Source organism: Eximiradius proteiniborus, from assembly GCF_058546985.1.
Map to the genome: position 1 here is coordinate 2,314,042 of NZ_CM178592.1, position 57,671 is coordinate 2,371,712.

The 57,671-nt window shown below is 36.6% G+C and carries 44 protein-coding genes and 3 tRNA genes (2 of these 47 only partly in view); 34 read left to right on the forward strand and 13 right to left on the reverse strand.

Going from position 1 to position 57,671, the window contains the following annotated elements:
- The 7 genes in view from ACY2LT_RS09460 to ACY2LT_RS09490 are tightly spaced (at most 12 nt apart) and all read left to right on the forward strand, a layout consistent with a single transcriptional unit that may run on beyond the window.
- Nucleotides 1–255 carry the 3' end of a Wzz/FepE/Etk N-terminal domain-containing protein gene (locus tag ACY2LT_RS09460; RefSeq protein WP_491815365.1) on the forward strand. The gene continues 894 nt to the left of window position 1, outside the view, so 255 of the gene's 1,149 nt are visible here — the last part of the coding sequence; its start codon lies beyond the left edge, outside the window; its stop codon occupies nucleotides 253–255.
- Nucleotides 255–1,685, forward strand: a complete 1,431-nt coding sequence (locus tag ACY2LT_RS09465; protein ID WP_491815366.1) for an O-antigen ligase family protein — start codon at nucleotides 255–257, stop codon at nucleotides 1,683–1,685. The genes ACY2LT_RS09460 and ACY2LT_RS09465 overlap by 1 nt, the downstream gene beginning before the upstream one ends.
- A gap of 4 nt (nucleotides 1,686–1,689) precedes the next feature.
- Nucleotides 1,690–3,114: a sugar transferase gene (locus ACY2LT_RS09470; RefSeq protein WP_491815368.1), complete on the forward strand. Its 1,425-nt coding sequence runs from the start codon at nucleotides 1,690–1,692 to the stop codon at nucleotides 3,112–3,114.
- A 12-nt stretch (nucleotides 3,115–3,126) separates the two neighbouring features.
- On the forward strand, nucleotides 3,127–3,897 hold the full coding sequence (locus ACY2LT_RS09475; RefSeq protein WP_491815369.1) for a polyprenol monophosphomannose synthase: 771 nt from the start codon (nucleotides 3,127–3,129) through the stop codon (nucleotides 3,895–3,897).
- Nucleotide 3,898: 1 nt separating this feature from the next.
- The gene (locus ACY2LT_RS09480) at nucleotides 3,899–5,866 is read left to right on the forward strand and encodes a glycosyltransferase (protein ID WP_491816789.1); all 1,968 of its coding nucleotides are present in this window, start codon (nucleotides 3,899–3,901) and stop codon (nucleotides 5,864–5,866) included.
- Nucleotides 5,847–6,797, forward strand: a complete 951-nt coding sequence (locus ACY2LT_RS09485) for an acetyl-CoA carboxylase carboxyltransferase subunit alpha (protein ID WP_491815371.1) — start codon at nucleotides 5,847–5,849, stop codon at nucleotides 6,795–6,797. Before ACY2LT_RS09480 ends, ACY2LT_RS09485 begins: the two co-directional genes overlap by 20 nt.
- The gene (locus ACY2LT_RS09490) at nucleotides 6,794–7,531 is read left to right on the forward strand and encodes an HAD family hydrolase (protein ID WP_491815372.1); all 738 of its coding nucleotides are present in this window, start codon (nucleotides 6,794–6,796) and stop codon (nucleotides 7,529–7,531) included. The genes ACY2LT_RS09485 and ACY2LT_RS09490 overlap by 4 nt, the downstream gene beginning before the upstream one ends.
- A 263-nt stretch (nucleotides 7,532–7,794) precedes the next feature.
- Here the strand turns inward: ACY2LT_RS09490 and ACY2LT_RS09495 are convergent.
- Nucleotides 7,795–7,868, reverse strand: a tRNA-Arg gene (locus ACY2LT_RS09495).
- A 113-nt stretch (nucleotides 7,869–7,981) separates the two neighbouring features.
- The gene (gene speA / locus ACY2LT_RS09500) at nucleotides 7,982–9,880 is read right to left on the reverse strand and encodes a biosynthetic arginine decarboxylase (protein ID WP_491815373.1); all 1,899 of its coding nucleotides are present in this window, start codon (nucleotides 9,878–9,880) and stop codon (nucleotides 7,982–7,984) included.
- A 136-nt stretch (nucleotides 9,881–10,016) separates the two neighbouring features.
- Between speA and ACY2LT_RS09505 the strand changes: the two genes are divergently transcribed.
- The 12 genes from ACY2LT_RS09505 to gcvPB all read left to right on the forward strand — a co-directional run bounded on the left by ACY2LT_RS09505 (nucleotide 10,017) and on the right by gcvPB (nucleotide 22,668).
- A complete protein-coding gene (locus ACY2LT_RS09505; RefSeq protein WP_491815374.1) occupies nucleotides 10,017–13,583 on the forward strand; it encodes a PD-(D/E)XK nuclease family protein in 3,567 nt (1,188 codons plus the stop codon).
- Nucleotides 13,564–14,247 carry a thiamine diphosphokinase gene (locus tag ACY2LT_RS09510; RefSeq protein WP_491815375.1) on the forward strand — a complete coding sequence of 228 codons (684 nt, stop codon included), beginning with the start codon at nucleotides 13,564–13,566 and terminating at the stop codon, nucleotides 14,245–14,247. The genes ACY2LT_RS09505 and ACY2LT_RS09510 overlap by 20 nt, the downstream gene beginning before the upstream one ends.
- A gap of 64 nt (nucleotides 14,248–14,311) precedes the next feature.
- Nucleotides 14,312–14,836 (forward strand): YceD family protein, encoded by a 525-nt coding sequence (locus tag ACY2LT_RS09515; RefSeq protein ID WP_491815376.1) that lies wholly within the window; start codon nucleotides 14,312–14,314, stop codon nucleotides 14,834–14,836.
- 22 nt (nucleotides 14,837–14,858) lie between these two features.
- The gene (gene rpmF, locus ACY2LT_RS09520) at nucleotides 14,859–15,026 is read left to right on the forward strand and encodes a 50S ribosomal protein L32 (RefSeq protein ID WP_491815378.1); all 168 of its coding nucleotides are present in this window, start codon (nucleotides 14,859–14,861) and stop codon (nucleotides 15,024–15,026) included.
- 26 nt (nucleotides 15,027–15,052) lie between these two features.
- Nucleotides 15,053–16,081 carry a phosphate acyltransferase PlsX gene (gene plsX / locus ACY2LT_RS09525; protein WP_491815379.1) on the forward strand — a complete coding sequence of 343 codons (1,029 nt, stop codon included), beginning with the start codon at nucleotides 15,053–15,055 and terminating at the stop codon, nucleotides 16,079–16,081.
- A gap of 26 nt (nucleotides 16,082–16,107) precedes the next feature.
- On the forward strand, nucleotides 16,108–17,097 hold the full coding sequence (locus tag ACY2LT_RS09530) for a beta-ketoacyl-ACP synthase III (protein ID WP_491815380.1): 990 nt from the start codon (nucleotides 16,108–16,110) through the stop codon (nucleotides 17,095–17,097).
- Nucleotides 17,098–17,107: 10 nt separating this feature from the next.
- Nucleotides 17,108–18,025 (forward strand): ACP S-malonyltransferase, encoded by a 918-nt coding sequence (gene fabD / locus ACY2LT_RS09535; protein WP_491815382.1) that lies wholly within the window; start codon nucleotides 17,108–17,110, stop codon nucleotides 18,023–18,025.
- Between the two features lie 39 nt (nucleotides 18,026–18,064).
- Nucleotides 18,065–18,811, forward strand: a complete 747-nt coding sequence (gene fabG / locus ACY2LT_RS09540; RefSeq protein ID WP_491815383.1) for a 3-oxoacyl-[acyl-carrier-protein] reductase — start codon at nucleotides 18,065–18,067, stop codon at nucleotides 18,809–18,811.
- A 52-nt stretch (nucleotides 18,812–18,863) separates the two neighbouring features.
- A complete protein-coding gene (locus ACY2LT_RS09545) occupies nucleotides 18,864–19,097 on the forward strand; it encodes an acyl carrier protein (protein ID WP_491815384.1) in 234 nt (77 codons plus the stop codon).
- A 37-nt stretch (nucleotides 19,098–19,134) separates the two neighbouring features.
- Nucleotides 19,135–20,394 carry a beta-ketoacyl-ACP synthase II gene (gene fabF, locus ACY2LT_RS09550; RefSeq protein ID WP_491815385.1) on the forward strand — a complete coding sequence of 420 codons (1,260 nt, stop codon included), beginning with the start codon at nucleotides 19,135–19,137 and terminating at the stop codon, nucleotides 20,392–20,394.
- A gap of 11 nt (nucleotides 20,395–20,405) precedes the next feature.
- The gene (gene rnc, locus ACY2LT_RS09555; RefSeq protein WP_491815387.1) at nucleotides 20,406–21,248 is read left to right on the forward strand and encodes a ribonuclease III; all 843 of its coding nucleotides are present in this window, start codon (nucleotides 20,406–20,408) and stop codon (nucleotides 21,246–21,248) included.
- Entirely contained in the window at nucleotides 21,229–22,668 is a 1,440-nt protein-coding gene (gcvPB, locus tag ACY2LT_RS09560) for an aminomethyl-transferring glycine dehydrogenase subunit GcvPB (RefSeq protein WP_491815388.1), read from the forward strand. The genes rnc and gcvPB overlap by 20 nt, the downstream gene beginning before the upstream one ends.
- Nucleotides 22,669–22,733: 65 nt before the next feature.
- Here the strand turns inward: gcvPB and ACY2LT_RS09565 are convergent, their stop codons facing one another.
- The 3 genes from ACY2LT_RS09565 to ACY2LT_RS09575 are packed head-to-tail and all read right to left on the reverse strand — an operon-like array spanning nucleotide 22,734 to nucleotide 27,193.
- The gene (locus ACY2LT_RS09565; protein ID WP_491815390.1) at nucleotides 22,734–24,056 is read right to left on the reverse strand and encodes an alpha/beta fold hydrolase; all 1,323 of its coding nucleotides are present in this window, start codon (nucleotides 24,054–24,056) and stop codon (nucleotides 22,734–22,736) included.
- 12 nt (nucleotides 24,057–24,068) lie between these two features.
- Nucleotides 24,069–24,884 (reverse strand): DUF4249 family protein, encoded by an 816-nt coding sequence (locus ACY2LT_RS09570; RefSeq protein WP_491815391.1) that lies wholly within the window; start codon nucleotides 24,882–24,884, stop codon nucleotides 24,069–24,071.
- Between the two features lie 8 nt (nucleotides 24,885–24,892).
- Entirely contained in the window at nucleotides 24,893–27,193 is a 2,301-nt protein-coding gene (locus ACY2LT_RS09575) for a TonB-dependent receptor (RefSeq protein ID WP_491815392.1), read from the reverse strand.
- A 188-nt stretch (nucleotides 27,194–27,381) separates the two neighbouring features.
- On the opposite strand from ACY2LT_RS09575, the gene ACY2LT_RS09580 reads away from it, so the two are divergent.
- Together ACY2LT_RS09580 and ACY2LT_RS09585 are read left to right on the forward strand one after the other, a co-directional pair.
- Complete coding sequence (locus tag ACY2LT_RS09580) at nucleotides 27,382–27,753, forward strand: heavy-metal-associated domain-containing protein (protein WP_491815393.1); 372 nt, start codon at nucleotides 27,382–27,384, stop codon at nucleotides 27,751–27,753.
- Between the two features lie 252 nt (nucleotides 27,754–28,005).
- A complete protein-coding gene (locus tag ACY2LT_RS09585) occupies nucleotides 28,006–28,446 on the forward strand; it encodes a cupin domain-containing protein (RefSeq protein ID WP_491815394.1) in 441 nt (146 codons plus the stop codon).
- Here the strand turns inward: ACY2LT_RS09585 and uvrA are convergent.
- Nucleotides 28,443–31,253: an excinuclease ABC subunit UvrA gene (gene uvrA, locus ACY2LT_RS09590; protein ID WP_491815396.1), complete on the reverse strand. Its 2,811-nt coding sequence runs from the start codon at nucleotides 31,251–31,253 to the stop codon at nucleotides 28,443–28,445. The genes ACY2LT_RS09585 and uvrA overlap by 4 nt on opposite strands.
- 281 nt (nucleotides 31,254–31,534) lie before the next feature.
- Here uvrA and ACY2LT_RS09595 point away from each other — a divergent pair, with 281 nt between their 5' ends.
- Complete coding sequence (locus tag ACY2LT_RS09595; protein ID WP_491815397.1) at nucleotides 31,535–33,874, forward strand: ion transporter; 2,340 nt, start codon at nucleotides 31,535–31,537, stop codon at nucleotides 33,872–33,874.
- Nucleotides 33,875–34,045: 171 nt separating this feature from the next.
- Here ACY2LT_RS09595 and uvrB read toward each other — a convergent pair whose 3' ends face one another.
- The gene (gene uvrB / locus ACY2LT_RS09600) at nucleotides 34,046–36,085 is read right to left on the reverse strand and encodes an excinuclease ABC subunit UvrB (RefSeq protein ID WP_491815398.1); all 2,040 of its coding nucleotides are present in this window, start codon (nucleotides 36,083–36,085) and stop codon (nucleotides 34,046–34,048) included.
- A 377-nt stretch (nucleotides 36,086–36,462) separates the two neighbouring features.
- Between uvrB and ACY2LT_RS09605 the strand changes: the two genes are divergently transcribed.
- On the forward strand, nucleotides 36,463–36,753 hold the full coding sequence (locus ACY2LT_RS09605; RefSeq protein ID WP_491815400.1) for a M15 family metallopeptidase: 291 nt from the start codon (nucleotides 36,463–36,465) through the stop codon (nucleotides 36,751–36,753).
- A 74-nt stretch (nucleotides 36,754–36,827) separates the two neighbouring features.
- Nucleotides 36,828–37,229, forward strand: a complete 402-nt coding sequence (gene mce, locus ACY2LT_RS09610; protein ID WP_491815402.1) for a methylmalonyl-CoA epimerase — start codon at nucleotides 36,828–36,830, stop codon at nucleotides 37,227–37,229.
- 165 nt (nucleotides 37,230–37,394) lie between these two features.
- On the opposite strand, the gene ACY2LT_RS09615 is transcribed toward mce, so the two are convergent.
- From ACY2LT_RS09615 to ACY2LT_RS09625, 3 genes are read right to left on the reverse strand one after another with little or no spacing between them, the layout of a single operon-like run.
- On the reverse strand, nucleotides 37,395–37,634 hold the full coding sequence (locus ACY2LT_RS09615; RefSeq protein WP_491815403.1) for a NifU family protein: 240 nt from the start codon (nucleotides 37,632–37,634) through the stop codon (nucleotides 37,395–37,397).
- Between the two features lie 13 nt (nucleotides 37,635–37,647).
- Complete coding sequence (locus ACY2LT_RS09620) at nucleotides 37,648–37,821, reverse strand: hypothetical protein (RefSeq protein ID WP_491815404.1); 174 nt, start codon at nucleotides 37,819–37,821, stop codon at nucleotides 37,648–37,650.
- Nucleotides 37,822–37,858: 37 nt separating this feature from the next.
- Nucleotides 37,859–40,075 (reverse strand): HD family phosphohydrolase, encoded by a 2,217-nt coding sequence (locus tag ACY2LT_RS09625; RefSeq protein WP_491815405.1) that lies wholly within the window; start codon nucleotides 40,073–40,075, stop codon nucleotides 37,859–37,861.
- A 147-nt stretch (nucleotides 40,076–40,222) separates the two neighbouring features.
- Here ACY2LT_RS09625 and ACY2LT_RS09630 point away from each other — a divergent pair, with 147 nt between their 5' ends.
- From ACY2LT_RS09630 to ACY2LT_RS09660, 7 genes are all read left to right on the forward strand, one after another.
- Nucleotides 40,223–41,263, forward strand: coding sequence for a hypothetical protein (locus ACY2LT_RS09630; protein ID WP_491815406.1), 1,041 nt, complete (start codon nucleotides 40,223–40,225; stop codon nucleotides 41,261–41,263).
- 14 nt (nucleotides 41,264–41,277) lie between these two features.
- Complete coding sequence (locus ACY2LT_RS09635) at nucleotides 41,278–42,696, forward strand: OmpP1/FadL family transporter (RefSeq protein WP_491815407.1); 1,419 nt, start codon at nucleotides 41,278–41,280, stop codon at nucleotides 42,694–42,696.
- 177 nt (nucleotides 42,697–42,873) lie between these two features.
- Nucleotides 42,874–44,148, forward strand: coding sequence for a phosphoribosylamine--glycine ligase (purD, locus tag ACY2LT_RS09640; RefSeq protein ID WP_491815409.1), 1,275 nt, complete (start codon nucleotides 42,874–42,876; stop codon nucleotides 44,146–44,148).
- Between the two features lie 30 nt (nucleotides 44,149–44,178).
- Nucleotides 44,179–44,991 carry a nucleoside triphosphate pyrophosphohydrolase gene (gene mazG, locus ACY2LT_RS09645; protein ID WP_491815410.1) on the forward strand — a complete coding sequence of 271 codons (813 nt, stop codon included), beginning with the start codon at nucleotides 44,179–44,181 and terminating at the stop codon, nucleotides 44,989–44,991.
- Between the two features lie 80 nt (nucleotides 44,992–45,071).
- Nucleotides 45,072–47,552: a sensor domain-containing diguanylate cyclase gene (locus ACY2LT_RS09650; protein WP_491815411.1), complete on the forward strand. Its 2,481-nt coding sequence runs from the start codon at nucleotides 45,072–45,074 to the stop codon at nucleotides 47,550–47,552.
- A gap of 55 nt (nucleotides 47,553–47,607) precedes the next feature.
- A tRNA-Val gene (locus ACY2LT_RS09655) sits at nucleotides 47,608–47,682 on the forward strand.
- Nucleotides 47,683–47,694: 12 nt separating this feature from the next.
- Nucleotides 47,695–47,768: transfer RNA gene (locus ACY2LT_RS09660), tRNA-Pro, on the forward strand.
- 60 nt (nucleotides 47,769–47,828) lie between these two features.
- Here the strand turns inward: ACY2LT_RS09660 and ACY2LT_RS09665 are convergent.
- On the reverse strand, nucleotides 47,829–49,544 hold the full coding sequence (locus tag ACY2LT_RS09665; protein WP_491815412.1) for a 1,4-alpha-glucan branching protein domain-containing protein: 1,716 nt from the start codon (nucleotides 49,542–49,544) through the stop codon (nucleotides 47,829–47,831).
- Between the two features lie 197 nt (nucleotides 49,545–49,741).
- Between ACY2LT_RS09665 and icd the strand changes: the two genes are divergently transcribed.
- Nucleotides 49,742–51,010, forward strand: a complete 1,269-nt coding sequence (icd, locus tag ACY2LT_RS09670) for an NADP-dependent isocitrate dehydrogenase (protein WP_491816790.1) — start codon at nucleotides 49,742–49,744, stop codon at nucleotides 51,008–51,010.
- Between the two features lie 133 nt (nucleotides 51,011–51,143).
- On the opposite strand, the gene ACY2LT_RS09675 is transcribed toward icd, so the two are convergent.
- Both ACY2LT_RS09675 and ACY2LT_RS09680 read right to left on the reverse strand, forming a co-directional pair.
- A complete protein-coding gene (locus tag ACY2LT_RS09675; RefSeq protein ID WP_491815414.1) occupies nucleotides 51,144–51,668 on the reverse strand; it encodes a hypothetical protein in 525 nt (174 codons plus the stop codon).
- 80 nt (nucleotides 51,669–51,748) lie between these two features.
- Nucleotides 51,749–52,348: a protein-tyrosine phosphatase family protein gene (locus ACY2LT_RS09680; protein WP_491815415.1), complete on the reverse strand. Its 600-nt coding sequence runs from the start codon at nucleotides 52,346–52,348 to the stop codon at nucleotides 51,749–51,751.
- Between the two features lie 262 nt (nucleotides 52,349–52,610).
- Here ACY2LT_RS09680 and ACY2LT_RS09685 point away from each other — a divergent pair, with 262 nt between their 5' ends.
- Together ACY2LT_RS09685 and ACY2LT_RS09690 are read left to right on the forward strand one after the other, a co-directional pair.
- The gene (locus tag ACY2LT_RS09685; RefSeq protein ID WP_491815416.1) at nucleotides 52,611–55,850 is read left to right on the forward strand and encodes a T9SS type A sorting domain-containing protein; all 3,240 of its coding nucleotides are present in this window, start codon (nucleotides 52,611–52,613) and stop codon (nucleotides 55,848–55,850) included.
- A gap of 131 nt (nucleotides 55,851–55,981) precedes the next feature.
- A protein-coding gene (locus ACY2LT_RS09690; RefSeq protein WP_491815417.1) for a GNAT family N-acetyltransferase crosses the window boundary here: on the forward strand, nucleotides 55,982–57,671 show its 5' portion. Its footprint extends 2,936 nt past the window's final position; the window shows 1,690 of its 4,626 coding nt (coding positions 1–1,690); the start codon lies at nucleotides 55,982–55,984; its stop codon lies off the right edge, out of view.

Below are 57,671 nucleotides of genomic sequence, written 5' to 3' on the forward strand. Positions count from 1 at the left end.
CTCACCGAAATTGAAGCTCTGTCTAAAGCGAAAGCTTATTTAGTACCGCTTTACGAAAAATTAAGGCTCGATGAAGTCAAGAACATCAAAACTCTTTATGTCTTGGACGAAGCTGTGCCACCCACTAAGAAAAGCAAGCCAAAACGAGTTCTTATAGTTGCTGGTTCGGTGCTTGGTTCGTTCGTGCTTGCTGTTTTGTTCATACTTTTGATTCATAATTATATCGAATTCCGGAATAAATATCAAAATTTATAATGGCAGAAAACAAAAGCGGCAATCTTTTTTTAGAATACTTTTCATATAGAGTAAACATTGGTTTTGCCTTTGTTGTGTCAGTTCTTGCTGTTATTGCAATATACGCATATTTTGCACAGGATACTCTTGCCGCTGTTATCGGTGTTGCTGTTCTTCTCGCTTTGCCTTTCTTTTGGTTTTGCATTCGCTATCCCAAATTATGGATTTATTCAGTTGCACTTTGCACAATACCATTCCTCACTACAAGTGGCGAAGGATTATCTATTGCCGATGTTGTGCTTGGTGTTGTTTACCTTGGTGGTCTGATTTTATGGTTCTATTATATCCTTTTCATAAAAAAAGACAAAATAGTCAAAAATACTGCTGATTGGTTGATTATCTTCTTCTATGTTGCGTCTTTTGGTTGCGTAATAATCGCATATCTTAACGATGTTGATATTATCGATGCTTTCAAGGAATATGCTAATTTTTCTATAACATTGCTCTACTTCCCGATACGTTATTACTTCAATGAAAAAGAAGACTTAAAGCGGCTTCTTGTTGTTTTTGCAATTAGTATTTTTATTGTCGAACTTATTCATTTCTATAAATATTACGTTGCAGCAACTACTAATTTAGTTTATGCTTACCAACTTGCCCGCACTGTAAAAACAAATCAGGCACTGTTTGTTGCAGCCTCGATTTCGGCAATTGTGTTTTTCTTCTACACAAAGGGTTGGAAAAATCGCTTGCTGCTTGGCATTTTTGCTGGTCTCAGTACGGCTGCTTTGATTACAACTTTTTCTCGTGCTTTCTGGATTGTATTACTGGTGCAAGTTGCTATTTTGTTCTTATTGCTTCCATTAAGAAAAAAAATTGAACTTGGTGTGCTTGTCGTTACTTTAACCGCTATTGTGTTGTCTCTTGCGTTTTTATTTATGAAGGACAATACGAAATTGCTGCTTGGAGTAGTCGAAGCTCGGTTCGTTTCCGCAAGCAAAGGAACAAAAGACGTTTCCGTTCAGGCTCGTTTTGCTGAGTATGAAGCTACATTTGTCAAAATCCGGGAAAATCCTCTTGGTGGAAATGGATATTTCAAACCTTTTTCTTATATCGACCCACTTACTGGTTTTACTCTTACTGCACCTATAAATCACAATGGCTATATTTATTTAGTTTATCGACTTGGTTTTCCTCTTGCAATTGTGTATTTGCTCTTTTTTATTTCATACATTTTTAAATCAATTAAATATATGATAATTTCAAAAGATAAGTTTTTCAAAGCAATTTCTATCATTGCTTTTATGTTCTTGCTTCTTTTGGCTATTACAAATTTCGTTACTCCTACATTATCGTTTAGAGACGGAATTTTTGTTACGATTTTGTCAGTTGTTTTTATTAGTTCAGCAGAAAAATTTTATATATTTTCGAAAAAAATATTCATTAAGTAAAAAATTGAAAAACAGTAGTATATACAGCCAAGTTATTACTCGTCTTGTTTCCGACACAATAGCATTTTCCATAAGCTACATTTTCTTATACTATCTTCGTTTTCACTCGGGCATTATTCCAACTACAATTGTTCCGAGCTTATCTGCGGCTCTTTTCACCGGGATTGTTTTGTTGATTTATTGGTTGCTTGTATTCTTCTTTGCAGGTATGTATAGGAATTGGCATCTCAGGTCGCCTTTTGATGAGATTTTTGCTGTATGGAAAGTGTGTTTTATAGCAACGGCTATCATTGTTCTTCTCATTTTTTACGAAGGTGAACGTTTCACCCGTATGATGTTTGTTCTTCACTATCTTTTTCAATCTACTGCTGTAACAATCGGACGAACTATTTGCCGCCGCATTCAAGTAAAACTTCGCGCTAAACGCATTGTTAGCATTCCTACTATTGTCGTCGGATGCCCTCGTCGCGCAATTGATTTCTATGAAAAAGCAGAACGTTTCGTTAATTGGGGTTACCGCGTTGCCGGAATTATTTTGATTAATAAAAATCAGATAGATGAATTCAAAAAAATAGTTGCAGATAAAAATCTAAGCGAAATTAAATTCGATACATTGGAAAATGCTGATTCATTCTTGCGGGAAAGCAATGCCGAAGAAGTTGTTATCACTTCCGACCAAACTGACCACGATACACTTTTCCGAATTGCTTCAACCGCTGTTGATTGTGGTATGCGAGTTACAATCGAACCCGACCTCTACTCCATTTTTACAGGTCAGACACGCACTCAAAGCCTCTACGGAATTCCACTAATTGAAATTAACACTCAGCTCCTAAAACCTTGGCAAGAAATTGCTAAACGCTTGTTTGATATCGTTTTTAGCTCTTTTGTTCTGCTCATTGGTCTTCCGCTCTGGATTATTATCGCTATTATTATCAAACTTGATTCACCCGGTCCAGTCATTTATAAACAACCTCGTGTTGGAAAGAACGGCAAAGTTTTTATGATTTATAAATTTCGTTCAATGCGATCTGAACCAGTCCCAGCCAAACAAACCTGGACTCAAGTCAACGACCCTCGTGTTACAAAGTTCGGCCGCTTTATTCGTAAAACCCATCTTGATGAAATCCCTCAATTCTGGAATGTGCTTATCGGAGATATGAGTGTTGTAGGTCCTCGTCCGGAACAACCAAAAATTGTTGATGAAATTGTTAAAGAAGTGCCTTACTACAAACGCCGCCATTTAGTTCGTCCTGGTATTACTGGATGGTGGCAAGTCAAATACAAATCCTATGAATTTAGCATTGATGAAATTCGTAATCGTTTGAAAGATGATTTTTATTATATTGAAAATTTCTCTTTGAAACTTGATTTTGAAATTATTATTCGAACTATTATGCTTGTTTTTCGAGGGCACGGTCAAACCTAAACGGGAGCATTTATGAAAAAAATTGTTGTTATTCCTACCTATAATGAAATTGATAATATTGAAAATCTAATTTATTCAATTTTCGAGAACTTGCCTGATACACATATCTTGATTGTCGATGATAACTCACCTGATGGCACTGCACAGAAAGTTAAAGAACTTATGAAAAACAACCGCCAAATCCATTTAATGCAACGACAGGGGAAAATGGGATTAGGAACAGCATATTGCGATGGATTCTCTTGGGCTTTGGACAAAGGATTTGATGTCGTTTTCGAAATGGATGCCGATTTTTCTCACGACCCTCGCGACCTTCCGCGTATGCTCGAAGCATTACAAGATGCGGACCTGGTAATTGGCTCCCGTTATTCCAAAGGTGTAAATGTTGTAAATTGGCCCCTCTCTCGGTTAATGCTTAGTTACGGTGCTAATCTATATACTCGTATCATTACAGGTATGCCTATCGCCGATGCTACCGGCGGCTTTAAATGCTTCCGCGCCAATGCCCTCAGAAAAATTGATTTAACCTCAATTCGAACAAATGGTTACGGCTTTCAGATTGAGATGAATTACCGTATCTGGAAATCTGGTGGACGCATTAAAGAAATCCCAATTATTTTTATCGATAGACGTTCCGGCGTCTCGAAAATGAGCAAACATATTATCTTCGAAGCTGTCTGGCTTGTCTGGAAATTGCGTCTTTGCTACAAACGCTTATTGAAGCAAAAAAGCAAATTCGAAGAACGTCAGAAATCAAATGTAATCACTGAATTCGTTGATTAATGTGCTGAATTCTCCCGACATATCAATAATTATTGTAAACTACAATGTAAAGGATTTCCTGCGTGGTTGTCTGCAATCAATTCGTGAGTCTTCTGGCGAATTGTCTGTTGAAACAATAGTTGTCGATAATTATTCCGTTGATGGTTCTGTCGAATATCTGCGACCTCTGTTCCCGGAAGTTGAATTTATCGCTCTGCCCGAAAATATTGGTTTTGCTCGTGCAAACAATATTGGAATAGAAAAAGCCAAAGGTAAATACCTTCTTATCTTAAATCCGGACACTCTGCTTCGCAATGATACTTTGCAGGTAATGTTCGACTTTATGGAAACTCATAAAGACTGTGGTATTGCTGGTTGCAAAGTGCTTAATCCTGATGGCTCTTTTCAGGTTGCCTGCCGTCGAGGCTTCCCGACCCCTTGGGTTGCCTTCAGCAAACTTTTCGGTTTGCAATCGCTTTTCCCTAATTCTCCGGTTTTTGCTCGATACAATCAGCTCTATAGATCAATCGACGATACTTACGAAGTTGATGCGGTTATCGGGGCTTTTATGTTTTGTCGAACCGACTTGATTAAAAAAGTCGGTGGTTTCGCTCCCGAATTCTTTATGTATGGCGAAGACCTTGATTTATGCCGACAAGTCAAGCTCCAAGGCTGGAAAGTTATGTATGTCCACACTACTTCCATTATCCATTACAAAGGAGAAAGCACAAAACGAAGTTCAATCAACGATGTCCGCCATTTTTACGAGGCAATGGAAATTTTCACCCGCAGGCATTTTGGCAAAAATCATCTGTTTCTTTTGCTATTGCGGCTTGGTATTAAAATCAGGTCTTCTATTGCCTATATTGAACGGTACTGGCGCGATTTCTTGTTTATCATTTTAGATTTGTTCTCAATTAATCTTGCTCTTCTTATTAGCACAAAAATCCGTTTCGAAAAATTCTTCGGGTTTCCCGATTATGCCTATCCAATAGTATTCATCGTTATCAGCCTTGTTTTTCTATCTTCTATGTTCATCGTTGGCGAATACTTCGAAGGCAGGCACAGCATCAAGCGAGCTTTTTCAGCCTCGATGATTACATTTTTTGTTCTTTCCTCGCTTACTTACTTTTTCCCCGAATTTCGCTTTAGCCGCGGCGTTGTGCTTATGTCAATTGGTTTTACTATTGTATTTACCTCTGTTTCCCGTGCTATTACAAAAATTTTAGAACAGTTTTCTGAACAAAATAAATCCAAACGTATTATTATTGTCGGCACTGGCGAAATCGCAAAATCTTTAAATTTGAAAATTTCTGAACTCTCAAATTCAAATATTATTATTGATGGATTTGTTGCTTCTTCAGGTGATGAACTCAATAATTCCAATTTGCATATTATTGGCGAAAAATCATATCTTAACAAAATAATAAAAGAAAAAAAGCCAAATGAAGTAATTTTTGCTGACGAACAAATCTCTTCATCCGAAATGATTAATCTTATGCTCGAATTCTCTTCTCAAAATGTGCGTTTTCATCAGGTTAAAGAATTCGATGAATTGCTCGCTGCCTCTGTCATTCAGGATATTGCAGATATTGAACCAACCGTCCCGGCATACAACTTATCTCGTTTTCGGAATAAAGCACTTAAACGAATTGAAGACATTGCAATTTCCCTTTTCCTCCTGACTATTGGACTGCCCTTTATCTTTGCATTCAGAAAAGAACCAACCCGCTTTTTGAAAATGCTATTTAGAGTGCTTAAAGGCGAAATTTCATTCATTGGTTTGCATATTATTTCAAATAATTTCGCTCCATCGATTGGGAAAATTGGCATTATCGGTCCAAATGCAAGCGAACAAACTCTTAATTTATCTCTGGAAGCAATAAAAAAACTTAACGAGTATTATTTACGTCATTATACTTTATCAATGGACTTTGATATTATTATCAAATATTTATTCGGGAAAAAAAGTGACAAAACCAATCCTTGATTTCGAACAGCCAATAGTGCAGCTTGAAGAAAAAATCGAAGAAATGCGTGAACTCGGCAAAGCAATCGATTTATCTAAAGAAATTGCTGAACTCGAGCGTCGCACTGATAATCTTCGCAAGGAAATATACTCTAATCTTACTCGTTGGCAACGTATCCAGATTGCCCGTCACCCTTTGCGTCCTACCTCAGTTGATTATATTAAAAATATTTTTACTGATTTTATTGAATTATTTGGCGATAAAGTGTCCGGCGACGACCCTTCAATAATTGGTGGTATCGCAAAAATTGGCGGAATTTCTGTTGTTGTTCTTGGCAATAGAAAAACAAAAGACAAAAAAACTAATTTATACAAACCTGCTGCAATCTCCTCAGCTGAAGGGTTTAGAAAAGCAACACGGCTTATGAAACTTGCCGAAAGACTTGCTAAACCTGTCATTACTCTTGTTGATGTTCCTTATAACGTTCCTTATGCAGAAACCGATAGCCCGGGACTTGCCAATGCTATCGCCAGCCAACTTTCTGAAATGTCTGCTCTGCAAACACCGACAATAAGCGTTGTGATAGGGGAGGGGGCTTCTGTTGCAGCTTTGTCCTTAGCTATTGCTGATAGATTGCTTATGCTCGAAAATTCTTGGGCGTCAATAGTCTCTCCCGAAAAATGTGCCGAAGCTCTATGGGGTAGCCTCGATTTCAAAGAACAAGCTGCCGAAGCTATGAAGCCAATTGCTCGGGACCTTTTGGACTTGTCTTTAATCGACGATATTATCCCGGAACCTGTTGGCGGTGCCCATAGAAATCACAAAATGATGTTTGAAATTCTTAAGAAAAAGTTAATTGTAGAATTAAAAGATATACGCCGCGAAAAAACTGAAAAACTTCTTAAAAAAAGATCTGAAAAATACCACGCAAAAGGAGTTTGGCGGGAATGATTCAAGTCATTACAATTGATTTTTGGAATACTTTATTTGATTCTTCTGGTGGCAACGAAAGAAATGCTTTGCGCCAAAAAGCTATAATGAGCGAAATAAATAATTATAACCGGGAAATCTCTCCTGAATTATTCGAAAAAGCTCTGAAAGCTTCGTGGGAATACTTCAACAAAATCTGGCGGCAAGAAATGCGAACTCCTTCAGTGCAGGATAGCATTGCTTTCTTTTGGAAATATCTCGAATTACCAACAGACCCACAGGCAATTAATCGCATCGCGGATTATTTTGCCAACTCGGTGCTCATCCACCCTCCGAAACTTATCGATGGCGTTGCAGATATTTTGCCAGTCCTTGCCAGCAGATACAAACTTGGAATTATCTCGGATACAGGATTTAGCCCGGGAATAGTTCTCCGCAAACTGCTCGAACAAAATAATATTCTTCATTTCTTTGATAGTTTCAGCTTCAGCGATGAAACCGGATATTCAAAACCTCACCCTGAATCTTTTCGAAAAGTGCTTGCAGAACTCGGTTCAAATACTTCCGGGGCTTTGCATATTGGCGACATCGAAGCTACTGATATTGTTGGTGCTAAACAACTTGGTATGTATGCTATTCGTTTTGCCGGCGATAGCACCGGCTACTTTGCAAATGAAAGTTCTAATCCGACAATTGCTGATGCTATAGTTTATAATTGGAACGAAATTCCTGAAACCATTGAAAATATCTGCTAAGCAGTTCATTATTTTTTTTGCTTCACCTGTTTTGAAAAAATGAACTCCACCTTAGAGGTGGAGTTCATTTAAATAATTCAAAACCCTTCCGAAGGTTCAAAACCTTCGGAAGGGTAGGGCAAGTCAGCCGTTGCATCTAAAGAATTCATCCGATGACTTTGAGTCATCGGATGAATAAAACAAGAAACCATCGGAAGGCTCTAAGCTTTCCGATGGTTCACAGATACAATTCATCCAATGAATAATCACTTCTTCACTTCCTGCGATCCCGGCTGGATTCGAACCAGCGACACCAAGTTTAGGAAACTTGTGCTCTATCCTACTGAGCTACGGGACCAAACCTCAATCCAAAATTACAAAAAAATTACTCTCAAAACAAACACCTATAAATTCCACGCCTACGCTTTTTACAAATATTGTATTATCAATAATTTCCACAATTTAACTGCCTTATTCTAAGTAAGTATATCCATATAGTCCCGAACGATAGTTCGAAAGAAACTCTTTGCCTTCTTCCGTTGTGATTTTCCCGGATTTTACAGCTCCTGTTACCCACGTTTCAACCGTCCGAACCAGCTTTTTCGCATTGTAGCCAACGTAGTCAAGAACTTCTGCCACAGTTTCACCATCGATTACTTGCTTGATTTGATAGCCATCATCGTCAAGTATTATGTGCACGGCATTTGTATCGCCAAACAAATTATGCAAATCGCCCAATATTTCTTGATATGCACCAACGAGAAAAACACCTATGTAATATGGTTCATTCGGATTAAAATCATGTAAAGGCATGTAATATGAATAGTTAGTAGTTGAAATAAACCTGTCAATTTTTCCATCCGAGTCGCATGTAATATCTTGTAATGTAGCAATTCTGTCAGGTTTTTCATTCAGTCTGTGAATTGGCATAATAGGGAATACCTGGTCAATTGCCCATGAATCCGGCAAAGATTGAAATAATGAAAAATTACAGAAATATTTATCTGCAAGCATCTTCGCAAGCATCCTTATTTCCTCTGGTGGATGCTTAATCTCGGTGCTGATTCTGTGGCATTCTTTTGCAATCGACCAGAATAATCGCTCAATTAATGCGCGGGTTCGCAAGTCAATCAATCCTAAACTAAATAAATCAAGCGATTCTTCACGAATTTGCTGCGCATCGTGCCATCCTTCAAGCATCTTAGTTTGATTAATATTCTCGTATATATTATGCAACTCTTGCACCAACTCGTGGTCTTCTTCAGATACTTCCATCGTCTCTGGGTCCCAGGTTGGCATAGAAGTGCTCTCAAGAACGTCAAATACAAGTATCGAGTGATGTGCCGTCAGCGAACGCCCGGATTCTATTATTATATTTGGATGCGAAAGTTCGTTCTTTTCACATACATCAACCAATGTCGAAACTGCATCATTCACATATTCCTGTATTGTATAATTTACCGACGAGCCTGAAGTTGATGAACGTGTCCCATCATAATCTACACCAAGCCCTCCGCCAATATCCACAAATTCAACTGAACATCCCAATTTCAACATTTCTACATAAAATTGTGAAGCTTCTTTCAAAGCAGTTTTAATCTTGCGAATTTTTGTTATCTGGCTACCTAAATGAAAATGAATGAGTTTCACTTGGTCTTTTAGCTTGTGCTTTTCTAAAAGTTCAACCGCTTCAAGCAATTCAGATGACGTTAGCCCAAATTTGCTCCTGTCTCCACCAGAATCTTCCCATTTCCCACTTCCACTGCTCGATAGTTTTATTCTTATCCCTATATTGGGCTTAATCTTTAATCGCTTCGATATATTAATAATCAAACGTAATTCATTCAATTTCTCAACTACTATATATACTTTCTTGCCCATCTTTTGTGCAAGCAAAGCAAGTTCTATAAAATCTTCGTCTTTGTAGCCATTGCAGATTATTAGCGAGTCGTCATCTTCAGTGTTTATTGCTAATACGGCGTGCAACTCAGGTTTTGATCCAGCCTCCAGTCCGATATTGAATTTCTTTCCGTATGAGAATATCTCTTCAACAACTGGTCTCATCTGATTGACTTTTATTGGATAAATAATAAAGGAATTTCCTTTAAATTGATACTCCTCCGTTGCCAGCTTGAAACAATTAGCTATTGTTTCAATACGGTTGTCTAAAATATCCGGGAATCTCAGTAATACCGGCGTCGAAACATCACGTAATTGCAGTTCATCAATCAATTCTTTTAAATCAATTTCGGAACCGTTTTTTTTGGGACGCACCACAACGTGCCCCTTCTCGTTTATCGAAAAATAATCAATACCCCAGCCGTTTATGTTGTAGAGTTCAGCTGAGTCCTCGACACGCCATTTTCTCATCTAACTCCTTTCTTTTTTGATGGTTTAAATAAATTATTGACAATTTGTCCAAATTTATATTGCAAAAATATCATTTTATTTATTTATTAAAGTTATATTTTTGTTAATTCATTTTTTTAATTTTGCTTTTAATTTTATGCCTACTCTTTTATTCAACAAAGCATATTCCTCGAAATTTTCAAATTCATCAGCCGAAATTGATTTACTTTGTTTCGACACCCATTCAATGATGGATTTTTTCATTGAAAAGAAGAAGCCAAAATCTATGTTGCTTGTTCTTCCAACAAGAAGAATGGTGCTTTTTTATAAAAATCATTTCATCAGAAAATATTTCGAACGCCATAAGCAACCTTGCGAACCTCCTTCTTTTCATACTTTTGAGTCTTTTGTCTTGTTTTGCCACAAAAAAATTTTTCAAAACAAGAAAACTCAAATTTCTGAACCTTTTATTTATGCTCTCATTGAAGAAGCTATCAAAAACAGCCAGCTTGAATTTTTCCGTCATAATCCTAAAAATAAAAGAGTTAGCTTTAGCCTTGTTACCAAAATTGCTCAAATTATTAACGGACTAAAAGAAGACGGCATTTCTCCCGACGACCTGTTCAACGATGTCGAAAACTATTCTCCACAAGATTATATAGATTACAATATCGGTGGTGTAAGCGACCCCAAAAAACTTCACGATTTCGCTGTTATATACAAAAAATATCAGGAATTGCTTTCCGATAAGTTTTTGGATAGTCCTCAATACTTAATTGATTTAAATGACTTTTTTCTGCAAAATACTTCTTCAGAGTTCCTGCTTAACAAATTTTTCGACCCTGATAGCGTGATTTTGTTCGATAAATTTTCTGAATTCAAGCATCCACAGGCTACATTCCTTAAATTGTTAAGCCAGAGCACCACTCCCGTTGCAATTAATGTTGATTTCTCCCCAATCAATGGACCTCTTTTCGGCAATTTAACCGAAACTATTTCAGATATTCAGATAAATTCGTATTCTTCTGTTTCATATTTAGATGTTAATGAAAAATTGACCATTGAAGATGAAATTAATCTCCCTCCATCTCAGTATCTTCGCAGACGTCTTTTCAATAATGAAGAATATCACGAAATAAACTATAATAAACTTAATGATACTATTAAAGTTATCGCTTGCGAAAATCAAGTTGATGAAGTTAATATAATTGCTAAGTTAGTTCATTATCTTATTGAACGAGGCTACGACCCCACAGATATTGCAATTGTTTCTCGAAAGCCAGAAATTTATTCCCCACTTTTCCGTGAAATTTTTGCTTCAAATAATATTGAAAGTTTTATCACTGATAGATTCGACTTATCTGCTTCCCAACTTGTCATTACATTTTTTAACATAATTGATTTAATAATCAACAATTATAGAAAGTCAGACCTGAAAAAAGTATTACAAAGCTTCTATTTCAGAACTTGGGCTAATTCATTTATTGATGTCGAAAATCTACTCGAAGTAATAACTGAAGTTCCTTTCCTCGGTGGCACAAAATCCAATGGTGCTGAATTCTGGTGCGAAATGCTCTCATTCAATATTAAATATTTCGAAAATTCACTATTAGCTGATGATAATGAAAATTCTGATTCCTACCATACTCAAAAGAAAAAACAAAAATATGAAAAAGCTTTGGTTGATTTTCGAAAACTTGTCGAAATTTTTTCTTTCGAAAACCGCGATTACTTCCCTCAAGAAATATTGTCTCTTATCAAAAATCAAATAATTAACAAATTAAATATTAAAGAACAGCTTATCAATAAACTATCAGAGTTGAATCAAAACAAATCCAAAATTTCAATTCTGAACTATATCTTCCTTCGCGATGAAATCGAAAAAGATGTTGCTGCTGTTAATTCCTTCGTCCAACTTGTGGATGAATATTCCAAAATTCAGTCAATCCTTTATCCACAGCAAAAAATTAATCTAAGCGAATTTATTGATAAAATTAAAATTGTTGCTCTCAATACAAAATTCAATATCAAAGAAAGTGCGGACCGTGGTGTTAAAATTACTTCTATCGAGCAAATAATCGGTATTCCTTTTAAAGTTGTTATTCTTTGTGGTGCAGTTGATGGAGATTTCCCGCTTGCTTACCGTTCCGAGAACACATTAGGCAAAATTCTTCCCAAAAGTGAATTGCGACACCTCGAATCCGAGAGAATCCTGTTCTACAAAACATTAACCAACAATGCTGAACTCTTCGACAAGGGACAATTCAAACTCTTTATTACTTACCCAGAATTTTTTGACAGAGAAGAACAAATAATGTCCACATTCATTTCTGCTTTGCTCAATGTTACTTCGCTCGCTAAATCAAACAAATTCTATAAATTATCCACCATCAGAAAAGCAATCGCATCCAACTCCTTTGCTCCACAAATCAGTCAGCAACTTAAAGAAATCCCTTTCATCAACTATATCTCAGATAGAGGTGAACTTATCCGCAAATTTGCTGCGGGCGAGTTATCGCAACCTGAAATAATTAGCCTTATAGATGTCGAAGATTTACAAAAAGAACATGAAAGAATTGAAAAATATTTATCCTCATTAGATGATGAAACTTCTATCTTTGGAAGCAACTTGCCACCCGATTTGCTGAGATTTTTATCTGAATATAGTAATAAAACCTATTCTGTTTCCGAATTTGAAACATTTCAAAAGTGTCGCTACAATTACTTTTTACGTTATATACTTGGAATTCGCGAACGAACCGACGAAACCGAAGAAATTTCCAATATTGAAGTAGGTAATCTTCTTCATCGTATTGTTTATAAGTTTATGACTTCCATCAAAAACGAACTTCCCAATTCAATTTTTTATGTCAAATTAGATGAAAATCAAAAGGATAAATACTGGAACCTACTTGTTAATCTTGCTAAGCAGGAACTTGAATTTTATAAATTTTTCGACTACGAATATCACGTCCTTACTAAATTTCTAATAGGTGATTTCGGCAATAAATCACCAAAATTTTCTTCTTTCGCTCAAAACAGAGGTTTGCTCTATTTATGGCTCGAACGCGAATTGCTATATCAGGCACATACAAGAAAACTTTATCCTGCCTTTTTTGAATTATCTTTCGGAAGCAAAAAACGAAAAGACTTTCCCGTAACGATAGATGATATTAAAATACGTGGCAAAATTGATAGGATTGACCTACACGTGAACAAAAGTGTTTTCTTAATTGTTGATTATAAAAAATCTTCTCCCAAGAAAATCAAAGAAAACGCAAAAATTTTCGGAGATCAATTCCAAATCCCTGTATATATCAAAGCGGCTGAACAAATTTTGCCAGATCTCTCAGGTGTTGCTTCATTAGAAACTATTGGCGGTGCATATTTCTGCTTTACTCCTGATTCGGGTGCCCCAAAAAACAGTAGCAATGAACAATTGGAGAAATTAAAGAAAACAACATATTTTCCTTTAATTTCTCCGGAATATAATTTCCTTGATAATGAGAATGAACAAGCTGATGAAAAATCTATCGCTGATCATATAAACTCAACAATTGAGCAAATTAAAGAAATTGTTAAGCAAATTTCACAGGGGCTATTTGGCGAAAAAAACAATCGCAATCAAAAAATCTGTGAAAATTGTAACTACGCTAATTTATGTAGAATAAACAAACACGAAATTTACAATAATGGAATTGAAAATGAAAACGAAAACGATTAATTTCCCAACCGGAAACAATTTTTCTGCTGTTGTATGCTTGAATGCTAATCTTCCTGATAAATTTGTATTTGATATGGTTGCCCATCTGCCGTTGCTTGTAGCTGATGGAGCTGCAAATAATATTTTGGCTATTGGTCTGGAGCCTACAAAAGTTATCGGCGATATGGATTCTCTTCTCAATAATTATCAACTTCGTATTCCTCAAGAAAAGTTATTGATTATTCCCGACCAGGAAACAAACGATTTCGAAAAAATACTGCAATATTGCATTCATAATAATTACAATGACTTGCTGATTTTTGGTTTCCACGGTGGCGAACTCGAACACACTTTAAATAATTGGAGTGTCCTCAAAAAATACTGCAAACACCTCAATTTGTGCATATTTGATAACAATCGCTATGGAATCCCAATTTCCGAACCTGTTGAACTCTTCGTTAATGTCGGGGAAATTATTTCACTTATTCCTCAACCTATGGTGCGGCTACGAACTCACAACTTAGAATGGGAGCTTAATAATGAAGTTCTTGAACTCGGCAAACGTGAAGGTGCTCGAAATGTTGCCGTCGGCGAACATTTAACTCTTGAAGTGCTCGAAGGCGAATTGTTACTCTTTATAAATCATAGACTTCCGATTGCACCCGTTTTCTCTTCTCCTTTTTAATTTTGGAAAATAATATTTTTATCTTTATTTTTGTAAGTTATTTTTGAACGGGCAATATAAAATGATGAAAATTAGGATACACGGAATAAAAGATGGTATTCACGAAGTTAACGAAACCGTTCCTGTAAGCGAAGTTGATGGAATGCTGCCCGAGTTCTTTGGAAATGTGTCTTTTATCGGTAAGCTTCGAAAAATTGGCAAACGCTTTACTATTACTGGCTTTGCTGAATGCCAGATAAAACTTATCTGCGATTTGTCCCTCGAAGAATATACCGATACTATCTCGTCGGAAATAAATGTTTCTTTTATTGCTGATACCGAATTGTTCTTGTTGAACAAAGGTAATTATGACGATCCCGATACTGAAAGAGCTGTCCACGAAGATGACGAGTTTTTCGATATTTCCGATGATGTTCGCGAGCAATTGACTGTTTCTATTCCAATGAAACGAATTGCTCCTCAATATCGCGATAAGACTTTTGCGGATTTGCACCCGGAATTTTCTGCTGAAATTAATGATACTATTTCTGATGAAAAAGTACAAATCGATGAACGTTGGAGTGCTTTGAAAAAAATTAAGTTAAATTAATATATTCTTAAGGAATTTTATTATGCCAAATCCAAATCGTAAATTTTCGAAAACTAGAAGAGATAAAAGAAGAACACACTACAAAGCAGTTGCATCGCAAACTGTTGCGTGCCCAAATTGCGGCGCTATGAAACTCTCTCATTCAGCTTGCCCTGAATGCGGTTACTACAACGGCCGTAAAATTGTTTAATTGCTTGTGGTGCTGTATCTTTTAATATGACTGGAAACAGTAAAAACAAAATTCGAATAGCACTCGACTCTATGGGCGGTGATTTTGCACCTGTGAATGAAATTCAAGGTGCATTTTTGGCTTACAAAGAAGTACCTGATTCAATTGACCTTGAATTGGTCTTCGTCGGAAACCAAAATAAAATCAATGATGTACTTGCCCAGGTCGATTTGCCTAAAAGTGCTTATTCCATTATCCATACCGATGATGTAATTACTATGCACGACGACCCTGTTTCAGCTCTCCGAACTAAACAGGGTTCTTCGTTGTTTGTTGCTGCAAAACTTCACTCGGAAGGTAAAGCCGACGCTTTCGTTTCTGCGGGTAATACAGGCGCTATGCTGTCTGTATCCACTATGCTTTTGGGACGTATTAAAGGTGTTTCCCGCCCAACTATCGGTGCAATGATGCCAACTATATCTGGTCGTCCTTCTTTTGTTTTAGATGTCGGTGCTACAATCGACCTTCGTCCTCGTTTCCTTTATGAGTTTGCTGTAATGGGTAGCACTTTCCTTCAGCATTCTCTTGGTATTGAACGTCCATCTGTTGCTTTGCTCAATATTGGCGAGGAAGAAACAAAAGGTACTGACGCTATCCGCGAAACTTACCAACTGCTTTCTAAAAGTTCTCTTAATTTTATTGGTAATATCGAAGGACGTGATATTCTTACCGGTGCTGCCGATGTCGTTGTATGCGATGGCTTTACTGGCAATATTGTACTAAAATTAGCAGAAAGCTTTATCGGTATCCTGAAATCAAAAATCAAAGATTATTCTTCAAGAAGCATATTCAATAAATTAAAAGTTGGTATGATGGTGCCAACCTTGAAAAATATTCTTTCCGAGTTTGATTATCAAGAATATGGTGGAGTGCCTCTCTTGGGTGTTAATGGAGTTGTCATCATCGGCCACGGCAAGTCCTCGCCCAAAGCAATAAAAAATATGATTATTCGCTCTATCGAATTTTCATTGAACAATATTAATAACAAAATTGAAAATGCTTTGCAATTGACATAATATTTTGATTAATTTGAGATTTGAATATGACTGCAACAATTTCTTCCATAGCTCATTATCTGCCACCAGATGTTTACGACAATTCCTACTTTGAGAGCTATCTCGATACAAGCAACGAATGGATACTCGAACGCACCGGTATCCACCAAAGACGTTTCGCTAAATCTGGTGCTACAAGCGACCTGATTGTTCCTGCTGCGGAACAATGTATTGCCAAACGTGGCATTTCCAAAGATGATATAGACTGTATTATTGTAGCTACTGTTACTCCGGATCATTTCTTCCCATCTACTGCTGCTGTGGTTCAAAATAAACTGGGATTGAAAAACGCTTGGGGGTTCGACCTCTCAGCTGCTTGTTCCGGATTTGTCTTTGCTCTTACTACTGCCGCTGGATTAGTTGAAAGTGGCGTCTGCCGCAATGTCCTTCTTTGTGGTGCAGATAAAATGAGCTCTATTGTGAACTTTCAGGATCGCAACCAGGCAATTCTTTTCGGTGATGGTGCCGGGGTTTGCCTTATTGAAAAATCTAATGACGACTCGATGGGTGTGCTTGACCATATTCTGCATCTTGATGGTTCCGGCGGACAATACCTGCATATGGTTGCTGGTGGTAGTTTCAAACCAGCTTCAGCAGAAACTGTTGCCAACGGCGAACATTACATCTATCAGGATGGAAAGAATGTTTTCAAATATGCTGTTGTAGGTATGGCAGAAGTTACTGTCGAAATTATGAAACGCAATAATCTAAAAAGCGAAGATATTAATTGGCTCGTTCCTCATCAGGCTAATCTTCGTATTATTACTGCTACTGCTGAACGTATGGGATTGTCCCGCGAACAAACTATGGTTAATATTGACAAGTATGGCAATACTACTGCTGCCACAATTCCAATCTGTTTATCCGAATGGCTCGAAAAAGGCTTACTAAAAAAAGGTCATAATGTTATTTTGGCAAGCTTTGGAGCTGGATTTACTTGGGGTTCAGTTTATTTAAAATGGAATATGAATGATTAACGGAGGTATTATGAAAACTGCTTTGCTCTGCTCGGGTCAGGGATCGCAATATGTTGGAATGATGAAAGATTTATTTGATAATTCAAATATAGCTAAAGAAATCATTCAAAAAGCAGACGAAATATTAGATTTCTCTCTTTCTGAAATTTGCTTCAATGGTCCAATGGATGTTTTGAAGCAAACTCGTTTCACTCAGCCTGCTATTTTTCTGCATTCAGCTGTTCTTTATGAATTACTGAAAGAAAAACTTGCCTTTGATGCAGTTGCCGGACATTCAGTTGGTGAATATGCTGCTTTATATATAGCTGGTGTAATTGAATTTGAAGACGCTATTCGCCTTGTTTCTCTTCGCGGACAGCTTATGTATTCCGCTGGTGAAGAACTTCCCGGCACTATGTTTGCCGTCCTCAATCTTGATGATGATAAAGTTATTGAAGTGTGCAATAAACTTAATCAAAACAACAACGATGCTGTGGTTGTTGCTGCTAACTTCAATTCGCCAGGTCAGGTGGTCGTTTCTGGCTCACGTGATTATCTCAGAAACAACGTTAATGCATTCAAAGAAGCAGGTGCTAAATTAGTTAAAGAATTAGTGGTTAGCGGTGCTTTCCATTCTCCGCTTATGAAACCTGCCCAACTTGAACTTGAAAAAGCTATCAATACTATCGAGTTCAAAAATGCAAAAGTTCCTGTTTATTCTAATGTGTATGCTAAGCCCCTGACTAACGCCGATGAAATTAAAAATGCCCTGATTGCCCAACTAACTGCTCCTGTGCTTTGGACTCAGTCTCTTCGTCAAATGTTCGACGATGGTATTACCCGCTTTGTCGAACTTGGTCCCGGTCAGGTGATCCAAGGGCTTGTAAAACGCACATTAGAAAATGTTGAGATTTTAGGTTACGATAAATTTGATGATTTGCAAAAGTAAAATTTTTAGTATATTTAACTTTTTAATTTGTGGTAATTTATGCAAAGATTTGAAAATAAAATAGCAGTTATTACAGGCGGTTGTCGGGGTATAGGCAAGGCTATTGCTGAAAGATTTGCCCGCGAAGGTGCTTTCGTTTATGCACTTGATTACCGTATTCCTGATGAAAATGAAGTATTCATCGAAGATGCTGCAATTCGCGATAGAATTGTTCCTATGCAAGCCGATGTTACTTCATTCGATTCCATTCAGAAAGTCGTTGATGATATACTTGCCAAATCATCGCGTATTGATATTCTTGTCAATAACGCCGGCATCACTCGTGATAATCTTCTAATGCGTATGAGCGAAGACGAATGGGATGCTGTCCTGAATACAAACTTGAAAGGTGCCTTTATCTGCACAAAGGTTGTCTCCCGTCCTATGATGAGCCAACGCTACGGAAGAATTATTAACATAGGTTCAGTTGTCGGCACTATGGGCAACGCTGGACAAGCTAATTACTCTGCTTCCAAAGCAGGAATGATTGGCTTTACCAAATCTATTGCTCGCGAACTTGCTTCTCGCAACATTCTTGTTAATCTTGTTGCTCCGGGATATGTTCGCACCCCAATGACTGATAAATTAACTGATGAGCAAAAAAATGCTTTCTTAGTTAATATCCCTCTCAAACGTGTTGCTGAACCAGAAGATATTGCTGCAGCAGTTACCTTCCTTGCAAGCGACGACGCAAGCTATATCACTGGTCAGGTGCTTCACGTCAATGGCGGTATGTTGATGGAATAATTTCCCTTTTTTCTATATTTTTTTTTGTTTAACTTTTTTTTAGGAGTTCAAAATGGACGAATTAAGAGCAAAAGTAAAAGAAATTATTGTAAAAAAACTTGGTGTCGAAGAATCTCAAATCACTGACGAAGCTTCATTCACAAAAGATTTGGGTGCTGATTCATTAGACACAGTAGAACTCATTATGGAATTCGAAAAAGAATTCAATGTTCAAATTGAAGATAGCGAAGCTGAGAAAATCCAAACTGTTGGCGATGTTCTCAATTTCCTTTCTTCAAAAAAATAATTTTGTATTGTTAAATTAAAACATACGGCGGAGAGTTATGCCGAAATATAATTTCCCACGTGTTGTTATCACAGGAATGGGTGCCGTTACTCCTATTGGCAACAACCTTGCTGAATACAAGCAAGGTTTGCTCGAAGGGCGTAGCGGTTCTGCTCCTATCACACGTTTTGATGCATCAAATTTCGATACGAAATTCGCTTGTGAAGTTAAAAACTTCGACCCACTTCAATACATTAATCGAAAAGAAGTTCAGCGAATGGATATGTTCACCCACTTCGCTATTGCCGCCGCCGCTATGGCTATCGAAGACGCCAATTTGGACGTCGAAAAAATCAATCGTGAGCGTGCAGGTGTAGTCCTTGGCTCCGGTATCGGTGGTATGTGGACGTATCATTACCAACAAGAAGAACTTTATAAGCGTGGCGGAAATCCTGATAGGATTTCTCCTTTTTTTGTGCCAATGCTTATTTCTGATATCGCTGCCGGACACATTGCTATTCGCTGGGGACTTAAAGGTCCAAATTATGGTACTGTATCTGCTTGTGCTACTTCCTCTCACTCGATTGCTGATGCTTTGATGCTATTGCAACGCGGTGATGCAGATATTATGATTACTGGTGGTAGTGAAGCAGTTGTTTGTCCTATGGGAGTTGGTGGTTTTAATGCTCTTAAAGCTTTATCCACTCGCAATGATTCCCCGGAAACAGCCAGTCGTCCGTTCGACCGCGACCGCGATGGCTTTGTTATCGGTGAAGGTGCAGGTGTCCTTGTCCTCGAAACATTAGAACACGCTATCAGCCGCGGCGCTCGTATCTATGCTGAAGTTGCTGGCTTCGGTCTTACTGACGATGCATACCACATCACTCAGCCGGCTGCCGGTGGCGAAGGTGCTGTTCGTTCTATGAAACTTGCTATCGAGGATGCTGGTCTTGTTCCTGATGATATTGATTATATCAATGCCCACGGAACATCCACTCCTTTCAACGATAAAACCGAAACGGCTGCTATCAAAACTGTTTTCGGTGAACGTGCTTACAAAATCCCTGTAAGCTCAACTAAATCTATGACAGGACATCTTCTCGGTGCTGCTGGTGCTGTCGAGGCTATTGCTACTGCTCTGGCTATTTACGAAGGATTTTTGCCTCCGACTATTAATTATCAAACACCAGACCCCGAATGCGACCTGTATTATGTACCTAATAAGTCTGAAAAACGCCAGATTAAAGCTGCTCTCAGCAATACTTTCGGATTTGGCGGACATAATGCTACTATTTGTTTCAAAGCATTCGAAATGTAGTCTTTGGACAAATGAAAGACTTATTTAATAAATTGTTTTCTACTTTTTCTAAGATTCTTAATCTTAGAGCTCTCGATACAAATGCCAATCACCCGGACTTTTTCCCGGTGGTTGGCTTTTTGTCTACTGATAAAAAATCAGAACTCGAAAATATTCTTCAGACTAAAATCAATTACGTTGGTATTTTTGAGCAGGCTCTTACTCATCGCTCATATCTTACTGTTATTGGTTCAGAAGGTGGCTTTCGTTCAAACGAAAGATTGGAATTTTTGGGCGATTCCTTGCTCAATCTAATCGTCTCTGATTTTTTATTTAAATCTAATCCGGAATTCAGCGAAGGCGAACTTACTAAACTTCGTTCTCGTTTGGTCAATAGTCATTCGCTCTCTCATTGTGGGTTCTCTCTCGGTATTGATAAATTCATTATGCTTAGCTTCAGTGCCGAGAAAGCGCTCAAAGATGGTAGCGATTCAATTGTTGCTGACTCTATCGAAGCAATTATTGCCGCTATTTACTTGGATTCTGGTTTTCAAAACGCTCGACGCTTTGTTGTTGAAGTCTTGGTTCCTATTATTGTTCAGTCTAATCTGATTGTTGATACTAATTATAAAAGCCTATTGCTCGAAAAAGTTCAAAGTTTAGGATTTCCCTCACCTGTTTATAAAGTCCTGTCCGAAAGCGGTCCCGACCATTGCAAACATTTCGAAGTAGGTGTCTACGTCGAAAATATTCTTTTAGGAACAGGAAGCGGAAAAAATAAAAAATCTGCTGAGCAAGAGGCTGCTCACAATGCTATTGAACTTAATTTATTCACTAATATAAAAGAAAAGTGCGATGGAAAAGTTGATAATTGAAAAATCTCGCCCCGGCAGACGCGGCTATACTCTGCCACAACTCGATGTTCCTGCTGCTGAATTATCCAATCTCGTGCCTGATAAATTTTTACGCAAAAGCGAACCAAATTTGTCCGAAATTAGCGAAAATGAAGTTTCTCGCCATTTCGTGAAACTCTCAAAACTTAATTATTCTATCGAAGATGGAGTCTATCCGCTTGGCTCCTGCACTATGAAATACAACCCAAAAGTTAATGAAAAAGTAGCTTCGATGCCAGGTTTTGCTGAAATTCATCCTTGCTCCCAAGACGAACACGTTCAGGGGGCTTTGCGCGTGATTTATGAATGCGGTGAATTCCTTAAAGAAGTAACAGGTTTGCAAGGTGTTACTCTCCAACCATCTGCTGGTTCCCAAGGCGAACTTACAGGAATTCTGCTGTTCCGTGCATACCACAAAGACCGCGGTGATGACAAACGAAACGTTATCCTTATTCCTGATTCTGCTCACGGAACAAACCCTGCATCTGCTGCTATCGCCGGCTTCCAGGTCGTTACAGTTAATAGTCTTCCTGATGGTCGCATTGATATTAACGACCTTCGAAGCAAAGTTAATGATACTGTTGCCGGATTTATGATTACCAATCCTAATACAGTGGGCGTATTCGAAACAAATATTCGTGAAATTGAGCAAATTATTCACGGTTGTGGCGGACTTATGTATATGGACGGTGCTAATCTAAATGCACTGCTCGGTATTGTCCGTCCCGGCGATATGGGATTCGATTGTGTTCATATCAACTTGCATAAAACTTTCTCTACTCCTCACGGTGGCGGTGGTCCTGGTTCAGGTCCTATCTGCGTAAGTGAAAAACTTATCCCGTTCCTTCCTGTTCCTCAGGTTCAAAAGGAAGGGGAAAAATTCGTTATTGTTCGCAATACAGAAAAAACAATCGGTAGTATGCACGCATTTTTTGGTAACTACGGTGTGGTCGTTCGTGCCTATACTTATATGCGTATGCTCGGAAAGGAAAATCTTCGCCGCATTAGTGAAAACGCTATTATCAACGCAAACTATCTGATGAAATTAATCGAACACGAATATCTGATGCCTTACAAAGAATTTTGTATGCACGAATTCGTCTGTTCAGCCGATTATCAAAAAGAATATGGTGTTTCAGCTAAAGATATTGCAAAACGTCTTCTTGACTATGGTTTCCACGCTCCTACTATCTACTTCCCGCTTATTGTTCACGAAGCTATGCTTGTAGAACCTACCGAAACCGAGTCAAAAGAAAATCTTGAACTTTTTGCCGAAGCTTTAATCAAAATTTCAAACGAAGCTAAAACTAACAAAGAACTTGTTCTTTCGGCTCCGACTACTACCCCGGTAAGAAGATTAGACGATGCTCTTGCTGCTCGCAAGATTAACGTAAGATGGTAGTACTTACAAGTATATTAATAAATAAAAAAAGAGGCTGATTTCCAGCCTCTTTTTTGATGATTTTTCTATTTTTTCTTTATCCATTCTATAATCGTTTTTATAACTTCATCGCTTACATTTCCTTCTTTCTCGTAGTCTGCAGGTTTGGATTTTTGGGGCGAATATACCATCAGATGATTTAGTTTTGGAAACATTTTGAATGAAACATTTTTCTTGTTACCAAGATTTTTCTTCCATAAATCGAATTCTAATGGTAATATTTGATAGTCATTTTCAGCAGCTAATATAAGAATAGGTATTTCAAGCTTTTTCGCTACTTCTACCGGATCGTATTTCGTTAAGTCTTTCCAGTATTTTGCAGGAAGCATTAGTAGTAACGAATCACGAGAAGTCGAATCTGTAAACTCTCCCTTTTCGAGCATTCCAACCTGTCTGCGAACTTTACTTAATTCATTTGCTTCATAATCATTCACTCTTCCATCCAAATTAAAGATATAATCATATTGATCCACCACTACTTGATGAAGCTTGCGTGCATTCCCGTTCATTATTATGATTCCGGATATCCCGCTGTAAGATTGTGCTATGCGTGGTGCAATATGTCCACCAAGACTGTGCCCTAACACATATATTTTATACGGATCAACATAATCTTGTTCCTGAAGAAAGGCAACCGCTTTGATTGCATCCTCCATCGTTTCTTCCCAGACTGTTAAATTATCATAATTCTGAGCGATTTTGCTCGGATATTCACGGGTTCGCTTCTCGTAGCGAAACACTACTATTCCATTGCTCGAAAGTCCGTATGCAATGTCTCTAAATACTTTGTGCCCGCCTATTGTTTCGTCCATATCGTTTGGTCCTGAACCGTGAACCAACACAACTGCTGGAAATTGCCCGCCTCTTCTGGGAATTGTAACTTTTGCTGGCAGTTCCCAACCTGGAACTCCAAATGTTGTTTCTATTTCGTAAAACTTTGTTGTGTCAGCATAATTTGGCAAACTGAAAGAATAATCTCGAGCAAACGGAACAAACAACATCGCCGATATTTTCTGCGCTTCATCAACAACTATTCTACAATTAAGCGAATCACTTTCAAAATAGAATTTAATGAGATATATGTTGTTCTTTAAAGATTTTTGTTTTTCCGGTGTACCGAATTTAACTACTTTTCCGTAACGACTGTCAAGTTGAAGCCAGAAATCTTTCGTCTTATCTGCCGATAGATATTTCAATGCTCCTTCTGCTACCAATTTTTCTGCTTCTGAAAATTTTTCTTGTTTCAACAAATTCAAAAATTTCAATGCTATTTGTTCTGGTTCCTCTGAATAAACTGAATTGACCATAATTATTATTGATAAAGCCAAAAAAAACAGCGTTTTTTTCACCTTTTTGCCTCCTTAATTTATTTTAGCTTTTTTGACGACTATATTTCGTCCAATAAACATACCGATTCCATCTCCTTTTATATTCCAACGAACGTTTGACCCAACATTGCCAAAAATATCATCGTCGCTGTTACCATTATTTCGAGTTATAAAATAATCATAATATTGTTTATCATAACTCAAAATTACAAATTTATAATTATTTAATTCTTTTTTTATTCCAAGTGAATCATTCCCACCAATATATGTGAAAATTATTTTAAGTCTATTATCTGGGGTGCGACGTGAATAAGTAAATATCTCATCGTAATTCCCATAAATAATATTGTTGAACGATATGCCTGTTGTATAAACATATTTTTCGTTAGGTGTGATATATGTATATACAGTTGCTCTGTAATAGTCTTCAAAAATTGTTGCCTCTTTTTGAAACTCAACAAAAACTTCATCGAAACCTACTTGTTCAGGAACGATTGTTTCACCGTATGCCTTGTGATGTTTCCAGTAAGCATATAATTTATATAGTTTTCCGGACTGTGCTGTTAATTTCGAATTATAGTAACCGTTTTTGTATGTTAATGTATCAAGCTGTTCACCATCATCGATTATCAAAACAGCATCATTCACTAATGCTTTCTCAACAGTGTAATTTTCCAACGGCGGTATAGTTCTTTCAACCCGAATGTTGCCGATTTTCTCTCCGGCTTCGAGAACCGCTCTTATTACCAATTGTTCCCGATATGGTAAAGTTATTCCTGTTACTTCTTCTTCGCACGATGATAATCCTAACCCAATTAATAAAATCAGAAAGAAATATATTTTTTTCATTATTTCACCTATATTTTAAAACTTAATCCAATTGTAGGAATAAGCGGGAATAAAGTTAGCTGTTTTAATTTTTTTGTTTCTGTTGTGCCGTCATAATCAGTTGAAATATACCAGGCAAATGGATTGCGTCTGTTGTAAGCATTGTAGATGTTCAATGAAACTGTCCACGGCAGCGAAAACCACTCAAAATGATGAAGGAAATTTACATCTAATTTGTGAAATGCAGGCAAACGCGCCCCGTTTCGTTCAGTATATTGATATTTTATATCTTCGTAATCAGTCAAACCTATTTCTTCGAAACGGAAAGAACCTGTTGGCATAGTATAAGCCTGACCTGTCCCATAATACCACGTTGCACCAATTTCCCAGGACGGACTTATTTCGTAAACTAATACTATATTTACATCGTGCCGGCGATCATACCTTGGATAAAATGGTTTTCCTTCGTTAAGTTCTTTAAATTTTCGCTTAGCCCATGATAATGTATAGCCTATCCATCCTGTAAAATTTCCCAAACGTTTATTAAAAAATACTTCTACACCGTATGCTTCTCCGTTGCCTCGAGTAAATTGATTTTCAAGTGGTATTCCAAAAGAAAATGTTGCTGAATCTTTATATTCATATAAATTATTCATTTTCTTATAGTATCCCTCTAACGAAAGTAAATATTTGCCTTCGTCAAATAGTTGTTCCACACCAATTACAGTCTGAGTAGAACGGCTTGGAAGAACATTCTTCGTCGACGGAAACCAAAGGTCTGTCATTACCGAAATATCATTTCGTATTATCAGGTGCAGAAACTGATGTGCCATTGAAAATGATGTTTTAATACTTGTTTTATCTGCTAATTTATAAGTTGCGGAAAATCTCGGCTCAAACCGGATATAATCAGCCTCTTCAAAATAATATAATCTCGAACCAATATTTGTAGCTAACCTATCTGTAACATCCCATTCGTCCTGTAAATAACACGATAGTTCTATGCTTGTCGCATCTTTACTGTTAAATGGAATTTCTAAATTGTTTTCGAAATTGAAAGCTGTTTTAGCTAAAAAACGATGGTTTATTGCTTCCAATCCTGTCTTTATCTTGTGGTTTTTTTCAGGAAAGTATTGTGCTTCAGCTCGGAAAGTCCAATCGCGAATTTGTGATTTGCTTATGAAATTGTTCGCAATATTCTTTTTGTCGTAAATATCTGTTCGGAAAGTATAATCAGTATAAATCAGCGAAAAGTTTGTAAATAATAATGGCGATACAATATATAACCATCGAAGATTTGACGTCTTGTTTCCCCAGTTAATATCAAACTTCATATCCTCATCATTGGGAGATTCCAATACATCCCGACATAAAAATCCACTAAGAAATATGTGAGAATTTTCCGAAACCTTATAATTTACTTTTGCATTCACATCATAAAAATAATAATTGGGCACTTCATCTTTTGGAACAAACATAGAAGTAAGCACGTCGAAATACATCCGTCTTCCAGACAACATAAACGAAGCATTTTCGCTGATGGGTCCCTCTATTGCCAGTCGCGAACTTATCAAACTAATACCTCCATCTGCTGAAAAACGGTCTTTTCTACCTTCCTTCATTGTCATATCCAGAACGCTCGATAGCCGCCCACCATATTCAGCCGGAAAAGCACCTTTAATTAGCTTTATATCTCTAAGTGCATCGCCATTAAATACACTCAAAAATCCCCCTAAATGATTTGGATTATAAACAATAACCCCATCAAGCAGATACAGATTTTGGTCTGGTGAACCTCCTCTGATGTATAATCCGCTCGATAGTTCGCTCGATTGCTTCACTCCCGGCAGAGTTTGCAATGCCCTGAATACATCTGTTTCGCCTCCGAGCGACGGTAATTTGAAAATAAAACTTGGTGCTATATTTACTGTTGATATTCTTGATATTGCTTCCTCAGAAGAACGCTCTGCTGTTACCAATACTTCGTCCGTTACTACATCAGCCGTCTTCATTTTTATGTTCAGGCGTAAATTTTCTCCCTCTTTTAGTCTGATTTTCTTAGAAAATTGCTGGTATCCAACTCCTTTGGCTACTAAATAGTATTCCCCCGGTAATATTTGCGAGAAACTATAATAACCAAATTTATTAGTATAAGTTCCACGAAATGGTTTACTTGATATAGAGTCTTTATACAATACAACAGTCAGAGAAATAATATACTCGCCTGTTTTCTCTTCAGATACTGTTCCCGATATCGTTCCAGTTGAACTTTGGCAGAATATTTTTCCCACTACTGCAATCAATAAAAAAACAAATAGATATTTTTTCATACTCTCCTTTTATTAATCTTTGATTCTTTCTTAAACGTATATAGTTATAATAAAGTTTCAAAATATTCGTTGAAATAAACAAGACTAAATATTTTGTTAGGATAAATTAACTTTTTGGATAATACAGTTAATATGTTTAATTTTGCTTTAGATTATTATTTTGTTTCACATTTATATAAGGGGTTATTATGAAAAAATTATTTTTGGGATTTTTCGTTGCAACTTTTCTTCTTTCGCTCAATCTTTTTGCTGAAAATATAAAAGATGCAAAATTTTCAGTCAATATGACCTGCGAAACTTGCAAAGGTAAAATCGAAAAAACTTTAAAAGCCGAAAAAGGTGTTGTAAAATACAATACCGATTTAGCTTCTAAAACAGTTAGCGTTTCTTATGATGCTGATAAAACTAACGAAGAAAATATTAAAAAATCCATCGCTAAATTAGGCTACACTGTTGGAAACGTAACTGAAATCAAAGCTACTAAAACCGATGTGAAGTCCTCTAATTCTGGTTGCAGCAAAAATTGCACTGGTTCAAAAGATAAAAAGTGCAACGACTAATCTAAAAAGCAATCAATTATCATTTAAATATTAATAAGAGCGGGAATTTCTCTCGCTCTTTTGTTTTTATTAATAGATTTGAGTCAATCGTCAAATAATTAATCAAATAACAGCTACAAATTAATTACTATTTTAATGATAAATTATCGGTTATTTAATTTCTACAGCATTTTTCATTTAAAAGCGTTTTTCTTTTATAGCAATTTTCTTAAATTATAGTGTTTGTATCTTTTCACAATTATTGGTGTAATAATGACTGCCGAAGATGTAATCAAAAAATTAAATTTAGTTCCTCATCCCGAAGGTGGTTATTTCCGCGAAACTTATCGTTCCGACGAAAAAATTTCTAAGCTTGCACTACCCGATAGATATTCCGGCGATAGAGTGTTTTCTACTGCTATCTATTTTCTTCTTCAAAGCAGTGAAAATCATCTTGTCCATAGACTAAAAAGCGATGAAATATGGCACTTTTATTTAGGCTCACCTTTGCTTATTCGCTACTATCAAAACGAAAACGATATTAATGAAGTGATTCTCGGAAATAATCTTTTAAATAATGAGGTTCCACAATTGCTTATTCCTCGAATGCATTGGATGGTTGCTCGTCCGCTCGAAAAGAATTCATTTTCTTTGGTCGGATGCACAAACGCTCCCGGATTCGAATTCGACGATTTCGAGATTAAGCAAGATTAAAGATTAATGCCATATTCATTTTCAAAAAATTTTCGCAGATATTTGCCTGTATGAGAATTTTTTGTCTTTGCAATACGTTCGGGAGGTCCCTCAGCAACTATTTTACCTCCAAATTCTCCTGCTTCCGGACCTAAATCAATAATCCAGTCTGCCGCAGAAATAATATGAAGATTGTGCTCTATCACTACTACTGAGTGTCCCTTGTCCACCAACTCCTGAATTGCCATAAGTAGTTTCGAAATATCATCAAGATGCAATCCAGTTGTTGGTTCATCGAAAATAAACAAAGTGTGCCCTTCTACTGTCGAATCCAAATGAGTTGCAAGCTTTATTCTTTGACTTTCACCTCCTGAAAGCATAGAACTTGATTGACCTAATTTCAGGTATCCAAGCCCAACTTTTTGCAATATTCCTAATTTATTTACAATTTTTGGATGATCGTAGAAAAAAACTGCTGCTTCGTCTATTGTCATATCCAGTACATCTACAATATTTTTCCCGTTGTAATAAATATTGCGTGCTTCTTTTTTGTAGCGGGTTCCTCCACAAGCTTCGCATACAAGGCGAACATCCGGAAGAAATTGCATATCAACAGTTACATAACCTTCCCCTTCACATACGTCGCAACGTCCACCCGGCACATTGAACGAAAAATAGCCGGGACGAAGCCCTAATTGCCGGGCTGCTTGTGTCTGAGCAAATACTTCTCTGATTGTATCAAAAACTTTTGTATATGTTGCAGGTGTTGAACGTGTTGATATAGCAATGTTCGATTGATCTACCATCTCTACAAATTTTATCTTTTCACTTCCGCTGATTTTAGAAAACTGTCCGACTTCGCTTGAAGGAGACCCACTTTGTTTTTTCAACCCTGCATAAAGCACATTGTAAACAAGCGACGATTTTCCGGAACCACTTACCCCAGTTACAACCACTAAAGCATTAAGCGGAAAAGAAACTTTCTCAATATCTAAATTATTATGTTTTACATTGAAAAATGAAATGCCTTCGTTGCTGATTTTACGACGTTGCCTCGGAAGTGGTATTTTCATCTTCCCTGATAAATATAATGCTGTTAGCGATTTCCCGCTTTTTTTCATTTCATCATAAGTTCCACTGAATACAATCTCTCCGCCAAAACTTCCTGCTCTTGGTCCAATATCTATTATATAATCTGCATTTCGAATAATATCCGGGTCGTGTTCTACTACTACAATAGTATTTCCAATGTTCCTTAGCTTAAAAAGAATATTCACTAATCTGTCTGTATCTCTTGGATGTAGCCCCTGACTTGGTTCATCAAGAACATACATCGTGCCAACAAGTGCCGAACCAAGTGCAGTAGCTAAATTAATTCTCTGACTTTCTCCTCCCGAGAGTGTATGCGAAAGTCTGGACAAAGTCAAATATCCAAGCCCTATATCAGCTAAAAGCTGCAATCTTTTGACTATTTCTTGAAGTATCTGGGATGCTACTTGCTCTTGGTAAGATGTGAGTTCCAGTGCTTGGAAAAAAACGAGTAATTTTTCAAGCGGGAGTTGAATAATTTCAGGAATATTTTTGCCACCGACGAACACCTGACGCGCCGAAGTACGCAACCGGGAACCGCCACAGTGCTTGCACCGGGTAAATCCACGATATTTGCTCAATATTATTCTATATTGAACTTTGTAATTATTCTCTTCGAGCATTTTAAAGAAACCATTTACTCCGTCATAAAGAGCATCCCCATCCCAAATTACTTTAAGTTCCTGTTCAGTTAGTTCATTGTAAGGCTTGCTTAAATCAATGTTGTTTCTCCGGCAAGCCTCTAAAAGTTCCTGTCGGTATTTTATAAACGATGGAGATTTTAATGGATAAATGGCATCTTTGCTTATTGGCAAATTCTTATTCGGAACTACCAACTCTTCGTCTATTCCCATTGTTCGTCCAAAACCCTGGCAATGCGGACACGCACCTTTTGGATTATTGAATGAAAATAGTCTCGGTTCCGGTTCTTCATAAACATATCCGCAATCTGCACATTCATAAATATCACTGAATTTCCGGATGGTTTTGGTCGTATCATTATATACTGCACAGCGTCCTTGACCTATATTGAAGGCTGTTTCAACAGAATCAATAAGTCTTGAACGTGTTTCTTCATCTTTTCGAAGTGCAAGCCTATCAACTACAAAATACAGATTACTTTCAAAACGTTGCCATTCAATAGATTGCTCGTGCAAGTCAATTACTTCGGAGGTCTTTATATTAATTACACGATTAATGCCTAATTTTTTTACTTTCTCCTCTTCATCCTCTATCTTTAGTAATGAATTTGGTGCAAAAAGAATGTATATTCTGGATCCTTCCCCCATTTCAAAAATGCTGTCCACTATCGACTGTGGTGAATCTTTGCTTATTGTTTTGCCACAACCATGACAAATTGAGATACCAATTCGTGCATATATTAATCGGATATAATCATAAATTTCAGTCGTTGTTCCAACTGTAGAACGTGGGTTTCTTGCAGGCGGGCTTTGCCCAATAGCAATTGCAGGAGGTAGCCCGGTGATACTATCAACATCTGGTTTGCTTATTCTTTCGAGAAACTGTCGTGCATATGCTGAAAGTGATTCAACAAATCGTCTTTGTCCTTCGGCATATAGCGTATCAAAAGCAAGCGAGGATTTTCCCGAACCGCTTACACCTGTTATTACTGTTAGTTGGTTTCTTGGTATTGCTACCGAAATGTTCTTTAAATTATGAGTGCGTGCATTCCTGATTTCAATATATTTTACTTTATTTTGTTCTTTGCTTCCTTTCATTACGAAATTTTTCTATATATAAAAGAGCAAAATTAAGACTAAAAAATGAGAAAAAAAATCTGTGAATTGTATTCATTAAAATAGAAAAATACTATTTACTTATTCGACAATTTGATTTTTCTTATCTACTAAGATGAAGATAAAAAAAGAACGTATATTACGACTAAGTAAGTGAAACTATTGAGTATTAAATCTACTTTTAGATAATATTATGCTTGCAAGTTATTCTAAAAAAAATTAATTTATTAATCAGATTTCTTTTTCACAATTTCGAAATAACTATGATAATCGATGACCTTCAAATGTCAGTAAAGAAAATATTGTCAACAGGTAATTATTTCCAGAATTTTATAATCTTTGTAATAATTTTTGCTGGCATATTAGCTGGTGTGCAAACAAATCACGAAATAAGCGAAAAATATCGACATTTTTTCCAAACAATTGATTACATAATTGTCGGTATTTTTATCGTTGAAATGTTTGTTTACATGCTCGAACACGGTAGGCGTCCACTTAGATATTTTCGGGATCCTTGGCATATCTTCGACTTCTCTATAATAGTTATTAGCTTAATTCCTATTATTATGCCAGATTCTAGCACTGAATTTATTGTTGTTTTTCGATTAGCTCGAATTTTAAGATTAGCAAGAGTTTTTGAAAAGATAAAAAATTTGAAACTAATTCTGCGAACTCTCTTTAGAGTTATTCCCTCGATGTTTTATGTTGTGATTCTATTGTTATTACTATTTTATGTTTATGGTGTTTCGGCAACTTATCTATTCGGACAGCACGCAACAGATGAATTCGGTACCTTATGGCGTTCAATGAAAACATTGTTATTTATTTCTTTCGAAGGTTGGTCCGGATTATACGATAGCGAAGGAATTACCGCCTTGTTAAACAATGGATTCCCGGAATGGTTATTTGCATTATTTTTTATTTCATTTCAATTAGTTGCTGCTTTAATATTCTTAAACTTATTTATTGGTATTATTACATCCGATATGGAATCTGTTCGTGAGGATGAAAAGCGTGGCAAATCCCCGTTATACTCCTCCGGTCATACACTTATTCTTGGATGGAGCAATAAAGTGTTCAGAATTATCGACGAGTTGCGAGTGGCTAATGATGAAAAGGAAAAAGCCGAAATCGTTATCCTTGCTGACAAAGACAAGTTAGATATGGATTACGAAATAAGTGAACATTTTGAAGGTTTTTCTACTACTAAAGTAATTACCAGAACAGGTGATTTTTGCAAAATCGACGATCTGCGTATGGTTAATGCCTGGAAAGCAAAATCAATTATTATTTTACATAATTTCGAAGATCCTGATTTTGATTATAAAATTTTGAAAGCTATTATTTCTTTATTCAACCATTATGATGTTGATAAGCACAGCTTCCATGTTGTTGCTGAGATGAAAGACAATAAAGTCATTGATATTGCTAAACAAGTCGATATAAATGGAAGATTAATTATTTTAGATTCCGAGGATTTTATTTCAAGATTGATTGCCAATGCTGCTATGAATCCATATATAAGCGGGGTCCTGTACGAAATATTAGGTTTCCAGGGAAGTGAATTATATGTTGTAGATATTGAAGAAAATCAAGTTGGTATGCCATACAAAGATTTAATCTACAAATACGAAGCTTCTTGCTTAGTTGGTTATATTAATGAAAGTGAATGTGTGTTAAATCCTCTCCCAGAATATGCATTTAACAAAAACGATAAATTAATCATTCTTGCACAGGATAGGTCTTCAATTAAGTATAACCTAAATTATCATCCAAATATTGATTTTGAAAAAATTTCTATAAAAGAGAAAAAAGAGTCAAATCATAATATTCTTATTATAGGCTACAATCCAAAACTTCCAAAAATTTTGTGCTATTTTATTGAATATATCAAAACAAATTGTATAATCAAGTTAGTATTAGGATGTGAAGAAGAGTTTAATATTTTAGTTGATGAAATTAAAGAAAGATCAGAAAATAAAGAAACATTTAGCGTTGATAATAACTCAATAATTATTAATTGCTGCAAAATTGAAACAATAGTGAAGCATTCTATTGATAGCGGCTTTATTTCTGACAATCTCAAAGGAATAAAAAATGTTCTTTTGCTTGCCGATACTGAAACCTACGAAAATATTGATGAAATTGACACCAAAACACTTGTGAACCTGTTATTGCTCAAAAGAATAGAGGATTATGATAATTTTGATTTCTCAATTATTACTGAATTTTTGGATGATGATAATAGAAAAATTTCTAATAATAATCATATTACAGATTTTATCGTAAGTTCTAATATTATATCACCGGTTATAGCTCAATTATCAGAGGATATGCATTTAGATAGAGTGTTCGATATTTTATTTACTAGTGAAGGTTCTGAATTATATTTACGTGATGCTTGTGATTATGTTGTTGCTGAACATAAGCTGACCTTTGCAACTATTGTCGAAGCTTCATTACAAAAAAACGAAACCTGTGTCGGAATTATTAAAACTCTTGATAATTCTAATGGTGTTTGTTATTATCTGAACCCCAAAAAATCTGATACCTTTATTTTAAGTGATAAAGATAAACTAATTGTCCTTGCTGAAGAAGCTTGATAGCATTATATTAAATACCCTGACTAATTTTAAATATTTCTTTAAGCTTATTTTGAGCTGATTCGTTCACTATGAATAATAAATAATCACCAACTTCTGCATTTATTGTGCTATCAGGTAATTTTATTAGTTTATGCCTGTTATCAGGAAATGGATATTACCTTATTTCCCTTATTTCGCCTCTGCTTCTTCTTTCTTCAATAGTTCGATTTCGTCGCGTAAGCGGGCAGCAAGTTCAAAATTCAACTCGCTTGCAGCTATTTTCATTTGTTCAGTTAATTGAGAGATAATCTTTGCTTTGTTGTTATGATTTAGCATTTCTAATAATGGATCAATTACTTTTAGCTGCGATTTTAGCATAGTGTCCTGCTTCTGTTTGTTACGTGCTTGTGAAATATCAGCCACTGAAGTTGAGGACAGTATTTCATCCTTGCTCTTATACACTGTTTTCGGAACAATATTATGCTTTTTGTTGTATTCTTCTTGTAATTTCCGACGACGATTTGTTTCGTCAATCACTTTTTGCATCGAGTTTGTAATTTTATCTGCATATAGTATTACCAATCCATCAACATTACGCGCTGTTCGCCCGGCCACCTGCAAAAGTGAACGCTCGCTTCGCAAAAAACCTTCTTTGTCAGCGTCTAACACTGCAACAAGCGATACTTCCGGCAAATCCAATCCTTCACGTAGCAAATTCACCCCAATCAACACATCAGTTTCTCCTAATCTCAGGCGGCGAATTATATCAACCCTGTTTAATGCGTCAATATCAGAATGAATATAATCAACTTTTATATCAATGTTATGTAAAAATTCAGCTAAATCCTCTGCCATTCTTTTTGTAAGTGTTGTTACTAACACTCTGTTCCCATTCTCAACACGTTTTCTTATTTCTCCTGTCAAATCGTCTATTTGATTTTTGGTCGAACGCACAACTATTTGCGGATCAAGCAATCCTGTTGGTCGAATAACTTGTTCAACAACTACTCCTCCACATTTTCCCAGCTCGTAATCGCCCGGAGTGGCACTTACAAATATCACCTGGTTAATCAGGCTTTCAAATTCATCAAATTTCAGAGGTCTGTTTTCGAGTGCAGAAGGTAAACGAAACCCGTGCTCGACAAGTGTTGTCTTCCTTGCTCTGTCGCCATTATACATTCCTCGTATTTGCGGTATTGTGATATGGCTCTCATCTATTACAAGCAAATAATCTTCCGGAAAATAATCAAAAATGCAGTGTGGACGTTCCCCAAAATCTCTTCCCGAGAGATGCATCGAATAATTCTCTATTCCTGAGCAATATCCTACCTCTCGCATCATTTCCAAATCGAACAATGTCCTTTGCTCCAATCTTTGTGCTTCTACAAGTTTGCCTTCTGCACGCAATTCTTTCAATCTTTCGTGAAGCTCGTCTTTGATTCTGTTCATTGCTTGAATTAACTTGTTCTCCGACGTTACAAACAGTTTCGATGGATATATGACAATATAATCAAGCTTTGACAATGTTTTGCCCGTAAAAGCATCGATGTAGCTTATACTTTCAATTTCATCACCAAATAGTTCAATCCTTACACCAATTTTGTTCTCGTATGCAGGTATTACATCAATAATATCGCCTCGGACACGAAAACTACCTCGCTGAAAATCAACATCATTGCGGGAATAATGCAAATCTGCAAGTTTATATATAAGTTGCTTGCGAGAAATGTTCATCCCAACATTCAGCGGTAGAATAAGTTCCATAAAATCTTCTTTCTTCCCAATGCTATATATACAACTTACACTTGCTACAATTATCACATCCCGACGTTCTTCTATTAATGCACTTGTTGCTTTCAGTCTCAATCTGTCAATTTCATCATTAATCGAAAAATCCTTTTCGATATAAGTATCAGTCCGGGGAATATATGCTTCTGGTTGATAATAATCATAATATGAAATGAAATACTCGACAGCATTTTCAGGGAAAAAAGCTTTGAATTCACTGTAAAGCTGTGCTGCTAAAGTTTTGTTTGGCGAAATTACCAAAGTTGGACGTTGCACCTGCTCAATCACATTGCTTATCGTAAATGTCTTTCCGCTTCCAGTTACCCCAAGTAATGTTTGATGTTTGTCGCCTCGCTTCAGTCCTTCGACAAGTTCTTTTATTGCTTTTGGTTGGTCGCCGGCAGGCTTATATTGTGAGCGTAATTCAAATTTTCCTTTCATAAATCACTATCATTAATTAATTTAACGTATCATAAACATATAAGAGACGATTGTTTGTTATGAATTGTGTTTCATAATTATCATTATTCTTTCTCGTTCTTCTTCAAATATCATTTACCAATCTAATTATTGATAGCGACCTGACATTTGAAGATGCTGTTAAGGGAACAACTGCTCCAAAGGAAATTATTGATAGTCTTGTCCTGCTTAACGTTGTTTATTATTCTATCGATAATAAACTTCATAGAGGACAATTAGTTGTTCATAAGTCTGTCCAAAAAGACATTACTGATGTTTTTGAACTAATCCGAAATGAGCGTTTTCCTGTAGCTAAATCTATTCCAATTGTGAAATACAATTGGTCAGATTCTGCTTCCATGGCAAACAATAACACTTCCTCTTTTAATTACAGAAAAATTGCAGGGACAAATCGCCTCTCTCTGCATTCTTATGGTCTGGCTGTTGATATAAATCCTTTCAACAATCCGGTTGTATATAACGACGGTCGGATTTCTCCAAAAGGAGCAAAATATAACCCGAAGAACGTAGGCACTTTTACTTCTGCTTGCCCTATTGTCCAAAAATTCAAAGAATTAGGTTGGCGATGGGGAGGAGAATTCAACTCATTCAAAGATTACCACCATTTTGATAAAATTTTATCTAATTAATTTTCTCGAATTTGGTTTATTACCCGAATTTCTTTAATTTTGAACCTGTTTGTTAATTTTTTATGGAAAATATAATGCTTACGTCAATTAATCATATCGGTATTGCTGTAAAAGATTTGGAAGCAAGTATAGAGCTTTTCAAAAAAATCTTCCAATTTGCTGATGTTCATCGTGAAGTTGTTGAAGAGCAAGGCGTCTCAATTGCCTCCTTCAAAGTTGGTGATGTCTTAATCGAACTTACTCAACCAACAAGAGATGATTCTCCTATCGCTAAATTTATTGAAAAAAAAGGTGAAGGAATTCATCATATTGCTTTCAACACTGATAATATCAGTTCTGACCTTGCTCGACTTAAAGAAACGGGAATTCAGCTTATTAACGAAGAACCACGCCCAGGTGCTCACGATATGCTTATAGCTTTCTTGCACCCAAAATCAACTAACGGAGTTCTTACAGAAATTTGCCAGCATAAATAAAACCTTAATTTTATAAAATTTCCGGGCTACCTTCAGAGGTAGCTTTTTTATTTTTTGAAACTCTAAGCATTGTTGCAAATATTATATTTCTGATAAACTGATAACAAAAATCGGAGCAATCTTTTTGCTCCGATTTGCTTGTAAAAAAAAATTCAATTAATTATTTTACATTGCTAAGCGAACTTCTTTTACTTCTGATATTTTCATTTGCAAAATTCGCTCAACTCCACCTTTCAATGTCATTACTGCACCGGGACAACCAGCACAAGCGCCGGCTAATTCAACGAAAACCACCCCGTCTTCGACTTTTTTTAAATTAATTTTGCCGCCATCAGCTTCAATAAATGGGCGAATATCTTTATTTATAATGCTGTCTACAGCATCAAACAATTCTAAGTCTGTCATAAATCACCATAAATTAATCAATTAAAGTTTTTATTTTTTCTACTGTCGTTGGTGCATAATAATTACAAGCACCACGTTTTGCGTCTGGTTCGATGTTTTGCTCTTTAATTATTTTCTTTACTTTTGCCTCAGTAACTCCAAGTTTCTCGGCTACTTTTTTGGCGGTGAGCATTTCTTCTTTTTCCATAATAAACTCCAAATTAATTAAACAAATTGAAAATAAATTATTTTTGGGGTATTTCTTTATAAACAACTCTCTGATGAGATTTTGCAACGATAATTTTATTAATAGTATCTTTTATTATCTTAACATCTTCGAAAGTAAGATTAGAATTATCAAATTGACCATCTAATATTTTTTCATCAATTGATTGATTTATCTTTTTCATTATATCATCTTTATCGTAATCTTTTACTCTTGAAATAGCCTCAGCTGCATCACAAATCATTAATATTGCCGTTTCCCTCGAATTTGGCTTCGGTCCGGGATAACGAAAATCATCTTGATTGACCTCCGAGCCCTTTTCACTTGCCTCCTCTAACGCTTTTGCATAAAAGTGCTTAATAATAGTTGTCCCGTGGTGCATAGGAATAAAATCAATAATTTTTGAGGGAATTTTGTATTGTTTAGCCAATTCTACTCCATCGCTAACGTGTTCTCTGATAGCAATTGCACTTCGCTTCGGTGGCAACATATCCAGCTTGTTGCCAATTTCAATTTGATTTTCAGTGAAATACTCCGATTTTGATATTTTACCAATATCGTGAAAATATGCTCCAACTTTTGTAAGAAGCTGATTTGCACCGATTGCTTGAGCGCATCTTTCAGCAAAAAATGCTACGCCAACTGTATGCTGATAAGTTCCCGGTGCAACCTCGTTCATTTTTAATAGCAATGGATGATTTAAATCATCAAATTCCTTGATTTTAAGGTCTGTAACTAAATCAGTCAGGCTTTCTACAATATATATACACCCAAATGTTAATATTGGTGCTACAACAGAGTTTATTCCAGCAAACAGCAATTTTGAAAATATACTATTTAAATCATCCGAGCGTTCGAATCCTAAAAAAATGATGACTAAACCCAAACCAATAAATATATAAAAGATTGAACGAAAAATCTGTGTGCGGCTCTGAATATCACGCACTGTATATGCTGCAAGTATTCCCGCAAATAGCATTGCAGTCCCTGTTGAATAGTCGTTACCTCGAATACCCGATATCATCAAAGCCATAGTAACAGTTGCATAAAACGCTGTCCGCGAATCGAACAAAATTGCTATTAGCATAGACAATGTCGGCAAAAATAATAGATATTCTATCGGACTTTCGCTATATATATTCACCGTGAGCCAGGCTGCAGCAGACACAATTACCAGTAAAATATTCAAAATTAGTAAATATAAATTATCATTAAAGATTTTCTTTCTGATAAAAAACAAGTAAAGTAGTAATATAGCATAAATAATTGCCGCGTGTCCTATACTTCCGATAATATTATATGTAGTTGTTACTTCCTCATCCCTCATCACCTTCGATACGTTATAAGATTTGATCTTTTGGATATTGTCATCTGTTAGGCGTTCACCTTTACTTATTATTACTTCATTTTTTCTGACTATACCTATTGTTTTTGGTATTGATTTTTCATTTATTTGACGCTGCCGTTCGGTAAGTTCCTCAGAATATAATAAATTGGGTTGCACGTGTCGATAAACTATACTAATTACTAAATTTTCTTCATTTTCAAACCGTAATTCTGCAAATTGCCTGAGCTTCGTCAATAACGACCCTTTATCCAGCAAAGAACTTTTAGGGTAGATCGTTTCCCGATTCGCTGAAACCCTTACATTTATCGCGTCTAATTTTATTTTATCAACATTTATATTAACAATTCCATTATTATATACTTCGACTAAAAATTGATTTATAAGTTCCTTCATCCTCGATATTTTTGCATTTCTCTCGTTTTTAGGCAAATTTTTAAGCGATTGAATTACTTTTAAGGATACTACCTGCTCTAAACTTTTTTCGTCAAACTTATCAGTATTCAAAAGCTTCAAGCTATCTAATATCGAATTGATTTTTTTTATCGAAATTGCCTCAGCATTTTTGTCAAGTATAAATACAAAATTAGTGTTTTCTCGTGCCTGCCGAACTTCATTTTGATAAGCAGTAGCTGATTTATATATTGGAAAAGGATAGTCTGCCACCAAAGTGCTTCCGCGCCAGTAATAGCCGGGAACTAAATTATATTTGTTTTGCACATCAAACGAAGGATCTATTTGATAAAGGAAAAATATACTACATATTGCAACCGTTGCTAAAATAATCAATATCTTAAATTTTAATGAAAAGCGGGCTTTCGATAGTTCGTCCCTGACTGTGTCTCGAGCCGTTATTTTCTGAAATAAGGTTTCCTGATTATTCTGCTTCATTTTATTAAATTATTTTTTATTTATACAAATTTAACAATTCAATATAAGAAAACGATATATATTTTTAATTATTAAAACTTAATGAAACAAATTTGATACAATATCGTAAAAGAAAATATAAGATAGATTTTATAAAGGAGCAAGAAAATGAAAACAAAACTTTACATATCGCTTTTTTCGATATACATCCTGACTGTTCTTCTTACTTCTTGTTCTACTATGAAAGAAACAGATAATTATTATGGTTACAACAATAAACCTTCCATTTCAGATAATTCAACCACTGTTAGCAGTGCTAATAACAGCTCCAGTGTTGATAATCCGACCAAAACAAATGATTATTCAAATTACGTTAGCCAGAATCCCCAAAACGAAAGAACAACCGTTGTTGAGAATTACTATTTCTATCATCCTCTGACTTATAGTGGATATTATCCCTGGTGGGCTCCTCCTCGCTATAACTTAGTGTATGCACCATTTTACAGTAGCTTCTATTTGTCTTATGGCTATGATTATTACAATGATTGGTACTATGCATCGAGATACTACCCATATAATTACTCTGTTATTTACTATCCTTACCCGGTTTATTATCCTCATCCTTACTACAATCCCTATTATTACCACCACTATCCCGGTTGGTACCCTGAACATAAGCATACTACCAATAAACCGCGGAAAGATTCTTACAGAGACTTCGGTCCAAGCAGAGGAACCTATTCGAATGTAGGTGCCACTAACGAAAGCAATCAGCCCGCAAATCGACGTAGCAGCACCGAAAGCGTTCCTTCTACCCAAACAGGTTCAAATACAATTTTTCAGAATGAACCCAAAGATAAAAATGTGCGTTCTTCTGCTCGTCCTACTCCTGATGCTTTCAATACTCCGCGGAATGAACGTTCAAGGGATAATATTTACGATAGAGAAATAATACAAAGCGATAATCCTAACTCCGACACTAAATACGAAAATTCTCAAAAGGGAGAGCCACCCGCACCTCCAACTCGCAGAACAATTTCTGAACCAGTTCCCGATAGACCCAATAGCGCACCATCACGCGATCGTTTCACTCCAACAAGAAACGAGCAACCTCGCCAGAGCGATCCACCTTCACGTAGTTCAAATAATGATTCAAAACCAGCACAAAATAATAATAAACAAGAACCTGCAAACAAGCGATCAAGATAAATCAAGGTGTTGTTATGAAAAAAACGATAGTTATATTCTTCCTTCTTTCAATCTCTTTTGCCAAAGCACAGTTTATTGAAGATGCCTTACGTTATGCTAACACGCAACATTTTATTACTTCTCGTGCAGCGGGACTTAACGTCTCTTATATCGGTATTTCCGATGATATAAACGCGCTTATATCTAATCCTGCTGGATTGGCTCTGATTCCCAAAAACGAGTTTTCCGTAGGTTTTGGCTTTTCTCATATCGGTAATGAAGTCAGTATTTTTAACAAAAAGAGCAATTTTAATGTAAATAATGAATATCTAAGCCACTTGGCTTTAGCTTCTCCAATCAGTGGCGATAATGGTATTACAACGGTTGCTGTTGGGTATTTCAAAGATAATGATTTCAAAAATAGTTACGACTACAATGTTTTTAATACCCAGTCGAGCTATATTTTTCAGCAATCCCAGGCTAAAAAACGTTGGACATATGATTTACTTCTTGCTGATATTAACGGCAATACCAATATCAAAGATTCTCTACGGCAAACCTCTTTTGTTGACGAAACAGGCGGAACCCACAATATTACCGGTGGCGTGGGGCTGGATGTCGGCGAAAATGTCTCCCTTGGCTTTTCTATTACCGGCAAATGGGGCACTTTCGAATATTCAAGAGAGTTTATCGAATGGGATGAACTAAATATCTATAATAAATGGCAAATTGATGATTTCGATAAACTAATTGTTAAAGAAAAAATCCAGCAAAATGTTTCTGGAATTACTGCTCAATTTGGCTTATTAGGTAAAATCGAAGATTTTATGAGAATTTCCTTCTCTATAAAATTACCAACTTGGTATCAGGTCGATGAAAAATTCACTGTTTCGCACGATGTGATTTTCGACAAAAATCCACAAGGTATTGTCGATAGATTCGATACCACCCAACAAGGAAAAAATTCCTACAACATTAGAACTCCTTTTGTATATAGTGCGGGTCTTTCTTTTCATCTTTTGGGACTTACTTTTTCTGCAGGAGTTGAGTATCAGGACGTTACTCAAATGAAGTTTTCAGATGCCTCAGCAGAAGTTGCCGAACAGTTTGATGTGTTAAACCGTATGATAATACGCCACCTTGTCGGTCAAACTACTTGGGGCTTTGGTGCTGAATATAAGTTCCCTGCTCTTCCGCTCGAAGCAAGAGCAAGCTACGCAAAAACTACTTCTCCGTACCAACTGGACATTCCAAATGCTGCAAAATCTACCTTTTCACTTGGCGGAAGCCTCTATCTATCCAAAGGTGTTCGTATTGATGGCGTTCTTCGCTGGACCGACTTTTCCGAGCAACGAACGGCATACGGTAATGAAGAAAACACGCTTACTCTATCAAACTATATCTTAAAACAAAAACCGCTGAATATTTTACTTGGTGTTTCTTATAGATACTAAAATTTTCTTCACTCAATTCTAAAAGGAGCATTATCGCTCCTTTTTTATTTTTTTACAACGTTTGTTTTTATAATTGTTCTTATATCTGTAATGAGAATGGATTATTAGTTGAATTTGTTCCTTTATCTATTTTTGAGTAATTTGCCTTTTTATTTTGTATATTTTTCAATTATTATTATGAAAATATTATTAATTGGTAGTGGCGGGCGCGAACACGCAATAGCATCAACATTAATTAAATCAAAAAATGTTCATCTGTTTGCCTTGCCCGGCAATCCAGGTATCGCTAAAATTGCTCAGATAGTTCCTCTAAATATAAAAAATCATCAGGATGTTTCTGATTTCTGCACCAATAATTCAATAGATTTAGTTGTTATCGGTCCCGAGCAACCTATTGCTGACGGACTTTCAGACTATCTTCGTTCTGCTGGGATTAATGTTTTTGCTCCTTCCCGTTCGGCAGCCCAGCTCGAAACTTCTAAACTTTTTGCCAAACAATTTATGCAGAAATACGGCATCCCTACTGCTCGGTTCTGTGCTTTTGATAAATCACAAAAACAAGATGCTTTAGACTATATTCGCAAAGGTGAATTTCCTGTTGTTATTAAAGCCGATGGGCTTGCCGCCGGCAAAGGAGTTGTTGTTGCCACTACTTCCGACGAAGCTATTCAGGCAATCGAAGAAATGTTTAGTGGCAGTTTCGGCTCGGCAGGCGAAAAAATTGTTGTAGAAGAATTTATGCAAGGCGAAGAAGCATCTATTTTCGCAATTACCGACGGAAACAATTTTGTTACTCTTGCTCCTGCTCAGGACCATAAACGCATTCTTGATGGCGACAAAGGAAAAAATACAGGAGGTATGGGGGCTTATTGTCCTGCTCCGATAGTAACTCCAAAAGTTCTCGATAAAGTTAATTCTCAGATTATTGAACCAACATTGCAGGGAATGGTTGATGAAGGGCTTCCGTATATAGGATGCCTCTATGTAGGATTAATGATAAATAATGGCAATCCTAAAGTTGTTGAATATAATTGTCGTTTTGGTGATCCAGAAACACAAGCAGTTTTAAGCGTTTTCGAGGGTGATTTTGCCGAACTGCTGTTGTCAGCCGCAAAAGGAAATTTGAATGTTTCCGCAATTAAAAACATTAACCAGGGATTTGCAACTTGTGTTGTGCTTGCTTCAAAAGGCTATCCCGACAAATATGAAACAGGTTTCGAAATAACTGGATTAGACAACATTTCTGATAACGTAATAGTATATCACGCTGGAACTAAAGAAATAGACGGCAAAATTTTCACCAACGGTGGGCGCGTACTCGGTGTTACCTCTCTTGGTGCAACTTTGAAAGAATCTCAGGAGAACGCATATAGAGCTGTTAGGAAAATTTATTTCCAGAATATGTATTACAGAAGCGACATTGCCGCCAAAGGAATAAAAAATAGCAATTAAAATTTATTTATTCACAATAAATATTATATAATGAATAGTTCAAACATAGAAAGACCAAAGCCAAAGAATCCCAACGATGCTGCAGACGTTTTCGTTGCTTTTGTCGAAATCGTTAAGCTTTTGCGTCAGCATTGTCCGTGGGATCGCGAGCAAACTAACGAATCAATTTCTCATTTGATTATTGAAGAAGCCTACGAAGCTCTCGATGCAGTTCAAAAGAAAAACGATGAAGAATTTTCGAAAGAACTCGGTGATTTGCTCCTTCATATTGTTATGCACGCAATTATGGCTGAAGAACGTGGTGCATTCAATCTTATCGACGTAATTAACCGAATTTCCGAAAAAATGGTGCTTCGCCATCCCCACGTTTTTGGAAATGTTCAGGTCAATGGAGAAGAAGAGGTGCTCGAAAATTGGGAAAAACTAAAAAAAACAGAAGGTCGAAAAAATACACTCGATGGTGTTCCGCTTTCGCTTCCGGCTTTGCTTCGTGCTGAACGTATTCAACAAAAAGCTTCACGTGTGGGGTTCGATTGGGATAATAAGCAAGACGTCTGGAAAAAAGTTGATGAAGAATTCGCAGAATTAAAACACGAACTTGCAGTTGGAAACAAAGATAAAGCTTCTGAAGAATTTGGCGACCTGCTATTTGCTCTTGTCAATGCCGCTCGCTTCGAAAAAATTGTTCCTGAATCTGCTTTGCAACAAACTAATTCAAAATTTATTAACCGTTTCCGTTACGTCGAGGAACAAGCACGCATAATTGGAAAAAAACTTGACGAAATGACCCTCGATGAAATGGATGCTCTCTGGAACGAAGCAAAATCAAAAGGAATAAAATAATTATAACTTTTTGCTTTTATTAGAAATATAAATTATTTATTTTTAAATATTACTTTTTGTTAATTTAATTATTCTAACACATGGCTAAAAAAATACGAATTCAAGATGTTCTGCAACCAGGTGATATATTAGCTATTTTAATTATTATTTGTGGCATTCTCATTGCCATTTTTCTTGAAGGACTTGCTATTAAGCTCATTGGCATCAGCTCTGCTGTACTTGGCGCCTTAGCGTTAATTATTATGATTTCACAAAGACTTTCCGAAATTGTTGAATCAAACAAATTTAATATTCCCGAAACTCAAAATATTAAAATGACTGTTATTAAAGACGCTTCCGCAAAACGTCAGACAGTCGAAAACTTTAATCCTTCCATTGATATTGACAAGATTTCTTCCGAACCAACAATGGGTGCCGACGAAGGCTTCCGTATTGTTAGCAAAACTTCCCGAAGCGTTTCAAAATCTGAAATTCCACAACCAAAAAACGATTTTGTTCCTCCTGCAAAAAGTGAAGAAAAAATTGAAGACCTTCAAATAGAGCATACTGAACATCCTATCGAAAAATCCGACAGTGTCGATGTTTTAGTTGATAATAATTCTATCCATTACGAACCTATAAAAGATAGAGAAGAATCACATATTCCATCTTCTGTGGCTATTTCTCAAAATGCTGAACCTGAAATAGTACTTCAAGATCACTCTGCTGAGTTAGCCGAAGATTTTAACAATGCTCAATTGGAAGAAAAAATTGACGTTATTGAAGAATCTCAGCAAGTTGAAGAAATTAATTTAATTGAAACTCGAAGTGAGCAATTAACTATCAATCAGGAATCATCTCAATCGCATGAAAATAATGAACCCCAGGAATTTGCTCAACCTCACGAAATTATTTCATCTGATGTTGAACAACTTGATAATATATCCGTAATCCCAGAGCCAGTTATTTCTCATCAAAATCAAGTTGTGAATGAAGAGCCCGAATTGCCATCAGAGAGAACTATTGCCGAAACCGTTGAAGAGCCAACTATTACTGACTTTAAGAAAAAACAAATTGAACTTCCTCAAAATCTCTTTGATGATGATTTGATTGAAATTGATGAACCAAGAAAAGAATTCGACGCACTGCTTTCTCGAATTTTGTATGTTATTCCTCTTGTTATTAAATCCAGAACTACTGCGTTCACTTTTATTAATTTTGAAAAGAATTATCTTATTCTCGAGTCGTATGTTACAAACGTGCCTTCAAAAATAATTGATGATACTAAAATTCCGATGGCTAACGATATTATTAGCCAAATTGCTTTCAATGCCAAACCCGAAATACTAACAGAAATCAACCCTTCTGCAGAACTTGATTTAATCCCATATTACAGCGAACCGTCCGGTACTTCTTCCTTCGTAGGTATTCCGGTTTTTTACGAAAATCAGGTAATTGGAATTCTAACTTGTGATACAAACGAAAATGATGCATACGACGCTGCTACTATAACGTTTTTAGGGCAATTCTCAAAATTGATTAGTGGATTAGTCAAAAGTTATACCGAAAAATATGATTTAATTCGTTCAGATAAAACTTTACGAGCTGTTCAAAAATTCGCCGAAATTTCTTCACAAACTGATGCAACCGAAGAAACAATCTCTCGGGCTCTTTTCGAAGCTATCACTAATTTATACGAGAATTATTCCTTTGGTATTTGCCTGTACGACGAAAAACGTGATGGATATTATATTTACGATTATTTCACTAAATATGAATTCCCTGTCAGATTCCGAAATGAACCGGTCGATTTATTTAAAACTTTACTCGGACAATCTATTCTAAAATATCAGACAATTGTTGAGGCACCAGTCCAATCAAAAATGTCTCGTGTGTTTGTGAACGAATATCCTTTTGAGACCTCATTTTTTATTTCTATTCCTATTAAATCCGAATCCGGTGTTTATGGGGCAATCTTTTTTGATGGTCCGATGAATGAAATGGATAATTACGATATTGAATTGTTGGAACTGCTCGCTCGCGAAGCCGCTCATTCTATTGATAGATTTAAATTAATTCAACTCTTCCATAAGAGTGCAATTATTGACCCTCACACCGGACTAATGAATAATTACGCTTTCTTCCGTAGGTTAGAAGAAGAAGTATCCCGCGTTCATGATTTTAAATCTACTGTCAGTTTTTGTTTGATTGCCATTGATAAATATGCCGCATATAGCAGCGAAGAGGAAAATGGTAAATTCGAACATATTTTCCGTCATATTGTTTCCATCTTGAATAATTCAGTTCACGAATATGATGTAATTGGTAGGCTCGATACAAATATTATTGGTGCAATTCTGATAGGGCAAAGTGTTGATAAAGCCAAATTCTGGGCTGAAAATATTCGAAACAAAGCTGCTATCTCTGTTCTGGAAATTGATGGACGTCGCTTTACAGTTACTCTAAGCATCGGAATTGCCCAGATTTCTCCAGCAGACGATATCGACTCACTGCTTGATAATTGCAACCGCGTGCTTAATATTGCAGCAAGCAAAACTAACTGTGTTCAGGTTTATCATTAACATTAATAAAATGTTTGCAGATTTTTTCAAAAAGTATTATTTTTGTAAACGAGTTGGGCTCTTAGCTCAGTTGGTCTAGAGCGCTTCCTTGACACGGAAGAGGTCGCTGGTTCGAATCCCGTAGAGCCCACTCTTTTTTTTTCGGTGTGTAGCGCAGTCCGGTAGCGCACTACGTTCGGGACGTAGGGGTCGCTGGTTCGAATCCAGTCACACCGACAAACAAAAGACCGAAGCTAACTTGCTTCGGTCTTCGTGTAATGAATTATTTTCTTAATTTCACCAATTCCACCATTCAAGCTGCAATTCCGGGAAAATACTGTTACGCTTTTCCACTTCTTCAAGATAGTTTATTTCTTCTGATGATAGTTCACCATATTCACAAGCACGTTCCAACATATCACATAAACGGTTGAAATCAGAATTATGAAAGAAAAATCGGCTCTCTGCATAATCTTTTGCTGATTTCGTATAAATTAAAAATTGCCAGTCAGATGAATGAAGCAGCATTAGCTCTCTTAATGCTTGCAACCCGATTCTCTTTTGAAGAGGGGAGTAGTTTGAAACTGGATATTTATCAAAGATATTCTTTAGCCGTAGTTCGTTGTCGTAAATATTCTGCCAGGTCCACACATTTTCCGAGTTGCTCCATACATCATGATTGTTGTTCACACCCCACGAACCTTCCGGCAATCCAATAACTTCTTTAGGCTGGATTTTAAACAGTTGTTCGCTTGCTGTTGCCGGCTTCAACCATGGAGAATGATTTAACCCGCGTAATACATACCGAATAAATTCAGGACCCTCGAACCACCAGTGTCCAAATAATTCCGTATCGAATGGAACGCAAAGCGTTGCAAATTTTCCGGTCTTGTTATAATAATAGTTCGTTGTATTTTCCATATTATGGATAAAATGATTGGCTTGCAGGTCAAGTTTTTTCCATATCCAATCAGGATGATATTGAGCTTTGTACTGCATATCAGCCTTTACATCTGTTACTCTCCAATAACGAAGCATTGAACCAAGATGGCGTTTATGAAAATCAAGATAGTCGGGCTCTCCCGGATATCCCACTTCTCCACTCCACACCTGCATTGCAATATCGCGATGACGAGTAAAGCAAACGGCTGTTCCATATTCTACTTTTTCACTCGAACTGACTTCATATAACCGAAGAGGTGATTTATCAAAGTTCCACGGCTCAGGAATAAACGCCGGTGAATGTATGGGAACAAAATGTTCTGGATTAGCTTGAAATTTTCCGATTGGATATGAGTTTTCAATCAATTTCTGGTCAATAACAAAATATTTGATGTTATGTCTGCTCAAAAACTGTTCTATTCCAGGACGTAAGTGTCGTTGATTAAATGGTGCGACCGGTACATATGATTTCCATTCATACGATGGACGATATGCACATTCCGGTAACCAAATTCCTCTCGGTTCACGCCCAAAATGCTTTTTATAGTTATTTACTGCCGCCTCTATTTGTAAATTTATACTTCTGTCGAAACCAAGCAAAGGTAAATATCCGTGTGTGGCACCGCAGGTCATTATCTCGATGGCACCTTCGTCTTGCAGCTTTTTTAATGCTCCAATTACAGTCTTACCATATTTATTTTTGTAATCATCAAGCCGTGCTTCATACCATTGAGCCCACCAGTTGGCAAGATATATACTATGGGCATCCCAACCCCACTTCTTAAAGTCTTCGGCGTCTTTTCTCGCTGCTTTGATTTTTTCAAGACAGTAGTCCTCGAATATCTTTTCAAAATCTTTATGCTCTAACTGCTCACACAATACAGGTGAAATATCGATTGTTACTTTGGGATATATATTTTCATTTAACAAATCATTAAACACATTTAACAATGGGATGTAACATTCTGCGACTGCTTCGGAAAGCCAATCAACTCCGTGAGGCCAGCTTCCGTGATGCAACACCCACGGCAAATGCGTATGAAGTATAAGCACAAAACTACCTGATTGCATAGAATACCTTTAAGCTTTGAAGTACCATTGCTTCAAATTATCATTTTATTTCCATTTTTCAAAACATTATATATTTAGCGTTGTTTAATAGATGAAATATTATTAATGATGTTTCATTTCTTTTCACACTATAAATGTTTTTAATTCGTAACTAATTTTACTTCCTTTATTAACTATTATTTACTTTTTCTTGGTGTATTATGAATGGCGAAAAAATTACTGTTGAAAACGGGAAATTAAACGTTCCCGACTATCCAATTATTCCATTTATCGAAGGTGATGGCACTGGCAGAGACATCTGGCGCGCATCTCAAAGAGTGTTCGATGCAGCAGTGGAGAAAGCATATTCGGGCAAAAGGAAAATTGTCTGGCGTGAAGTCTATGCAGGCGAGAAGGCTTACAACTTAACTGGAGAATGGCTTCCCCAGGAAACTCTTGATGTCATTAAAGAACATATTATTGCTATCAAAGGACCTCTTACTACTCCCGTTGGAGGAGGTATTCGTTCGCTCAATGTTGCTTTGCGTCAGTTGCTTGATTTGTATGTTTGCTTGCGACCAGTTCGATGGTTCGAAGGCGTTCCCTCACCTGTGAAAAACCCGCAGCTTTGCGATATGGTGATATTCCGTGAAAATTCCGAAGATATTTATGCTGGTATTGAATGGCTTGCCGGCACCGACGAAGTGAAAAAGCTTATTAAATTCCTTCAGGAAGAAATGGGCGTCCATAAAATTCGCTTCCCTGAAACTTCATCCATTGGCATAAAACCAATTTCAGTGGAAGGCACAAAACGTCTTGTCCGAGCAGCTATTGAATATGCTCTTAATAATAATCGTCCGTCAGTTACTCTTGTTCATAAAGGTAATATTATGAAATTTACCGAAGGAATGTTCAAAGAGTGGGGATACGACGTTGCCGAACAAGAATTTGGTTCTAAAGTATTTACCTGGCGGCAATACGAACATATCAAAGCGGAAAAAGGTGCCGACGAAGCCGATAGAATTCAGGCAGAAGAACTTTCAAAAGGCAAATTATTAATTAAAGATTTTATTGCTGATGCATTCCTGCAGCAAATTCTCACCCGACCTGCTGAATATTCTGTTATCGCAACAATGAATTTAAATGGAGACTATATTTCTGATGCTCTTGCAGCTATAGTTGGTGGCATCGGTATTGCACCCGGAGCAAATATTAATTATGAAACAGGGCACGCTGTCTTCGAAGCTACTCACGGCACAGCTCCTCGTTATGCAGACCAGGATAAAGTTAATCCCGGCTCTGTTATTCTTTCCGGTGTTATGATGTTCCAACATATCGGCTGGAATGAAGCTGCCGATCATATTGTTAAAGGCATTGAGCAAACAATTGCCCAAAAACGCGTTACTTATGATTTCCATAGGCTAATGGATGGTGCCACGCTTCTGAAATGTTCAGAATTCGGTTCAGCCATTATCGAAAATATGTAAGTCGAAATTTCTTGCACAAGAGGTTACATTTTGTAACCTCTTGTTTGATTACAGATTTTGATATTTCTGATAAAAAAGGCTGATTTTTTTTCTAAATCAGCCTAAATTGAAAACATTGTTAAATATCTATACGTTACCAGCCATACCCGATGTTTACGCCAAATCCTAATGCATCATAACCTAAATAGTCAATATCGCTAACGATAAATCCAAGACGAACTATTGGTTCCACAAAGAAGTTGCTGCCTTTCCCAAATAGATCGTTAAATTTATAGGCTACTTCACCGCCTACTACAACCATAGTCCCGCCATAATCCAAATTTAATGGATTTGGACCTGTATAATCCCAGAAACTAACCCGAGCCATCGGTCCTACTGATAAACCAGAAATTGGAGTTCTGTCATCTTGAATGACATCTTTTAAATACCATCTGTATGAAGCACCAATACCATAAGCACTCCAGTATTCGCTGTAGTTATAATACGATCCAAACACAGTAAATGAATTTGTTGGCGACATCTTTTGTTCGTATGTAAAATTGAAAACCTTGCTTACAAGCAAGTCAATCGGGTCAGCAGATATCGCCTTGTCGAACTGAGCAAAAATCGAAGATGTTGAAAAAACAACAAATAGCAAAGATAGTAATGCTTTTTTCATAATAACTCCTGATAAAATGATACTGCTAAAATAAGAAAATAATTAATACAAAAAATAAAATTTATCGTTAAGTTGAAATATTATTTCTCTTTTGAGCAAGGACAAATAACAGGTTGCAGTACTTTAGAGATTTCGTATTCTGAAAATGGCTTGAATTCAACGATCCGCTTTTTTAATTGCTCATACCCTCTTGATGCACCATCGGTATTTCTCACCCAGTAGTCCAAAGCTTGTTCATCTGAATATCCACAAAATTGCTTCAATATTGCTGCTGCAACATACCCAGACTGATGCCATCCATTCCAGCAGTGAAAATAAATAGGTCCCTTCCGTCTTTGAGTTATTACTTCATACACCATCTCTATTATTTGCTTCATTTCTTCTGAATTATTTCCACTTATCTGTCTGTATTCTAATTTGTTATTCCCAACTGTTACTTCTTTAGCAGATGACGCAAAGTTTTTTGCATAAAGATATACAGCCCCGGAAAATCCTTCCTTACATAAATTTTCCAATCCATCGCTTGGCAAAGGATTTTGATTTTCCCTTTTGTTAAACTTATGATAAAAATTATTTGCACCGCCCCGATAAGCTATCCCGTACAATATCGTTCTCATATTTCTTGTTCCATAGAGACTATCGAATCCATTGCCATTGTTGTCTGTAATCTTCTCTTCCACACATTGAACTTTATACCGATTTTTATAATATTTTATCTGTTCATCTAAAGAAAAAAATTCAGCTCTGCAATTTGAGAATATTGAAAAATGAATTATTAAATATAAGATTGCTGTTAAAATAAATTTCATAAAAATAATCTCTGAATCTGTAACTAATTAATAGTATAAGTTGTTTAATTATTGAGATGATAAATTACTAATTTTTTGTTAATTTTGTAAACTAATTATGATATTTATTTTTCATAAAATAGAGTGGTCCAAAATGAAAAATTCAATTTCAAAAGTATTTTTGATTGCGGCGCTTTTTGCTATTTTCGCGCCTTGCATATCTTTTGCTCAAATTTACAATAGTTTGTACGAAAATCCTACCAAACAAGAGAATTTTTATAAAATTCAAAGTGCTAAAAACAACTTTTACAACAATATGCCCGAAGATCAACGCAAAGGTTGGAAACAGTTTAAACGTTGGGAATATTTCTGGGCTCCTCGTGTATATCCAACAGGTGAATTTCCTCAGGCAATTGAACTTTTCAAAGAATGGCAGCGCTATCAGGAAGGTTTCAAAAAACTTAATTCCACTCAAAGCCGCACTTGGCAACTCATTGGTCCAATTCTTCGCCCCGGTAGTCTTAATTCCAGCGTTAGAGATCAGGGCTTAGGAAGAGTTAATGTTGTAAGATTCCATTCTTCGCGTCCAAATGATATTTGGGCTGGTGCTGCTACTGGTGGTGTTTGGCGTTCAACTGACAAAGGCAAAACTTGGTTCAACTATCCAAAAACTGAAATAATGTCCTTGGGCGTTTCCGATATTCAAATTGCTCGCAGTAATCCAAACGTTATCTATGTTGCTACCGGCGATATGGACGGTTCATCAGCCGCTCAGAATTATTATGGTGTTGGCATTATTAAATCTACCAATGATGGACAGACTTGGGAAATCACCAATGCTGCTTATGCACTTGAAGATAGAAAACTTTTCGGCAAAATGTTTGTTTCCCCAACTGACGAAAATATTGTTGTTGCAACAAGTAACTCCGGCATACTCAAAACTACCGATGGCGGTAAAACCTGGTTCAACAAACAAAGCGGTTTCTTTATTGATTTAGAGCAACAACCCAATAATCCTAACGTTCTTTATGCCTCTACATTTACATATTCTTCCTCAGGAACTGATATTTATAAATCTACTGATATGGGCGAAACTTGGCGTAAAGTGCAAAACATCCCAAATGCTATTCGTACCGCTATTGAAGTTACTCCTGCCGACCCGAATATGGTATATGCTTTAAGCTCTGAAAGAAATACTATGCAATTTCTTTCTTTGATTGCTTCCGAAGATGCCGGTGAAAACTGGACAACTCTCTATCAAAAAGGTGATGGGCTTAATCTTCTTGGTTGGAACAGCAATGGCAAAGATATGAATAAAGGACAAGGACAATACGATTTAGCTCTTGCTGTTTCTCCAACGAATCCAAGTGAAATTTACGTCGGTGGAGTTAATATCTGGAAATCTCAAAGTATGGGTTCAACTTGGCAAATCGTTGCTCATTGGTATGGTGATGGTGCTCCACAAGTTCACGCCGATATTCACGATCTTATTTTTGCGCCAGATGGCAGACTTTACGCCGGACACGATGGTGGTATTGATTTTACTACTAATGGTGGCAATTCCTGGACTTTTATTAGCGATGGTATGTCCATTACCCAATTTTACCGTATTGGCATAAGCGAGGCAGACCCTAATCTGTTTATTGGTGGCTCTCAAGATAATGGATCAAGCCTATTAAAAGAAAACAATTGGTTGCACGTTCTCGCTGGCGATGGAATGGATTGTGCAATAGACCCAAATGATGCTCGTAGAATATACGGTTCACTCTATAATGGTGATTTTCGTCGTTCTACTGACGGCGGTGCCTCATTTACCAATATGATTAATCAATATCAGACTAATGGTGAATCTGGTGCTTGGGTTTCTCCATTAGCTCTCGATCCACAAAAACCTAATGTTGTCTATGTAGGTTACTATAATGTCTGGCGTTCTCTTGCTTATGGTTCGGCTGGTTCATTTGTCAAGATTTCAAATTTCGGAACTAACGTTCCTCTACAAAATATAGCGGTTTCGCCAACTAATTCTAATTATGTATATGCCTCTACTTACACTACTGTATGGAGAACCACTGATAATGGCATTTCTTGGTCCCAATACTTTACTTCCGATTTAGCTATTTCAGATATGGAAGTAAGCCCTCTCGACCCAAATGTAGTGTATTATACTAAATCTGGATTCCAACGCGGCAATAAAGTCTGGGTTTTCGATGGGAATAAGCATACTAATTTATCTGGCAACTTGCCAAACGTTCCTGCAAACTGTATCGCTTACCAACCTAATTCACCTGATAGAATTTACGTTGGTACTGATGTCGGGGTATTCTATTCTGATTATGGCTCAAATGTTTGGGAACTTTTCGGTGCAAATCTTCCGAATGTTATTATTAATGATTTAAAAATTAATAAAACTACTAAAGAAATTTATGCTGGCACCTGGGGACGTGGACTTTGGAAAACACAACTTTTGGACTGCAATTTACCTAAACCAAACATAAGTGTTATCGGTAATACTTCTTTCTGTCAAGGCGATAGCGTTATTTTGGTAGCCGATGTTCAGGATGGCTTTGTTGTTTGGAATACTGGCGAAACTACTAAATCAATTGTTGTTAAAACTGATGGCAACTATTCTTTTGTTCATTCTTATGGTGGTGAATGCAATGCTAAATCTGATATTATTACAGTTACTGTTTTCCCAACACCTGAACTGACTATCAACAAATCCAAATCACCTGCACTCTGTATTGGTGATAGCGTTACTTTAACTGCTCGGATTGGTTTTAATAATTATAAATGGAATAATGGAGTTGAAGGACGAAGAATTACAGTTAACGAAGCCGGCACTTACTATTGCACTGCTGAAACTGGTGATGGTTGCAAGGTTGTCTCTGAATTTGTTGAAGTTTCATTCCACCCAATTCCACCAAAACCTACTATAACAGAGGAAAACGAATTTCTCGTGGCTTCACCTGCTAATAAATATCGCTGGTATTTGAATAAAAAACTTATCGAAGGTGCAACCGAGCGTAAATACCGTCCGCTTGTTCCCGGTAAATATGCTGTTGAAGTTGCGGAAAGTGGCGATTGCTACACAATGAGCGACGAATACAATCTCATTACAAGTGTTGATAATGAATGGGCTTTTGAACCCCAGATTATTTTATCACCTAATCCTACTCGTGGTATTTTTACCCTTAAAGCAAATTTGAATAATGATGTTTCTGCTCAAATCACTATTTCAAATATTGCTGGACAAGAAATTATGAAAATAAACACTAATTCCACAAACAACGGTATTCTTCAGACAATTGATTTAACTTCTCAACCATCTGGTACTTATTTCATTAAAATTACCACCCCTAAATCCGTCGCAGTTGAAAGAATTATCAAGCAATAAAATAGATTGGATTTCAATAAATTTCGAGCAGCCACCTATTGGCTGCTCTTTTTTTATTAACTTTATGCTTTTTTATTTCTTTAATTCTAACTATTTTATACTATATAAATCCCGTTTTTTTCGAGGTCCTTATGAAAAACGTCTTGAACGAAATCCATTCCTTTTTAAACCAATTCGAGCAATATATCATCAAACTGAATTCTGAAAATGCCGTAAAGTTGCTTGAATTAAGTGAAATGTTGGTCGAAAGCAATGATATTTCCTTTGCTGATAAGCAATTCCTTCATAAGTGGCTACTCTTTACTGGTAAGCATAATTATATATCTCTTCTCGAAACCGAAGAGCAACGATACAAATGGGCAGAATATGCTTGCAAAATAATTCAGGCAAGCGATTTTTCCTTCAACGACCTTCTGCGTTATAGGGCAGAAGAACTTTCTCAAAAAGCATTATTTATTGATATGGGAAAATTTACACCAAAACGTTTTAGCTACGAACAAGTATGGCAACAATCAAAAGAAATTGCTACTGCTATCTTCAAGAGCGTTCAAGGCTTACCTCGTTTAGCTATTTTCTGCGAAAATTCTCCCGAAAGTGCTATCGTCGATATTGCTGCACTCGCTTGGGATATTCCTGTTTCACCTCTGAATGTTCATTTTACTAACGACGAACTTACCTCTATTTTCAAAATGATGAATTTCAATGTTGTTGTTACCGACACTCTTGATAGAATTCGCCAGATTGAAGAAATTTCCAAAAATTTATTGATAAAACCGATTATTCTGCATATTAACGAAAGTATTAAGGAACTTACAAATCATACATACCTTCCTCGTTATATTAAAACTATCAGCAATAAGGAAATTGATCTTATTCTCAACAAACGTAAACGCTTCTCCATTGATCAGGTAATTACTGTTATGTTTACCTCTGGCAGCACTGGACGTCCAAAAGGTGTCTCGTTCTCCAACTATAACATTGTCAGCAAAAGATTTTGCCGTGCAGCAGCTTTACCCTCAGTTGGTAATAATGAAGTTTTGCTATGTTATTTGCCTCTGTTTCATACTTTTGGTAGATATTTAGAAATGACCGGTATGATTTATTGGGGCGGCACTTACGTTTTCGTTGGTAACACTTCAGCGGACAACTTGCTTTCTCTATTTTCCAAAGTGAATCCAACAGGATTTATCAGCGTTCCAATCCGTTGGATGCAAATCTACGACAAAATTATGGAAGAAACAGAAAATTTAACTTCAAGAAAAGAAATAAGAGAGAAAATCACTTCAATTGTTGGAAAAAATCTTCACTGGGGACTTTCCGCTGCCGGGTATTTAGACCCAAAGGTTTTTTCTTTCTATCAGAAGCACGATATTGAGCTATGTAGCGGATTTGGTATGACCGAAGCCACCGGTGGTATTACTATGACTCCACCAGGAAGATACGTTAAAGGCACTGTCGGGAAACCACTACCAGGCGTTTATACCAAATTCGCTGAAAATAACGAAATGCTGATAAGCGGCCACTACGTTGCCCGCTATCTCGATACTCATCCAATAGGTTCGGTTATTCCATTCCCTTCGAACTCAGACGAAGACTACTGGTTGCCTACAGGTGATGTCTTTGTTGTTGATGGTCAGGGCTATTATTCAATTGTTGATAGAGTTAAAGACATCTATAAAAATAACAAAGGGCAAACTATTTCTCCAAAAAATGTTGAGAACAAGTTCGATGGAGTTCCGGGTATCAAACGCACCTTCCTTGTTGGTGATGGCAAAGCCTACAACACTCTTCTGATTGTTCCAGACTACCAGGATCCTTTAT

Coding starts and splice junctions, on each gene's coding strand:
- ACY2LT_RS09515 (WP_491815376.1), top strand. CDS start 14,312: ATGAAAATTAGGATACACGGAATAAAAGATGGTATTCACGAAGTTAAC.
- ACY2LT_RS09615 (WP_491815403.1), bottom strand. CDS start 37,634: ATGACAGACTTAGAATTGTTTGATGCTGTAGACAGCATTATAAATAAA.
- ACY2LT_RS09580 (WP_491815393.1), top strand. CDS start 27,382: ATGAAAAAATTATTTTTGGGATTTTTCGTTGCAACTTTTCTTCTTTCG.
- rnc (WP_491815387.1), top strand. CDS start 20,406: ATGAAAGACTTATTTAATAAATTGTTTTCTACTTTTTCTAAGATTCTT.
- ACY2LT_RS09475 (WP_491815369.1), top strand. CDS start 3,127: ATGAAAAAAATTGTTGTTATTCCTACCTATAATGAAATTGATAATATT.
- speA (WP_491815373.1), bottom strand. CDS start 9,880: ATGAGAAAATGGCGTGTCGAGGACTCAGCTGAACTCTACAACATAAAC.
- ACY2LT_RS09570 (WP_491815391.1), bottom strand. CDS start 24,884: ATGAAAAAAATATATTTCTTTCTGATTTTATTAATTGGGTTAGGATTA.
- ACY2LT_RS09510 (WP_491815375.1), top strand. CDS start 13,564: ATGAAAACGAAAACGATTAATTTCCCAACCGGAAACAATTTTTCTGCT.
- ACY2LT_RS09650 (WP_491815411.1), top strand. CDS start 45,072: ATGGCTAAAAAAATACGAATTCAAGATGTTCTGCAACCAGGTGATATA.
- mazG (WP_491815410.1), top strand. CDS start 44,179: ATGAATAGTTCAAACATAGAAAGACCAAAGCCAAAGAATCCCAACGAT.
- ACY2LT_RS09635 (WP_491815407.1), top strand. CDS start 41,278: ATGAAAAAAACGATAGTTATATTCTTCCTTCTTTCAATCTCTTTTGCC.
- ACY2LT_RS09595 (WP_491815397.1), top strand. CDS start 31,535: ATGATAATCGATGACCTTCAAATGTCAGTAAAGAAAATATTGTCAACA.
- ACY2LT_RS09665 (WP_491815412.1), bottom strand. CDS start 49,544: ATGCAATCAGGTAGTTTTGTGCTTATACTTCATACGCATTTGCCGTGG.
- ACY2LT_RS09530 (WP_491815380.1), top strand. CDS start 16,108: ATGACTGCAACAATTTCTTCCATAGCTCATTATCTGCCACCAGATGTT.
- plsX (WP_491815379.1), top strand. CDS start 15,053: ATGACTGGAAACAGTAAAAACAAAATTCGAATAGCACTCGACTCTATG.
- ACY2LT_RS09630 (WP_491815406.1), top strand. CDS start 40,223: ATGAAAACAAAACTTTACATATCGCTTTTTTCGATATACATCCTGACT.
- rpmF (WP_491815378.1), top strand. CDS start 14,859: ATGCCAAATCCAAATCGTAAATTTTCGAAAACTAGAAGAGATAAAAGA.
- uvrB (WP_491815398.1), bottom strand. CDS start 36,085: ATGAAAGGAAAATTTGAATTACGCTCACAATATAAGCCTGCCGGCGAC.
- fabF (WP_491815385.1), top strand. CDS start 19,135: ATGCCGAAATATAATTTCCCACGTGTTGTTATCACAGGAATGGGTGCC.
- ACY2LT_RS09585 (WP_491815394.1), top strand. CDS start 28,006: ATGACTGCCGAAGATGTAATCAAAAAATTAAATTTAGTTCCTCATCCC.
- ACY2LT_RS09625 (WP_491815405.1), bottom strand. CDS start 40,075: ATGAAGCAGAATAATCAGGAAACCTTATTTCAGAAAATAACGGCTCGA.
- uvrA (WP_491815396.1), bottom strand. CDS start 31,253: ATGAAAGGAAGCAAAGAACAAAATAAAGTAAAATATATTGAAATCAGG.
- ACY2LT_RS09605 (WP_491815400.1), top strand. CDS start 36,463: ATGGCAAACAATAACACTTCCTCTTTTAATTACAGAAAAATTGCAGGG.
- ACY2LT_RS09465 (WP_491815366.1), top strand. CDS start 255: ATGGCAGAAAACAAAAGCGGCAATCTTTTTTTAGAATACTTTTCATAT.
- gcvPB (WP_491815388.1), top strand. CDS start 21,229: ATGGAAAAGTTGATAATTGAAAAATCTCGCCCCGGCAGACGCGGCTAT.
- ACY2LT_RS09685 (WP_491815416.1), top strand. CDS start 52,611: ATGAAAAATTCAATTTCAAAAGTATTTTTGATTGCGGCGCTTTTTGCT.
- ACY2LT_RS09545 (WP_491815384.1), top strand. CDS start 18,864: ATGGACGAATTAAGAGCAAAAGTAAAAGAAATTATTGTAAAAAAACTT.
- purD (WP_491815409.1), top strand. CDS start 42,874: ATGAAAATATTATTAATTGGTAGTGGCGGGCGCGAACACGCAATAGCA.
- mce (WP_491815402.1), top strand. CDS start 36,828: ATGCTTACGTCAATTAATCATATCGGTATTGCTGTAAAAGATTTGGAA.
- ACY2LT_RS09675 (WP_491815414.1), bottom strand. CDS start 51,668: ATGAAAAAAGCATTACTATCTTTGCTATTTGTTGTTTTTTCAACATCT.
- ACY2LT_RS09620 (WP_491815404.1), bottom strand. CDS start 37,821: ATGGAAAAAGAAGAAATGCTCACCGCCAAAAAAGTAGCCGAGAAACTT.
- ACY2LT_RS09575 (WP_491815392.1), bottom strand. CDS start 27,193: ATGAAAAAATATCTATTTGTTTTTTTATTGATTGCAGTAGTGGGAAAA.
- ACY2LT_RS09490 (WP_491815372.1), top strand. CDS start 6,794: ATGATTCAAGTCATTACAATTGATTTTTGGAATACTTTATTTGATTCT.
- fabG (WP_491815383.1), top strand. CDS start 18,065: ATGCAAAGATTTGAAAATAAAATAGCAGTTATTACAGGCGGTTGTCGG.
- ACY2LT_RS09505 (WP_491815374.1), top strand. CDS start 10,017: ATGCCTACTCTTTTATTCAACAAAGCATATTCCTCGAAATTTTCAAAT.
- fabD (WP_491815382.1), top strand. CDS start 17,108: ATGAAAACTGCTTTGCTCTGCTCGGGTCAGGGATCGCAATATGTTGGA.